This is a genomic window from Paenibacillus sp. FSL H8-0175, from assembly GCF_045040615.1.
In the GTDB taxonomy this organism is placed as follows: domain Bacteria; phylum Bacillota; class Bacilli; order Paenibacillales; family Paenibacillaceae; genus Paenibacillus_AQ; species Paenibacillus_AQ odorifer.
The window spans coordinates 2,364,358-2,422,028 of sequence record NZ_CP150299.1 but is presented as its reverse complement, the minus strand read 5'-3'; the positions used below and the strand labels follow the sequence as shown (position 1 = coordinate 2,422,028).

The 57,671-nt window shown below is 45.0% G+C and carries 62 protein-coding genes and 1 other RNA gene (2 of these 63 only partly in view); 22 read left to right on the top strand and 41 right to left on the bottom strand.

The genetic code is table 11. The annotated features are described in order from the left end of the window. A protein-coding gene (locus MHH46_RS10375) for a zinc metallopeptidase (protein ID WP_076125126.1) crosses the window boundary here: on the top strand, positions 1-374 show its 3' portion. 298 nt of this gene lie to the left of the window's left edge; only the last 374 of its 672 coding nucleotides appear in the window; its start codon lies off the left edge, out of view; the stop codon is at positions 372-374. Positions 375-410: 36 nt separating this feature from the next. Here MHH46_RS10375 and MHH46_RS10370 read toward each other — a convergent pair whose 3' ends face one another. Both MHH46_RS10370 and MHH46_RS10365 read right to left on the bottom strand, forming a co-directional pair. Then, entirely contained in the window at positions 411-1,325 is a 915-nt protein-coding gene (locus MHH46_RS10370; protein WP_076125124.1) for a LysR family transcriptional regulator, read from the bottom strand. Positions 1,326-1,329: 4 nt separating this feature from the next. Next, positions 1,330-1,965 carry a rhomboid family intramembrane serine protease gene (locus tag MHH46_RS10365; RefSeq protein WP_076191344.1) on the bottom strand — a complete coding sequence of 212 codons (636 nt, stop codon included), beginning with the start codon at positions 1,963-1,965 and terminating at the stop codon, positions 1,330-1,332. A 117-nt stretch (positions 1,966-2,082) separates the two neighbouring features. On the opposite strand from MHH46_RS10365, the gene tpx reads away from it, so the two are divergent. Further along, a complete protein-coding gene (gene tpx, locus MHH46_RS10360) occupies positions 2,083-2,601 on the top strand; it encodes a thiol peroxidase (protein WP_076191342.1) in 519 nt (172 codons plus the stop codon). 190 nt (positions 2,602-2,791) lie between these two features. Here the strand turns inward: tpx and MHH46_RS10355 are convergent, their stop codons facing one another. The 3 genes from MHH46_RS10355 to MHH46_RS10345 form a co-directional block, all read right to left on the bottom strand. Then, positions 2,792-3,181 (bottom strand): DUF1499 domain-containing protein, encoded by a 390-nt coding sequence (locus MHH46_RS10355; RefSeq protein WP_036689295.1) that lies wholly within the window; start codon positions 3,179-3,181, stop codon positions 2,792-2,794. A gap of 159 nt (positions 3,182-3,340) precedes the next feature. Then, positions 3,341-3,532, bottom strand: a non-coding RNA gene (gene ssrS / locus MHH46_RS10350) — 6S RNA. Positions 3,533-3,636: 104 nt separating this feature from the next. Next, positions 3,637-4,473 (bottom strand): YesL family protein, encoded by an 837-nt coding sequence (locus tag MHH46_RS10345; RefSeq protein ID WP_076191340.1) that lies wholly within the window; start codon positions 4,471-4,473, stop codon positions 3,637-3,639. 186 nt (positions 4,474-4,659) lie between these two features. Between MHH46_RS10345 and MHH46_RS10340 the strand changes: the two genes are divergently transcribed. Beyond that, positions 4,660-4,758 carry a hypothetical protein gene (locus MHH46_RS10340; RefSeq protein ID WP_036689290.1) on the top strand — a complete coding sequence of 33 codons (99 nt, stop codon included), beginning with the start codon at positions 4,660-4,662 and terminating at the stop codon, positions 4,756-4,758. 127 nt (positions 4,759-4,885) lie between these two features. Here MHH46_RS10340 and MHH46_RS10335 read toward each other — a convergent pair whose 3' ends face one another. Then, positions 4,886-6,538, bottom strand: coding sequence for a DEAD/DEAH box helicase (locus MHH46_RS10335; RefSeq protein WP_036689288.1), 1,653 nt, complete (start codon positions 6,536-6,538; stop codon positions 4,886-4,888). Between the two features lie 335 nt (positions 6,539-6,873). Between MHH46_RS10335 and MHH46_RS10330 the strand changes: the two genes are divergently transcribed. The 4 genes from MHH46_RS10330 to MHH46_RS10315 all read left to right on the top strand — a co-directional run bounded on the left by MHH46_RS10330 (position 6,874) and on the right by MHH46_RS10315 (position 11,028). Next, a complete protein-coding gene (locus MHH46_RS10330) occupies positions 6,874-7,707 on the top strand; it encodes a YitT family protein (RefSeq protein WP_036689285.1) in 834 nt (277 codons plus the stop codon). 180 nt (positions 7,708-7,887) lie between these two features. Then, positions 7,888-8,076 (top strand): hypothetical protein, encoded by a 189-nt coding sequence (locus MHH46_RS10325; protein WP_036689649.1) that lies wholly within the window; start codon positions 7,888-7,890, stop codon positions 8,074-8,076. Positions 8,077-8,307: 231 nt separating this feature from the next. Then, a complete protein-coding gene (locus tag MHH46_RS10320) occupies positions 8,308-9,519 on the top strand; it encodes a putative glycoside hydrolase (protein ID WP_076125118.1) in 1,212 nt (403 codons plus the stop codon). A gap of 135 nt (positions 9,520-9,654) precedes the next feature. Then, positions 9,655-11,028 (top strand): MATE family efflux transporter, encoded by a 1,374-nt coding sequence (locus tag MHH46_RS10315; protein WP_076184354.1) that lies wholly within the window; start codon positions 9,655-9,657, stop codon positions 11,026-11,028. A gap of 71 nt (positions 11,029-11,099) precedes the next feature. Here the strand turns inward: MHH46_RS10315 and pfkA are convergent, their stop codons facing one another. Continuing rightward, complete coding sequence (pfkA, locus tag MHH46_RS10310) at positions 11,100-12,071, bottom strand: 6-phosphofructokinase (RefSeq protein WP_036689277.1); 972 nt, start codon at positions 12,069-12,071, stop codon at positions 11,100-11,102. A 66-nt stretch (positions 12,072-12,137) separates the two neighbouring features. Further along, the gene (locus MHH46_RS10305; protein WP_036689648.1) at positions 12,138-13,220 is read right to left on the bottom strand and encodes a tetraprenyl-beta-curcumene synthase family protein; all 1,083 of its coding nucleotides are present in this window, start codon (positions 13,218-13,220) and stop codon (positions 12,138-12,140) included. A 193-nt stretch (positions 13,221-13,413) separates the two neighbouring features. Between MHH46_RS10305 and MHH46_RS10300 the strand changes: the two genes are divergently transcribed. Next, on the top strand, positions 13,414-14,664 hold the full coding sequence (locus MHH46_RS10300) for an MFS transporter (protein ID WP_076125115.1): 1,251 nt from the start codon (positions 13,414-13,416) through the stop codon (positions 14,662-14,664). A gap of 213 nt (positions 14,665-14,877) precedes the next feature. Here MHH46_RS10300 and MHH46_RS10295 read toward each other — a convergent pair whose 3' ends face one another. Beyond that, positions 14,878-15,075: a cold shock domain-containing protein gene (locus tag MHH46_RS10295; protein ID WP_036689272.1), complete on the bottom strand. Its 198-nt coding sequence runs from the start codon at positions 15,073-15,075 to the stop codon at positions 14,878-14,880. A gap of 173 nt (positions 15,076-15,248) precedes the next feature. Between MHH46_RS10295 and MHH46_RS10290 the strand changes: the two genes are divergently transcribed. From MHH46_RS10290 to MHH46_RS10265, 6 genes are all read left to right on the top strand, one after another. Further along, the gene (locus MHH46_RS10290) at positions 15,249-15,482 is read left to right on the top strand and encodes a hypothetical protein (RefSeq protein WP_036689271.1); all 234 of its coding nucleotides are present in this window, start codon (positions 15,249-15,251) and stop codon (positions 15,480-15,482) included. Positions 15,483-15,488: 6 nt separating this feature from the next. Further along, positions 15,489-15,659 (top strand): hypothetical protein, encoded by a 171-nt coding sequence (locus tag MHH46_RS10285; protein WP_036689267.1) that lies wholly within the window; start codon positions 15,489-15,491, stop codon positions 15,657-15,659. Positions 15,660-15,871: 212 nt separating this feature from the next. Beyond that, positions 15,872-17,662: an oligoendopeptidase F gene (pepF, locus tag MHH46_RS10280; RefSeq protein WP_076191338.1), complete on the top strand. Its 1,791-nt coding sequence runs from the start codon at positions 15,872-15,874 to the stop codon at positions 17,660-17,662. 87 nt (positions 17,663-17,749) lie between these two features. Then, positions 17,750-18,061, top strand: a complete 312-nt coding sequence (locus MHH46_RS10275; protein ID WP_042126298.1) for a lipopolysaccharide assembly LapA domain-containing protein — start codon at positions 17,750-17,752, stop codon at positions 18,059-18,061. A 2-nt stretch (positions 18,062-18,063) separates the two neighbouring features. Further along, complete coding sequence (locus MHH46_RS10270) at positions 18,064-19,104, top strand: M42 family metallopeptidase (protein WP_076184364.1); 1,041 nt, start codon at positions 18,064-18,066, stop codon at positions 19,102-19,104. Positions 19,105-19,254: 150 nt separating this feature from the next. Next, positions 19,255-19,899, top strand: a complete 645-nt coding sequence (locus tag MHH46_RS10265) for a hypothetical protein (RefSeq protein WP_405132596.1) — start codon at positions 19,255-19,257, stop codon at positions 19,897-19,899. Between the two features lie 354 nt (positions 19,900-20,253). On the opposite strand, the gene MHH46_RS10260 is transcribed toward MHH46_RS10265, so the two are convergent. The 10 genes from MHH46_RS10260 to hemE form a co-directional block, all read right to left on the bottom strand. Further along, a complete protein-coding gene (locus MHH46_RS10260; RefSeq protein WP_249267663.1) occupies positions 20,254-20,739 on the bottom strand; it encodes a tetratricopeptide repeat protein in 486 nt (161 codons plus the stop codon). Positions 20,740-20,781: 42 nt separating this feature from the next. Continuing rightward, positions 20,782-22,716: an ABC-F family ATP-binding cassette domain-containing protein gene (locus MHH46_RS10255; RefSeq protein WP_036689259.1), complete on the bottom strand. Its 1,935-nt coding sequence runs from the start codon at positions 22,714-22,716 to the stop codon at positions 20,782-20,784. 87 nt (positions 22,717-22,803) lie between these two features. Further along, positions 22,804-23,373: a TetR/AcrR family transcriptional regulator gene (locus tag MHH46_RS10250; RefSeq protein WP_076191334.1), complete on the bottom strand. Its 570-nt coding sequence runs from the start codon at positions 23,371-23,373 to the stop codon at positions 22,804-22,806. Positions 23,374-23,417: 44 nt separating this feature from the next. After that, positions 23,418-24,221: a DUF92 domain-containing protein gene (locus tag MHH46_RS10245; protein ID WP_036689254.1), complete on the bottom strand. Its 804-nt coding sequence runs from the start codon at positions 24,219-24,221 to the stop codon at positions 23,418-23,420. Positions 24,222-24,243: 22 nt separating this feature from the next. Continuing rightward, a complete protein-coding gene (locus tag MHH46_RS10240) occupies positions 24,244-24,867 on the bottom strand; it encodes a fumarylacetoacetate hydrolase family protein (protein ID WP_036689251.1) in 624 nt (207 codons plus the stop codon). A gap of 36 nt (positions 24,868-24,903) precedes the next feature. Further along, the gene (locus tag MHH46_RS10235) at positions 24,904-25,635 is read right to left on the bottom strand and encodes a glycerophosphodiester phosphodiesterase family protein (RefSeq protein WP_076125104.1); all 732 of its coding nucleotides are present in this window, start codon (positions 25,633-25,635) and stop codon (positions 24,904-24,906) included. 21 nt (positions 25,636-25,656) lie between these two features. Then, positions 25,657-27,054, bottom strand: a complete 1,398-nt coding sequence (locus tag MHH46_RS10230; RefSeq protein WP_076125103.1) for a CapA family protein — start codon at positions 27,052-27,054, stop codon at positions 25,657-25,659. A 162-nt stretch (positions 27,055-27,216) separates the two neighbouring features. Further along, positions 27,217-28,641, bottom strand: coding sequence for a protoporphyrinogen oxidase (gene hemG / locus MHH46_RS10225; protein WP_076191332.1), 1,425 nt, complete (start codon positions 28,639-28,641; stop codon positions 27,217-27,219). Next, positions 28,638-29,594: a ferrochelatase gene (hemH, locus tag MHH46_RS10220; protein ID WP_076191329.1), complete on the bottom strand. Its 957-nt coding sequence runs from the start codon at positions 29,592-29,594 to the stop codon at positions 28,638-28,640. The genes hemG and hemH overlap by 4 nt, the downstream gene beginning before the upstream one ends. A 54-nt stretch (positions 29,595-29,648) precedes the next feature. Further along, positions 29,649-30,710: a uroporphyrinogen decarboxylase gene (hemE, locus tag MHH46_RS10215; RefSeq protein WP_076191327.1), complete on the bottom strand. Its 1,062-nt coding sequence runs from the start codon at positions 30,708-30,710 to the stop codon at positions 29,649-29,651. A gap of 231 nt (positions 30,711-30,941) precedes the next feature. Between hemE and MHH46_RS10210 the strand changes: the two genes are divergently transcribed. After that, the gene (locus tag MHH46_RS10210) at positions 30,942-32,162 is read left to right on the top strand and encodes an MFS transporter (RefSeq protein WP_038569803.1); all 1,221 of its coding nucleotides are present in this window, start codon (positions 30,942-30,944) and stop codon (positions 32,160-32,162) included. A gap of 4 nt (positions 32,163-32,166) precedes the next feature. Here the strand turns inward: MHH46_RS10210 and MHH46_RS10205 are convergent, their stop codons facing one another. After that, the gene (locus MHH46_RS10205; RefSeq protein WP_076191324.1) at positions 32,167-32,796 is read right to left on the bottom strand and encodes an O-methyltransferase; all 630 of its coding nucleotides are present in this window, start codon (positions 32,794-32,796) and stop codon (positions 32,167-32,169) included. A gap of 202 nt (positions 32,797-32,998) precedes the next feature. Here MHH46_RS10205 and MHH46_RS10200 point away from each other — a divergent pair, with 202 nt between their 5' ends. Beyond that, positions 32,999-34,138, top strand: coding sequence for a class I SAM-dependent RNA methyltransferase (locus tag MHH46_RS10200; RefSeq protein ID WP_036689227.1), 1,140 nt, complete (start codon positions 32,999-33,001; stop codon positions 34,136-34,138). Positions 34,139-34,343: 205 nt separating this feature from the next. Then, positions 34,344-36,383, top strand: coding sequence for an LTA synthase family protein (locus MHH46_RS10195; protein WP_076191321.1), 2,040 nt, complete (start codon positions 34,344-34,346; stop codon positions 36,381-36,383). 570 nt (positions 36,384-36,953) lie between these two features. Here MHH46_RS10195 and MHH46_RS10190 read toward each other — a convergent pair. From MHH46_RS10190 to MHH46_RS10150, 9 genes are all read right to left on the bottom strand, one after another. Then, positions 36,954-37,193, bottom strand: a complete 240-nt coding sequence (locus MHH46_RS10190) for a DUF1450 domain-containing protein (RefSeq protein ID WP_036689224.1) — start codon at positions 37,191-37,193, stop codon at positions 36,954-36,956. Between the two features lie 41 nt (positions 37,194-37,234). After that, positions 37,235-37,537 (bottom strand): iron-sulfur cluster assembly accessory protein, encoded by a 303-nt coding sequence (locus MHH46_RS10185; protein WP_036689223.1) that lies wholly within the window; start codon positions 37,535-37,537, stop codon positions 37,235-37,237. A gap of 121 nt (positions 37,538-37,658) precedes the next feature. Then, the gene (locus MHH46_RS10180) at positions 37,659-37,913 is read right to left on the bottom strand and encodes a hypothetical protein (RefSeq protein WP_076125091.1); all 255 of its coding nucleotides are present in this window, start codon (positions 37,911-37,913) and stop codon (positions 37,659-37,661) included. Positions 37,914-38,023: 110 nt separating this feature from the next. Then, complete coding sequence (locus MHH46_RS10175; protein WP_076125089.1) at positions 38,024-39,232, bottom strand: M14 family metallopeptidase; 1,209 nt, start codon at positions 39,230-39,232, stop codon at positions 38,024-38,026. Between the two features lie 306 nt (positions 39,233-39,538). Continuing rightward, positions 39,539-40,345 carry a glutamate racemase gene (gene racE, locus MHH46_RS10170; protein WP_036689641.1) on the bottom strand — a complete coding sequence of 269 codons (807 nt, stop codon included), beginning with the start codon at positions 40,343-40,345 and terminating at the stop codon, positions 39,539-39,541. A gap of 255 nt (positions 40,346-40,600) precedes the next feature. After that, positions 40,601-41,080: a YtxH domain-containing protein gene (locus MHH46_RS10165; RefSeq protein WP_076125087.1), complete on the bottom strand. Its 480-nt coding sequence runs from the start codon at positions 41,078-41,080 to the stop codon at positions 40,601-40,603. Positions 41,081-41,180: 100 nt separating this feature from the next. Continuing rightward, on the bottom strand, positions 41,181-41,846 hold the full coding sequence (locus tag MHH46_RS10160; RefSeq protein ID WP_076184345.1) for a metalloregulator ArsR/SmtB family transcription factor: 666 nt from the start codon (positions 41,844-41,846) through the stop codon (positions 41,181-41,183). Between the two features lie 58 nt (positions 41,847-41,904). Beyond that, entirely contained in the window at positions 41,905-42,345 is a 441-nt protein-coding gene (locus MHH46_RS10155; RefSeq protein ID WP_076191319.1) for a DUF86 domain-containing protein, read from the bottom strand. A gap of 207 nt (positions 42,346-42,552) precedes the next feature. Continuing rightward, on the bottom strand, positions 42,553-42,840 hold the full coding sequence (locus tag MHH46_RS10150; RefSeq protein WP_036689213.1) for a Dabb family protein: 288 nt from the start codon (positions 42,838-42,840) through the stop codon (positions 42,553-42,555). A gap of 164 nt (positions 42,841-43,004) precedes the next feature. On the opposite strand from MHH46_RS10150, the gene MHH46_RS10145 reads away from it, so the two are divergent. Further along, positions 43,005-43,589: a helix-turn-helix transcriptional regulator gene (locus tag MHH46_RS10145; RefSeq protein WP_036679391.1), complete on the top strand. Its 585-nt coding sequence runs from the start codon at positions 43,005-43,007 to the stop codon at positions 43,587-43,589. Positions 43,590-43,740: 151 nt separating this feature from the next. Next, positions 43,741-44,544, top strand: coding sequence for an MBL fold metallo-hydrolase (locus MHH46_RS10140; RefSeq protein ID WP_076125083.1), 804 nt, complete (start codon positions 43,741-43,743; stop codon positions 44,542-44,544). Positions 44,545-44,656: 112 nt separating this feature from the next. Here the strand turns inward: MHH46_RS10140 and MHH46_RS10135 are convergent, their stop codons facing one another. The 10 genes from MHH46_RS10135 to rpmG form a co-directional block, all read right to left on the bottom strand. Next, on the bottom strand, positions 44,657-45,292 hold the full coding sequence (locus MHH46_RS10135; RefSeq protein ID WP_076191316.1) for a bifunctional 2-polyprenyl-6-hydroxyphenol methylase/3-demethylubiquinol 3-O-methyltransferase UbiG: 636 nt from the start codon (positions 45,290-45,292) through the stop codon (positions 44,657-44,659). Positions 45,293-45,295: 3 nt separating this feature from the next. Next, positions 45,296-45,661, bottom strand: coding sequence for a hypothetical protein (locus tag MHH46_RS10130; RefSeq protein ID WP_076125079.1), 366 nt, complete (start codon positions 45,659-45,661; stop codon positions 45,296-45,298). 16 nt (positions 45,662-45,677) lie between these two features. Beyond that, positions 45,678-46,448, bottom strand: a complete 771-nt coding sequence (locus MHH46_RS10125) for a GNAT family N-acetyltransferase (protein ID WP_081387804.1) — start codon at positions 46,446-46,448, stop codon at positions 45,678-45,680. Beyond that, a complete protein-coding gene (locus MHH46_RS10120) occupies positions 46,426-46,860 on the bottom strand; it encodes a DUF6157 family protein (RefSeq protein WP_081383129.1) in 435 nt (144 codons plus the stop codon). Before MHH46_RS10120 ends, MHH46_RS10125 begins: the two co-directional genes overlap by 23 nt. A 149-nt stretch (positions 46,861-47,009) precedes the next feature. After that, a complete protein-coding gene (gene rpsN / locus MHH46_RS10115) occupies positions 47,010-47,279 on the bottom strand; it encodes a 30S ribosomal protein S14 (protein WP_038569786.1) in 270 nt (89 codons plus the stop codon). 26 nt (positions 47,280-47,305) lie between these two features. Further along, on the bottom strand, positions 47,306-48,364 hold the full coding sequence (locus MHH46_RS10110) for a metal ABC transporter substrate-binding protein (protein ID WP_076191314.1): 1,059 nt from the start codon (positions 48,362-48,364) through the stop codon (positions 47,306-47,308). After that, a complete protein-coding gene (locus MHH46_RS10105; RefSeq protein ID WP_076184340.1) occupies positions 48,354-49,220 on the bottom strand; it encodes a metal ABC transporter permease in 867 nt (288 codons plus the stop codon). Before MHH46_RS10105 ends, MHH46_RS10110 begins: the two co-directional genes overlap by 11 nt. Next, positions 49,166-49,873, bottom strand: a complete 708-nt coding sequence (locus tag MHH46_RS10100) for a metal ABC transporter ATP-binding protein (RefSeq protein ID WP_076184339.1) — start codon at positions 49,871-49,873, stop codon at positions 49,166-49,168. The genes MHH46_RS10105 and MHH46_RS10100 overlap by 55 nt, the downstream gene beginning before the upstream one ends. A 218-nt stretch (positions 49,874-50,091) precedes the next feature. Beyond that, positions 50,092-51,300 carry a GTP-binding protein gene (locus MHH46_RS10095; RefSeq protein ID WP_076125069.1) on the bottom strand — a complete coding sequence of 403 codons (1,209 nt, stop codon included), beginning with the start codon at positions 51,298-51,300 and terminating at the stop codon, positions 50,092-50,094. 48 nt (positions 51,301-51,348) lie between these two features. Beyond that, a complete protein-coding gene (gene rpmG, locus MHH46_RS10090; RefSeq protein WP_076098468.1) occupies positions 51,349-51,498 on the bottom strand; it encodes a 50S ribosomal protein L33 in 150 nt (49 codons plus the stop codon). 203 nt (positions 51,499-51,701) lie between these two features. Here rpmG and MHH46_RS10085 point away from each other — a divergent pair, with 203 nt between their 5' ends. Genes MHH46_RS10085 through MHH46_RS10075 form a run of 3 tightly spaced genes read left to right on the top strand, consistent with a single transcriptional unit; the run spans position 51,702 to position 54,642 of the window. Then, entirely contained in the window at positions 51,702-52,730 is a 1,029-nt protein-coding gene (locus MHH46_RS10085; protein WP_036679372.1) for a GTP-binding protein, read from the top strand. Further along, positions 52,727-53,716, top strand: coding sequence for a permease (locus MHH46_RS10080; protein WP_076191311.1), 990 nt, complete (start codon positions 52,727-52,729; stop codon positions 53,714-53,716). The genes MHH46_RS10085 and MHH46_RS10080 overlap by 4 nt, the downstream gene beginning before the upstream one ends. 50 nt (positions 53,717-53,766) lie before the next feature. Further along, positions 53,767-54,642 (top strand): TIGR03943 family putative permease subunit, encoded by an 876-nt coding sequence (locus MHH46_RS10075; protein ID WP_076191309.1) that lies wholly within the window; start codon positions 53,767-53,769, stop codon positions 54,640-54,642. Here the strand turns inward: MHH46_RS10075 and MHH46_RS10070 are convergent. Together MHH46_RS10070 and MHH46_RS10065 are read right to left on the bottom strand one after the other, a co-directional pair. Beyond that, positions 54,635-55,030: a NusG domain II-containing protein gene (locus tag MHH46_RS10070; RefSeq protein WP_036679457.1), complete on the bottom strand. Its 396-nt coding sequence runs from the start codon at positions 55,028-55,030 to the stop codon at positions 54,635-54,637. The two genes, MHH46_RS10075 and MHH46_RS10070, sit on opposite strands and share 8 nt — an antisense overlap. 86 nt (positions 55,031-55,116) lie before the next feature. Then, positions 55,117-57,671: the 3' portion of a PAS domain-containing hybrid sensor histidine kinase/response regulator gene (locus MHH46_RS10065; protein WP_076191307.1), read on the bottom strand. The gene runs 550 nt beyond the window's last position; 2,555 of the gene's 3,105 nt are visible here — the last part of the coding sequence; the start codon falls outside the window, past its right edge; the stop codon is at positions 55,117-55,119.

Genomic DNA, 57,671 nt, shown 5'->3' with positions numbered 1-57,671 from the left:
CGATTCAGCATAAAGTAAGTTATCCTATGTTGACACTTCGTCACCGGATGTTCCCGGTAGTTAATTTCGCATCAGGCATCGCGCCTTTCATGCTGATGGCAGGTTTCATCTTCGGTTACTTTAATCTTATAGGCTTGGGTATCATTTTCTTCTCAGCAGCTGTTGCATTCCAGCTCGTAACGCTGCCTGTAGAATTCAACGCCAGTAACCGGGCTCGTCAGGTCATGGTAGAACAAGGTTTCATCCGCAACGAAGAAGAACGCGGAGTAGCAAAGGTTCTCAACGCCGCTGCATTAACTTATGTTGCTGCCGCTCTAGTATCCTTGCTTGAATTGCTTCGCTTGATCACAGTCTTTTTAGGCAACCGCGACTAATATCGCATACCTCTAAACAACAAAAACCCCGGAAGGCTAAGAGCCGACCGGGGTATTATTTTGCCTAGCTTTAAAGTAGGAGATTAAAAAAGTCCGAAAGGAACGTGCCACCAGCGGTAATTTACTATCTGTACGGTAGATCAAGCCAACCGTTCTCGTCACCGCAGGCTCCACAACCTTCACCTGGGCTGGTTGGAGAGGATTCGTCTGATAGAACGCCATCTCCGGAAGCAGGCTTACACCCATCCCTGCGGCCACCAAACCACGAATGGTATCGGTCTCTCCGCCTTCAAAAGCAATCTGCGGTTGGAATCCCGCCTGCAAGCAAGCTTGCCAAACGATAGGTCTCAACGAATAGCCTTGGCTGAATAGAACAAACTTCTCTTTTTGCAGCTGTTCCAACCGGATTTCAGATTCTCCTGCCAGCCGGTGATTCTGAGGAAGAATCGCAAACAACTCTTCAGTCATTACAATATCCCCCGAAACATGCTCATCATTCTCCGGAAAAGGTGAAATGAAAGTTAAATCCACTTCGCCAGACAATACGTCTTTTATCAAAGAAGGGTAAGATCCTTGTTTAAAACGAAATTTGACATGAGGATAATACTTACGAAAATCTGCAACGATAGTCGGGATTAGATGTGTGCCAAGGCTATGCGGGAATCCAATCCGAATCTCACCACGCTCGGGATCCAGAAATTCATGCACCTCATTTACTGAATGCTCCAACTCCTTAAGGATACTCTCAACCTTCTTGCAAAAGAGCTGCCCAACAGGGGTAAGCTGCAGATTGCGCCCTTTTTGCATGAATAGATCAACCCCAAGCTCTTGCTCCAGCTGATGAATCTGACGACTTACCGCAGACTGCGCTACATGAAGCTCTTCTGCCGCTCTTGTTACGTGTTCTTTTTGAGCTACCTTTAAAAAATATTGCAGCTGTCTTAGCTCCACTCCATCATCGCCCCTGTCTTAGGCTTTTTTTGAATATACGAATAATTAGCCCATATACGAAAAAGCCAGAAACCAAACCTCCGAGATGTGCAACCCAATTCACATTCGGTGTAGCAAACGACATAATGATCCCGATCATTAGCAATCCGTATAAAGTCTTACGCGAGCCCTCATCCATCATCGCCCGTTGAATAACGGCAATGTATAAAAATGCACCATAAATGGCGTAGATTGCTCCAGAAGCGCCAACCGAAACCGTACCAACCTCTACAACTGAGCGGGCACTAATCGCAATTGTAAGCAGATTTGCCAGAAAACCACCCGCCACATAGAGCAGCGCATAACGCCACCAGCCCAGCAATCGCTCCAGAGGCGGTGCAAACACCAGGAGAGCGAAGCAATTAAAGAACAGATGGGAAAACCCATTATGTAAAAAAATAGCGGCCAGATAGCGCCACAGTTCCTCTTTGTACGGACTCACATCAACTATAGCACCAAAATCAATAAGCGTTTGAATATTAGTTGATCCTCCCTTAATTACCGTCAGGATAAACATGATCACATTGGCCAATATGAGCAGACAGGTTACCGGATAATACCGGACATAACTTTTCCAATTTTCGTACCGAATAAATATCATAACACCCATCCCTTTACATATATATCTTGTCCGGTTGGACATCTTCCTGCTATTAAGATTATAATTTATTGTGGCAGTAAGAATCCAATATTATAATTCGAGGAGGAAAACAAGGATATGACGCAAGAAAAAACAGGCGTAGCTACTTTTAAAGGCAACCCCATCACTCTCGTAGGACATAAGCTAACAGCTGGTGATCCTGCACCCGATTTTGTTCTGAGCAAGAATCTTCTAGAAGACGTGTCTCTAAGTGATTATGCCGGTAAAATCAAGCTAATCAGTGTTGTCCCTTCTCTTGATACCGGGGTATGTGACGCACAGACCCGCCGGTTCAACAGTGAAGCCGCAGAGCTTGGTGACGATGTGGTAATTCTCACGGTAAGCACGGACCTGCCGTTTGCCCAAGCTCGCTGGTGCGGTGCTGCCGGTATCGATCGAGTAATTACTCTATCCGACCACAAAGCAACCTCATTTGGACAAGCCTATGGTGTGCTGATTAAAGAATTCCGCTTAGATATGCGCTCCATCTTTGTTCTGGATAAGAACGACAAGATCGTATATGTTGAATATTTGAGTGAAATGACCGAGCACCCTAACTATGAAGATGCTATTGCTGCTGTGAAGAAGCTGCTCTAATTCTTTAATCAGTAGCGGTTATTCCAACAATACTTAATTATCTCTGTTAAAAAAGCGGCAGAAGGTCCATCCTTCTCCCGCTTTTTTTTGTAATAGAAAGATTTATCGATAACACACTGAGCAGCTCACCGTTTACGTAAACGCATTCATACTATCCCTAAGCAAGAAGGGTTTGACGGGCCTCTAAAAATCAGTCTGCTTTGTATTTTCCTAATTTTTTGTCCAAAGATGCATACAAGCGTTGAATCACACGGTAATTCGCCCCGAGATCACCAAGTGAACCTCTAGATGCAGAATACATGTCTACACCACAACGAACAGGCGTCGTATTTAGCACCGATACCGTAATGTCCAGCGTACGGCCAAATGCCGTTCTTTTCTCAAGAGTAATCTCACCTACAGACTCCACTTCGTGAAGCACCTTAAATCCAGGAACTTTCTTTAAAGTTGATGAAACTTCTTCCCATGCTTTGTCTTTAGTTAGATTGTAATAACGCGTTTTTAATGTCGGATCTTTGGCGCGGTCGCTTGTTCCATCATGACTGCGGAATAAGCCAACCAAGGTTCTTTTTAACGACAAAATTCTTCCCCCTCTACAAATCCCAAGTTCATTATTATAAGTGTAACACTCTTGTCTCAGGAACAAAAGGGTATAACTCACTTTCCCTTTATTCCAGACATACAAAAAAGCGCCCGCTCCCATTATTCACGGGAAACAGGGCGCCTTGGCTTAAACAAGAGAAAACCCGCTTATGCCGTCCGGCTACAGTGTCTTCTGAACCTGCTAGAGCAGGTGGGTGATCGCAGAAAACGTTTTTGAATTCCCCAAGTCATATAGACAGGGCGGTTCAGCTGCGCTTCGTGTAGATCTCCCAAGACATTATCATTGGTTCAAAACAACGAGTAACCGTAACGTACATCGCAGGATTTGTTATTATTATATTGCGTTTTAACGAAAAAGTAAACCTGTATGCGCTTTATTTTTACACAGGAATTAATTACCTGGAAATATCCAACGCTTAATCCAGCATTTTGTTAAATGCGTTTGGTGTCCTTTTCATCAATTTCATCCTCGTAGTCATCATCATCGTCATCGTCGTCATATTCATCCTCCCGATTGTTCAATGCTGCTGCTTCTGCTTCTTCCTGCTCTTTTAGTTTCTTCTTTTCTACTTGCAGCTGTAGCTTATTATAAGTAGCGTAGAAGTTAAAGAAGGCCGCCATTGCAATCAAAGTTGGAATACAAATGAAATACAGAGCCGGATATCTAAGACCGATATAAACAAGAACCGCGGCTGCAATCAATGTAGAGAACACACGAATTGGGCGTGCTATAGTCAGCAATATAGAATTGGTCATCACTTGCTTGAAGCCCATTTGGTAATGAACCACAATGGAAAAGAAGTTAAACATGGATACCGACAAAAGTATCATCAGCACCAACATCAAAATACCAACAATTCTGAAGTTAGGCATTTGTGTCATGTAAACTGTTACATCAACGTACATAACAACGAACATCAATGTATAGATAACTCCTCCGAGCATACTTTTTACATAGTTCTCTTTATACCCCTGAAAAAATGTACGAAAAGTTCCTACATCCGTATTCCCCATTACCCACTTACGTACTACAGTAAATAAAGCGGCTGAAGCTGGAAACACCGTAAAGGGCGCTAGAATCCCCATTGCCCAGTTCAATGTAATTTGCTCGTTCGCTCCACCTGCGCCTGTCCCTAACATAATCATCTTTAAAACACCAAAAAACAAAAACGGGGCGGAACATAGTGCCCATAAGATATTACTTCCTGCGATACGTGAAATCCATTCTGTGACGCGGTATAAGCCGCCCATTGCTCCTTTAAACTCCAATTCCCTTCCTCCTCTGTCTCTTACATACTACATATCTTAACTATACCTCATTTGACCTCCTCATTTCCATAGCCCAACTTTCTGAATTATAGACTATCGTCTATACGTAAAGCCTTTATAGTCCATATATTAGGATTGTAACCATAAGAAATACCAAAATCCCCACATTCTAAAGGAGGTTATCTCATGTCTACACCTGTTGGCTTCGGCGGTTGGACTTCTACAGGCACGATCCTCGTATTGTTTATCTTGCTCGTTATCATCACTCGTACATTCGGATACTAATATCTCACAAAACAAATTCGCGCCCTACTAAGGACACAACAATTCACCAAACATCCTTATATTTCAGCAAAAAGAAGACGAGAACCGCAATGCGGCATCTCGTCTTCTTTGGTATCTTGACGAAGTATTAATTATCGAAATCTTCACGTTTTGCAGGACGAGTGCTCGTGCTGCTTGGACGAGTGTATGGTTTACGCTCTGCGCTGCGGTTTGCACCACCGTCACGAGCTGGTGCGCCATCACGGTTGCCTTTATAGCCACCGCCATAGCCGCCACTGCCGCTACCGTAGTTGCTGCCACCGCTGCTATAGCCACCACGACTACCGCCACCGTTATTATCACGGTTACCACGGTATCCGCCACCGCTACCGCTGCCACCGGAAGTACCACGGTTTCCGCCATAACCACCATTAGGTTTACGGCCACTGCGGATATCGTTTTTGCCACCACGACGTTTAGCACGAATTGGATCTTCAGGAGTCAATTCAATTGCGGAATCCTTCTTGTCGCCAGTGAGAAGCTTCATAGCTGCGGACAACAATTGTACGGAATCATATTGCTCAAGCAATTGAATAGAAATTCCTTTGTACTCGTTCAATTCTCCGCTTTCTACCACTTCAAGCAAACGCTCAGCAGTAACGCGTTGTTTACCTTCAATAGCTTCAGCCATTGTTGGCAAAGGTTTACGAGTAATCCGGTGACGAGTAACACGTTCGATCAAATGCAGGTGATCGATTTCGCGTGGAGTAACGAATGACCAAGCCGTACCTTCTTTACCTGCGCGTCCTGTACGACCAATACGGTGTACATAGCTTTCAGGATCTTGTGGCAAGTCAAAGTTAATTACGTGAGTTACGCCGGATACGTCCAGACCACGTGCCGCTACGTCAGTAGCTACCAGCACGTCAATGCTGCCATCACGGAATTTACGCATTACAGCATCACGTTGGTTCTGTGACAAGTCACCATGCAATCCATCAGCAGAATATCCGCGTTTTTGCAAAGCTTCAGCAAGCTCATCAACCCGGCGCTTAGTACGTCCGAATACGATAGCTAATTCAGGTGATTCCATATCAATCAAACGACTAAGAGCTTCAAACTTTTGACGCTCAGGCACTTCCACATAAGCTTGATCAATCAGTGGGGCACTGATTTGTTTCGGAATAACGGAGACATGTTGCGGGTTGTTAAGAAATTGTTGAGCTAGGCGTTGAATGTTTGGTGGCATTGTAGCAGAGAACAACATGGTTTGACGTTCTACAGGAACGAGCTTCAAGATAGTCTGAATATCTTCCATAAAGCCCATATCCAGCATTTCATCTGCTTCATCCAATACAACGGTTTGAACATCATCCAAACGGATCGTTTTACGGTTGATGTGATCGAGCAAACGACCAGGTGTACCAATAATGATTTGTGGTTTCTTTTTCAATCCACGGATTTGACGTCCAATATCCTGTCCGCCATAAATCGCCAACGAGCGAAGACCTTTGAAACGGCTTAGTTTGCCAATTTCTTCTGACACTTGGATGGCCAACTCACGAGTTGGTGCCATAATAAGGGCCAAGATTTTTTCGTCTTCACGGTTAATCTTCGAAATGAGGGGGATACCAAAAGCAGCAGTCTTACCTGTACCAGTCTGAGCTTGACCGATCAGATCCGACCCAGTCAATGCTAATGGGATCGACTGTTCCTGTATCGGTGTTGCCTCCTCAAATCCTAACTCTGTGATTGCTTGTAGCACTTTTGGCTCCAAGCCAAATTCTGCGAATGTTTTCAAATTATTCATGCTCCTTCTATACAGTGGACATTCCACATGCTTGTCTGTATTCTTAAGTAGCGGTAAACACATTTATAGGCTGTCCAATCATGCTCTATTTTCTGCATGATATAGCGCTTTTGGGACGAAAAGCCTCCCTAATCATCAGGTACCTTGTTGTACCTGAGCAACTGTAGCTTTACATCCGATGCAATGCAAAAATACCATTGTAACGTTCTACTCAAGAATATCCTATACATTATATCACAAACACATGTGAGAATACCAGTGGGTTCCTTTCTTTTCATTGCTTTCATGTTTTATTTTTTTAAATATATATATAAGGGTGGATTTACTTGTTAAGACAGATTTTGAATTGTTTGGTTGTTTTTTTAGGGGCAGCACTGATCGCCAGTGGATTTAATCTATTTTTAATTCCACACCGTTTACTAAGTGGTGGCGTATCTGGGCTTTCCATGTTAGTGGGTTATTTCACTCCATTAAACATAAGCCTCCTATACTTGCTCTTTAATATTCCTCTGCTGGCTGCAGGCTGGTTCCAGTTAGGCCGGAGATTTATTATTATGAGCATGTTATCCGTTGTGTTTACAACCTGGTTCTTAACGGTGATTCCTGAGCATCTGGTGGCTACAGATATGCTGCTGTCCTCTGTATTTGGCGGAGTTCTCGTTGGGATTGGCTGCGGTATCTCCTTCCGTGCAGGAGGTTCTTCCGGAGGTTTTGACATCTTGGGTTCAATTATCACTAAATACCGTGATTTCCCGGTCGGCAATGTAGTGGTAAGTTTAAATGGACTAGTTATCCTGGCGGCCGCTTATCTTGACCAGAACTGGAATTTAGCACTTTCATCAATGGTATCTATATATGTAACAGGTAAAGTGTTGGATATGATTCATATCAGCCACTTAAAGGTAACCGTATATATTGTAACAAACCGTACAGATGAATTACTGCAACATCTAATAGGCCTTCAACGAGGTGTCACAAAGATTAAAACAGAAGGCGCTTATTCTCACGTTGAAAAGGACATGCTAATGACGGTAACAACCCGCTACGAACTTGCAGAGCTGCAACGTATCATCCGCACGACAGATCCGCAAGCTTTTGTAAATATTGTTGAAACAGTGGGTGTTATGGGTTCCTTTCGGAAAGACAAAATGAGGAAATAAAAATTCCTAGTATTGGAAAATGCACCAAACTCAGAATTATGATATATTATACACACGCAGAACCCTAACAATTTCATAAAGATTGAGATTTACCCCTCTTTTTTCCAAAGCACTTCGTTTTCCGATGAACACTGAATCTATTCAGAACTATCGAAAAAGGAAAGGGTGATTTTTGTGGAAATGGAAACGGTAAAACTGTCAGCAATCGTCATGAGGTGGTATCCTGATATGATGCCGTTTCTCAAACAGGACGAATTAAATTCAGTAATCGTTCTGCGAGACGGGCTAAGTATTCTGGAACCTGCAGATGCCATGGATATTATCCATTACAGCATCTGTGAACATCAGAATTCTGCGTATCTTCAATGAGCAAGCCGCAAGAGAAGTCTTGATAGTTGCCGCCTTGGGTTCGGCCCTGTTGCCGATTTAAGGCGGCATTTACTTTTTTCATACCGTTTCGAATCCATACATCTCGTTTATAAACAACAAAGGCGGTTTTTTATTCCCAATCTGAGCTAATATTGTTACAACACTGTTCTTTTTGGGAGCAACCGTTCCTATATAATTTAGGGGAAAGTACATAAAGGGAGAGAAAAACGAATGAACATCACCTGGGCTCTACTGATGATGGCCTTGGGAAGCGTAGGCGTACAACAGAACCAACATGACGCTGAAGTGGCGATCGCTTTGAAGTCCGCCATGAATCCCCCCATCATTGCACAACAAAACAACAATTCGAATGTAGCAACTCCAGCTCCAAGCGCTTCACCTGAAGCAACAAACTCAGAAAGTATGTTACACACCGATCCACAGCCAGACGCACCCAAAGTAAAAGGCATTTATGTTACCGCCTACAGTGCTGGTGGGGAACGAATGGAAAAGCTGCTTACATTGCTTGACCAAACCGAACTTAACTCAATGGTTATAGACATTAAGGACGATGCGGGTTATATCACATATAAGACCGATAATGCCGACCTTCAGAAGCTCGGTAACCCTCAGCCTTTTATTGGAGATATCAGCAAGTTAATGGAACGTTTGAAGAAACATGATGTTTATCCTATCGCCCGGATTGTTGTTTTTAAAGATTCCATTCTTGCCAAGAAGAACCCGCAGATGTCTTTTGTTAATTCTGATGGCACTGTATGGAAGAATAAAGGCGGCGACAGCTTTGTTAATCCTTATAATGAAGATGTTTGGAAATACAATGTGGATATCGCCAAGGAGGCTGTCAAGCTCGGCTTCAAAGAAATTCAGTTCGACTATGTTCGTTTTCCGGAAGGATTCGAAAAACGCGCTGAAACCCTTAAATACACTAAAACCAGTGATTCACGCGTAGAAATTGTATCTAATTTTGTTAAATATGCCAAAGCAGAGCTAGCTCCACTTGGTGTCCGTGTGTCCGTAGATATTTTTGGATATGCCGCATCTGCCCCTGCTGAGGGTATCGGCCAAGACTTTGTTAAAATATCCAAGAATGTGGATGTTATTAGTCCAATGGTTTATCCAAGTCACTATTCAACGGGATGGTTTGGCGTGAAAGAGCCCGACTTAGATCCTTACGCTACAATCAAAGGCTCCATGGTTGATACACATAAGAAGCTTGATCCACTGGGCAGCTACAAACCCGTTATTCGGCCTTGGATTCAAGACTTTACAGCAAGCTGGCTCGGAAGTGGTCATTATGTGAAATATGGTAAAAAACAGGTGGAAGATCAAATCCGCGCTTTGAAAGATGAGAATGTGGATGAGTTCCTTCTCTGGAACGCCAACAATCGCTATACAGCCGATGTTGATTACGAAAAACAATGAATACAGCCCTTATTATTTATAGCTGATCTGATATACGTATGCTAAAGACCCGGCGTTTGCCGGGTCTTTTAACGGAAACTTATTGAACTATTTAACCTATTCCATGAAAAATCATAAAGAATGAGGCACAGAATTATGATACAGACCACCTCTTTAAAACAAAAGGCAGGACAATTTTTTCATATTTTATTCCCAATCCTTGTTACACAAATTGCTTTATCCGCGATCACCTTCTTTGATACTAATATGTCCGGTAAATTCGGGACCGTCGATCTGGCAGGAGTTGCGATAGGAACTAGTCTTTGGATTCCAATCCAAACCGGTCTCAGCGGTATTCTTATGGGGATCACACCTATTGTTTCACAGCTCATCGGGAGCAAAAAAGATAAGGATGTCGCCTTTCAAGTCACACAAGGTATTTGGCTGTCACTAATTGTTTCGATCATCGTCTTGCTGATTGGCAGCTTTGCCTTGTCACCTATTCTTAATTTTATGAACTTGGAGCCTGGTGTAAGAGATGTTGCTTTCCGCTTCCTCAGTGCTATTTCGTTCGGAATTATCCCCCTGTTTGGATATACGGTACTTCGTAGCTGTATAGACGCTTTAGGGCAAACACGCGTATCCATGTGTATTACACTAATAGCTTTGCCTGTAAATGTAGGTTTGAACTATTTGCTCATCTTCGGGAACTTCGGATTCCCTCGTCTCGGGGGTGTTGGTGCAGGGGTAGCTTCAGCCATTACCTATTGGGTTATATTTGCCGTTGCTCTACTGTTCATATATCGTTCTCAGGCCTTTGTAAATCTCAGATTATTCCGTAATTTCTACTTCATATCGTTAAACAGCATTAAAGATTTGCTTAAAATCGGAGTACCCATCGGTTTCTCGATTTTTTTCGAAACGGCTGTCTTTTCCGCTGTAACCTTGTTAATGAGCCGATTTGATACCGTAACAATTGCCGCGCATCAGGCAGCAATCAATTTTGCAACAACACTCTATATGATTCCGCTCAGTATTTGCATCAGCCTTACCATCCTCGTCGGCTTCGAGACCGGGTCTGGCAGACAAAAGGATGCACGCCAATATGCCATAATGGGTATCGGGCTGGCGGCAATCCTTTCGCTGGCCACAGCTTTATTGCTCTTGTTTGCCGGAAATCATGTAGCTGGTCTATATTCAGATGAACCCGATGTCATCTCGTTGATTCAGCATTTCCTGATCTATGCAATCTTTTTTCAAATCTCAGATGCAATTGCTACACCTACTCAAGGGGCGCTTCGCGGATATAAGGATGTTAACCCAGCCTTTATCATTTGTTTTATTGCCTATTGGGTAATTGGCTTACCTACAGGTTATATACTTGCAACTTATACAGATCTAGGAGCATTCGGCTACTGGATTGGTCTTATCACCGGTCTTGCCATCGGTGCGACCCTGCTATTGTCTCGGCTTATCAAAGTTCAACGGCGTTATGCCGCACAATACACACAGGAACAACCACAGAGTTAACGATCCATATTACACAAAAAAGGAACAGTGCGAATTTCGCAGCTGTTCCTTTTTATATATAGGGTCGCTAATTATTGGGAAAGACGGGAAGCCAGCTCGTACAGCTCCAGGTCAAAGCCTTTTTTCGTATTCACAACGAGATCAATATCCGTAAGGGTTAATTCACCTTTGATGATACCACAAGCCTTGTCGGATTCACCTTCGATTAGCTTACGTACGGCAAAATCGCCAAGACGGCTAGCCAGATTCCGGTCTCCAGGAGTTGGTGTTCCACCACGTTGGATATGTCCGAGTACAGTAACACGTGCGTCCAGAGAAGCATGACGGTCTTTCAGAGCTTGAGCCACATCTTCACCTTTGCCAACGCCTTCGGCAACAATTACGATACTGTGACGTTTACCTCTGATAAAGTTATCGCGCATCCGGTCAGCAACTTCATTCAAATCATACGGCATTTCCGGCACAAGAATTGTTTCTGCTCCGGAAGCCAGTCCAGCATGCAGCGCGATATCGCCACAGTGGCGTCCCATAACCTCTACAATGGAAGAACGTTCATGGGAGGACATAGTGTCACGCAACTTGTTAATAGCGTCTACAACAACGCCAACCGCTGTATCAAAACCGATAGTGTAGTCTGTGAAGGAGATATCGTTATCAATCGTACCTGGCAAAGCCATAGTCTTGATACCGAGTTTACTTAATTTGTTAGCTCCTTTATAAGAACCATCTCCACCGATAACTACTAGACCATCGATACCCAGTTCATTAAGGATATCCGCGCCTTTTTGTTGTCCTTCCGGTTTCGTGAACTCCAGACATCTTGCAGACTGCAGAACAGTACCGCCACGTTGAATAATATCCCCTACACTGCGAAGATCCATTGGGAAAATATCGCGATTCAGCAGACCTTGATAACCACGTTGCACCCCAAATACCTCAATACCGAAATAAAGTGCGCTTCTTACAACCGCACGAACAGCGGCGTTCATTCCCTGTGAATCTCCACCACTAGTCAATACTGCGATTTTTTGAATTTTAGACATTCTGTTGTTCCTCCTTAAAATTGTGCGAAGTCTGATACTTCTTATAAAAATAACTTCGCGACATGGTTACAAAAAGCGTTTGCGTATCCAACGGCTGTTAGCGAAGAAGAACAGTCTTGTAAGCGGACTGCCTTTCATCAGGCTTTTAGATACAGAGCGAACTTCCCGCTGTTCGCTAACTTTCGGATCAGATAAATAAAGTGCCAGCAATCCCTCAATCACCATACGATGCATCGAAGACTCTGGAAGATTACGAACATCCTTACGGGCCCACTCAACCATTGCAGCGATCCGACTCAGCATGGTATCCGTGTCATCATAATAATTGCAGAAATTAAGATCACCGCCTGCTCGGTCCTCTTCCTGATCAATCAGATAATCCAGCATAATGTGCAGACCACATACATGCGGAAAATACGCGGCTCGAATCGAAGCCGCAGAAGCTTGGTTCAGCTTCGGATCACATGCGGATAGAAATAACATAAATACACCTAGCGTTGATCCCGTTGCAGCCGAAAACTCATTCCATTGCAGATGCGGCGCTCGACTGCCCTGTTCCTCCCACCACTCCTTCAGGGCTGTTTCCCTGAGTTCCGGGCGGATGTGCTTATACACTTGTAAATCTGTATAGAGCACAGCCAGTTCTCGAATCTCCGCTGCAGCAGCGGAATAACCTGGCAACAAAGAAATCATTTCTTGGCATTTACGAACCAGCCTGTACAAATATCCGCCGTCATTCTGTTCGCTTCGAAGCGCATAATAATTACCTGGCTCAGCATTTGGATCAATAGCATCCAGCATAGATTGATGCAGCAGCCTGAAATCTGCAGGATCAAGCGAAGTACTGCGATCACATAAGTTGTCCAGATAATCACTGATAGTTTGATAAGCAACAATTAGCGGAATCAGTATATGTTTCATCGATAAATTGCCGGCGGCATAAATACCACCGCCTATGCAATGAAACTCTTTAGTTTCAATGCTGGCAAGTGCTTGCTTCCGGAGCTCGGGATCGGGAATCCCGTTCGCATCTTGGCGCCAGAAATGGAGACATTCTCTCACTTCCGGCAGCACGTACTTATAGACCCTGTTCATAAGTCCCAGTGGACCACGCGGGCTAAGGTAACGGCCTTGCTCTAATTCACTCAATGACAGTGCCTCCACATTGTTGTCTCCTTATCCAAATCACCACTTATTATAATATGATCAGGCGTATTTGTACAAACAACAAAATCACTTTCGTAAAATCATGAAAGATTCAGAAATACAGCAGTTTTTAAAAACATCTCCCCATTGCTTTATGCTATACTAGGCATATTTCAATTTCGGAGGAGTGCAATCCATGTTTTCAAAACGGACCGGCAGCCTTTACAGTGATCAAAACTGGCTGCGTTCCTTTCTCTTTACCATATATGGTACCAGCGTCCTTGTAGTATCCTACTTTCCTTTATTCTACACACATTTAGGGTTTAGCAGTTCTCAGATAGGCTACTTGTATTCCCTCGGCCCCCTTATCTCCATCCTATCCAATCTATTCTGGAGTATGATAAGCGATAAGTTAGGCACCGTTCGAAAGATCATGTTCATACTACTTGCGGGTCAATTAGTAACTGGTCTTCTATTAGCCAGAGCGGCCGAATTTTCATCTGTCATGCTTATTTTGTCCTTCTTCTACTTCTTCTATTACCCAGTTTTTCCGCTTGCCGATACAATGGCTATCAAAGTTGCCGAAAGGCACGGACGGAACTTCATTACCATTCGCGTTTTTGGCTCCTTAGGCTACTCTTTCTTTGCTCTAACCGTTGGCTATGCATTAAGAGCATTGGGCTCTACTTGGAGCTTGACCCTATGTATCATCATCATTATTGCTGCACTTTTAATTACCCTAGGTCTTAAGGATGTTAAGAGACCTGCTGTTATAGAAACAACGAATCAAGATAAGGACACAGCTGAAGCTGATAATAGCAAAAATGGACTTAAAGATATATTGTTGCAAAAAGAGGTGCTGTGGTTCTTCGGCTGTGTGTTTGTACTCGCGTTAGGCCATAGAATGAACGAAGCCTTTCTGACGATCAGTCTAAAACAACTAGGCGCAGGTGAGGAAATCATTGGCTGGGCATTGCTCGCGTCAGCTCTTAGTGAGATCCCTGTATTATTTATCCTCAGCAGATACGGCGACAAATTCAAAGAATTGCCCTTGCTGGCCTTGGGGAGTCTGATGTATGCTCTGCGTTTTCTTTTGATGTCCCTGGCGGATCATCCAGGCTCAATGATTGCCATTCAAGCCATGCACAGTATATCATTTGGTGTTTTTTATGTAACATCTGTCCGTTATATCACCCGGATTATCCCGGATCGCCTTCGGGCAACAGGTCTTGCCATTTTCACCGTCGTTTGGTCAAGTGCCTCTGGGCTGCTTAGCGGTACCTTTGGCGGCATTATTTATCAAGAGGCGGGGCGTTATATTTTTTATATAGTGGCTACGGGTTTCAGCTTGCTTGCTTTTGCAGGGTTTCTGGGACAGCATTTATTGAAATCCAACCTGGAGCCGATCAATTATTTCAGAAAAAAGAACAAAAAAGCCTCCCTATAATTAGGTTGGTATTATTCCATAATACAAAAAGGTCGTTGTACTCCCCTTCACGGGAGTGCAACGACCTTTTTCATTTAGGAGAACATCTATAGTGGGCGTAAAAAAACACAGTTCCCGAAAGAACTGTGTTCTGTAAGTTGGTAACCACTCTTGCAAGGGCTTGCCAAGTAAATTATATATTTGTAGCAGACAGCTTAACTGTCCTGCTGTTTCTTATAATTTTACTACGTTTTCAGCTTGCGGTCCGCGACTACCATCAGTGATGTCGAATTCTACTTCTTGACCTTCGTCCAAAGTCTTGAATCCTTCACCTTGAATTGCTGAGAAGTGTACGAATACATCTTCGCCGCCTTCTACTTGAAGAAAACCATAACCTTTTTCTGCGTTAAACCATTTTACTGTACCTTTCAATTGAACAACCTCCTAAAAATAACCGCCATATATGGCGTATAACTATAGTATACTGCAATCTTCTGTTCAAATCAATCAAACCCAACCCTTAATATATGATTTAATTTGCTTTTCCCTTCTCCAGTGCGTTATCATTGAGCCAAAAGCCAAAAATCGCCAGGGTGGTAATGATAATGATCAAAAAACATGAAATATACAAAACAGACAAATGGAATATGATGACGGTAGAAGTTCAGGGCCGCTACATTGTACTCCGCGAAATTTCCGATCAATGGGGAGAAGAAACACATACCTTCCTGAGTCGTCCAGCGATGATGCAATGGGTGAATAACCGCTTCAACAAAGAATCTTATAAAGACAATGAAGAAGAGTACAAAAACATCATTGCAGCTTTCAAACAGGTATAACAGGAAATGAATAACGAAAATCTCACGATTTATGTTGTCCTAGTCCTCTGTCTAGGCGCAGTATTAATTATGACCAAGGATCGTGTCCCGCCGAAACTAAAGCGGGGCATGGCCATGGCTGCGGTCGTAATGATTCTGTTTGCTTTCATCTTTGTTATTTATAGCTTGTTGGCATAACTACCATATAAAGAAGACTAAATATTAATAATCAGGACTTAGCAGGACATAATAAGCTGACTCTACTTTTCAAAGAGGAGGACGTCATGCCTATTACACTCAAGTCCATCCCTCTTCTACTTGTGCTCAGCTTGCTACCGGGTGAAATATCATCCACAGTATTGCCGAGGGAGATTATGCCTACTACATCTCATCATTCTAGGAGGGTTTCTATGGAACAATTATTGAAGAGAAGTGAAGTACCTGCTGAGAATCGTTGGAAGCTTGAAGATATATTTGCCTCTCAGAAGGATTGGGATGCAGAATATGCTGAAGCTAAATCACTGATCAAAAAAGCTGCTGATTTCCAAGGTAAACTTGATTCCGCAGAAGCTGTGAAACAATGTTTTGAGCTGGATGACAAGCTGTCCGTCTCCACTGAGCGACTCTTTGTCTATGCTCATATGCGTCAGGATGAAGACACTGCTAATCCTGAATATCAAGCTTTGTCCTCCAAAGCGAAGAAGCTTGGGATCGAAGCAGGCGAAGCCTTTTCTTTTGTAACCCCAGAAATCTTGGCACTGCCTATTGAGAAGCTGGATCAATTTATTGCTGATCCTGAACTGTCCGCTTACACCTTCACTTTAAAAGAGATGAAACGTGAGAAAGCGCATGTATTGTCCAAGGCTGAGGAAGCTCTGCTTGCCCAAGTTGGAAACCTAGCACAAGCGCCTCAGAATATTTTTAGTATGCTGAACAACGCAGATCTGAAATTCCCTAAGATTAAAGATGAAGATGGCAAAGAGGTCGAGCTGACTCACGGCAACTATATCAAGTTCTTGGAAAGCTCCGATCGCGAGGTTCGCCGAAATGCTTTTAAAGCAGTCTATGACACCTATCGTAAGCAAAAAAACACCATCGCAGCAACGCTTAGCGCCAATGTGAACAAAAACGTCTTTTTCTCACACGTCCGCAAGTATCCATCTGTAATGGAAATGTCTCTTTACGGTGATAACATTCCAAAAGAGGTATACACCAACCTGATCGATACGATTCATGAGAGTCTTCCTTTAATGCACCGTTACATGAAGTTGCGTCAAAAGCTGCTTGGTGTGGATGAGTTACATATGTATGACCTATTTGCACCACTAGTAGATGAATATAAGCTGGATATCACGTACGAAGAAGCGAAGAAAATTACCAAAGAAGGCCTCAAACCGCTGGGTGAAGATTATCTGAATGTGCTGCAAAAAGGCTACGACAATGGCTGGATTGATGTCTATGAGAACGAGAATAAACGCTCTGGAGCTTACAGCTGGGGCCCTTATGGCACACACCCATACGTCCTGCTGAACCATAACGATAATCTGAACAGTATGTTTACTCTGGCACATGAGATGGGTCATGCTCTACACTCTTATTTTTCAGACAACGCTCTGAACTATCGGGATGCACAGTATACCATTTTCCTTGCAGAGGTTGCTTCAACTACCAATGAAGCTTTGCTTATGGATTATCTACTCAAAAAGTCTACAGATCCTAAGGAAAAAATGTATCTGCTCACTTACTATGCCGATCAGTTCCGGACAACGATTTTCCGGCAAACAATGTTCGCAGAATTCGAAAAGATCATTCATCAGCGTGTTGAAGAGGGCGATTCGCTTACCCCACAAGATCTTTCGAGTATCTACTACGACCTGAATGTCAAATACTACGGCAAAGAAATGGTTGTAGATCAGAATATCGAGATGGAATGGGCACGAATTCCGCATTTCTATAACAGCTTCTATGTTTACAAATATGCAACAGGCTTCTCGGCAGCGACTAGCTTTGCCAAACAAATCCTTGAAGAAGGTAAACCGGCGGTAGATCGTTACCTCGGCTTCCTGAAGAGCGGTGGCAGTGATTACTCCATCAATATTTTGTCAAAAGCAGGCGTTGACATGTCGTCTCCTGAGCCGATTCGCGAAGCGATGAGTGTGTTCGAAAGTGTTATCGAGCAAATGGAACAGTTGACCAAATAAGGCAGAGAGCTTAGTATTACATTAATCCCTTGCCCTATCTGGGCAGGGGATTTTATATTGTTATATCCCCCTGAGGAGGAAGATTCAATGAGAATTCAATGGTCACTAATTGCGGGTCTAATCTTCGCGCTGCTAACCGCCATATTCGCAGTCATCAACGTTGATCCCGTTCAAGTCAATTTCGGTTTTGATGTGGTTAATATACCACTTATACTTGTTATTCTTGGCTGCGCGTTAATTGGCGGAATCATCGTGGGCTCTTACGGCATTTTTCGTCAATACAAACTACAAAAGCAAATTAAAAGCTTAACTGCTGAGCTTACCAAGCTTCGTGATGCCGACACTTCACTGGATTCTTTTAACACAGACAATGATGGCTTAACAGGAGGGCTTAACTAATGATTACCATTCAACCTAATGAAGACTACATACTTTCCATCCTAAAAAAATTACTCGACACCCCCAGCCCAAGCGGTTTCACCGCACAGGTAATGACACTAGTTGCTGAAGAAGCAGCTGCGCTGAACGTACCTTTAAGCTGGAATGAAAAAGGCGGCGTAATTCTTAACGTCCCTGGCTTAGATCCCTCTCGTACTATTGGCATCAGCGCTCACGTGGATACACTTGGTGCCATGGTCCGCTCGATTAAAGCTAATGGTACACTGCGTCTGACCTCTGTGGGTGGCTTCGCCATGCACAGCATTGAGAATGAATACTGCACGATCCATACCCGTAGCGGCAAAACTTATACAGGAACCATCTTAACCAGCCATCCATCTGTTCACGTATATCCAGACGCTCGTGACTTCAAACGATCAGAGGAGAACATGGAAGTACGAATTGATGAGCTGGTATCTTCTAAAGAAGACGTACTCAAGCTTGGCATTTCCGTCGGAGATTTCATTTCTTTCGATGCACGTGCAGTGATTACGCCTAGCGGTTACATTAAATCCCGTCATTTAGATGACAAAGCAAGCGTGGCTGCCCTTCTCGGATTGCTGGAAAGTATTAAACGTGAAGGCTGGAAACCTCTCCACAACCTTTCTTTCCTCATCTCTAACTACGAGGAAGTGGGACATGGTACAGCTTGGATTCCTGGTGAAATCAATGAAATGATTGCCGTCGATATGGGCGCCATGGGTGATGATCTCAGCTGTAAAGAAACCGATGTATCCATCTGTGCTAAAGACTCTTCCGGCCCTTACGATTATGTTATGACAGGTCGTTTGATTGAACTGGCAGAAGCACTCGCAATTCCTTATGCCGTTGATATTTATCCTATGTACGGCTCCGATGCTTCCGCAGCGCTCAGAGGCGGAAACAATATCCGTGCAGCATTGATTGGCCCAGGTGTACATGCCTCCCACTCCATGGAACGTACGCATAAGCAAGCTGTAGTGAACACTGCTAAGCTTCTCGCTGCTTATGTGGGGACAAACTGAGGGTAGCTCTGGAGGCGCAGACAGGGACTTATCGTCTCACTTCTGGTGTTATTGATAGTGGGGTTAGCGCTATCGTTGTTTCTGGTATTTAGAAATCACAAGGAAGATCCCTTTAAAGGTCTTCCTCACGCCTATAGCTTTTTGGAAACAGTGAGTACAGATAACGTGCAGCTCTATATGATGTCACTTTCACCTGAAGATATTAAGCTCAAGGCCGCGGGTGTCCCTTTACGGCAAGTTAATGCATATGGGATTAACGGTGGTTTTTTCTATCAAGATGCGCTTTTATCCATGGCTATCATGAATGATACTCCAGTCAACGGAGCCCAGAAGGGTTATGGGTCTGGCTGGTTCAATGCTAAATACGCACGTGGAACCCTTGTCTGGGATGGTGCCAGCCGTAGCTTCTCCGTACAGGTTATCTCTTCTGGAGAAGAATTGAAGATTACTGATCGCCAGCATTATTTTGCGCAAGGTGGCATTAGTATGAATCTGGGACACGAAGACTTATGGGAAGCGGCAGTAGCTGAAGAGCATCTTCCTTACGCTGATGAGAAACGCCTGCGCTCAGGCATGGTGTATGACAACACAGGAAAGCTCTGGCTGATTGTTACCCCAACGCTCTCAACAGCGGCAGAGTTCCGCTCAGCGATCCTCCAGACAGTTCCTGCTAAGGGTCTGGAGGGCATCTTCTTGGACGGAGATGGCTCTTCCCAGATGAATGCGAAGGAAATCATTGTACCCGGCGATTCTCGGTCTGTAGTGCAAATGATTGCTGTGGACGGAACGAAATAAAAGAGTAGAAAAATAAAAGAGTAGAATTCTCCAATTAGTGGAGGATCCTACTCTTTTTTTGTTTATTGGTGGTTCACTTGTTCTTCAACAGACACTGCCGGAATTTCCGGTGGTCATCACTTTCGGCTGGTGCTAACGGACCCAGATGGCGTTATTCGCAAATTATTAGCCTCTGGAGCATTGTTTCGGACCCAAGCGACGTTATTCACGCAAAAAAGGAACGTATCGGGTGCTTTTAGTGTCAATAGCGACTGTGGTGTCCGTTAACATTCCAAATGGGTTATAATGCTGCGTTTAAGGTCAGCTGTGTCCGGGTAGTGATTTGTAAGAATCACTGTGATTTAAAAGCCAGCCTCAATCCCAGACTTGCTCCAGTTTATCTGAATAATAAGAAATGGCCTTACTGTAACTTCTTATCCCTTCATCCGCAGAGGTTTCTGCCAACAGCTTAAGCAGCAGCTCCATCGCTTGACTATGCTCTCCAAGATTGTGCAAGGTCATGGCTAGGAACGCCGGAAATTCCTTATTCTCCGGGTACTCCTGAACAGCCTGCATCAGAAGACCTTTTGACTTCTCGTATTCTCCGAGTGTCCGGTAGGTGCTGCCCAGTCCCAATAGAGCGCCAACTCTCTGCTCAGAAGGTAATCCTAACGCCAAGCTTTTCTCATAAAAGGGTACTGCCGCCCGCTCCAAACCCAGCACATCATGCGTCCAGGCCAATTGATATAGAAGTTCAGCGTCCCCAGCATTCTGCTCATATAGCTCAAACAGCATCATTTTGGCTTCTTCCGCTTTACCAGCGTTGCGTAGGGCTACGGCAGCTTTAAGTTTATCTTCCACACAGAGCCCTCCCCTATTTTCATTCAAAGCCATCCAACGGGTTTAAGCCTTACCAGCGATTTTCTCCGCAAGCTCGTTCAGATAGGTCCAGCGTTCCATAAGACGCTCCAGCTCTGCTTCGGCTAGGCGTTGCTCCTCTACTAGCTCCTGCAGCCTTCCAGAGTCAGCAAAAGCCGCCTCCATCTGTACACTAATATCCGTCAAACGTTGCTCTGCAAGCTCAATTTGCTCATCAATGCCCTCATATTCACGCTGTTCCTTGAAGCTGAATTTGAGTTTTGTTTTGGGAGCCGTTGAAGCTGCAGGGTTGCTGGCAGTGTCCGCGGCCTCTTTTTGCTTTGAGCTTCCTTCTTTGTTCGGTTCTCCAATGCGTGACGGTACATTTTTGGCCAGCCATTCTTCATATTCCGTATAATCGCCAACGTGAATCCGGATATCGCCATTTTCAAAAGCAATCAGCTTATCTATCGTACGGTCCAAGAAATAACGGTCATGGGATACGGTAAAGACGACACCCGGAAATTCATCCAGATAATCTTCCAAAACAGCCAATGTGCCGATATCCAAATCGTTCGTAGGTTCATCCAAAAGCAATACGTTAGGAGCTCCCATCAATACACGAAGCAGATACAAGCGTCTTTTTTCGCCACCAGACAGCTTGGAGATCGGTGTCCACTGCATCGCAGGAGGGAACAAGAAGCGTTCCAGCATTTGACCAGCCGTAATCACACTGCCGTCTGCTGTCCGTATCACTTCTGCTTCTTCCTTCACGTATTCAATGGCACGCATACTGTCATCCATATCCTGATGCTCTTGTGTAAAGTAACCAAGCTTAACCGTAGCGCCAAGCTGAACTTCACCTTTATCGGGTTGCAGCTGACCTGCAATCATATTTAAGAGTGTGGATTTGCCGCTGCCGTTCGGGCCGACGATGCCCACTCTATCCTGGGGTACAGCGATATAGCTGAGATCTTTGATTAGCTGACGACCATCCAACGCTTTCGACAGGTCATTAATTTCAATGATCTTGCGACCTAAACGTGTAGAAGCCACAGAGATATCCAATGAACCGTTCGAGCTGCTTCCCGTACTCTCTTTCAGCTTCTCGAAGCGGTCGATTCTTGCCTTCTGTTTTGTTGAACGGGCTTTGGCACCGCGACGAATCCAAGCCAGCTCTGTACGCAACAGATTCTTACGCTTCTGTTCGGCAGAGGCTTCTCGTTCTTCTCGATCGGCTTTAAGCTCTAGAAACCGTGAATAGTTAGCTTCATAACGATAAAGCTGGCCACCATCTAGCTCTAGCATGACACTAGCCACACGCTCCAGGAAGTAACGATCATGCGTCACCATCAAAAGAGCGCCGCGCCGTTTCTGCAAATATTGCTCCAACCAAGCCACGGAATCCGTATCAATATGGTTCGTAGGCTCATCAAGAATCAGCAGTTCAGAGGGGGTAATCAGTGCAGCTGCCAGAGCCACACGTTTACGTTGTCCACCAGAAAGTGTGTCCATTAACGCATCAAACTTTAAGATGCCTAGCTTGGTAAGCACGCTTTTGGCTTCACTCTCCAAATGCCATGTTCCCGCAGCGTCGATCGCCTGCCCAATCTTTACTAGTTTTCCTTCCAGTTCAGCATTACCAGGCTGCTGTTCAAGCTGGGACATAGTCTCCATATACTCACGCATGGTAGCAAGGTCTGGATCATCCCCGGCGAACACTTGCTGCAAAACTGTATTCATAGGATCATAAGGAGGATTCTGCGCCAAATATTGTACTCTTACATTATTCCCGATGGCAATTTGTCCACCATCCGGAGTATCCAGACCGGCAATAATCCGTAAAAAGGTTGATTTACCCGTTCCATTCACACCGATCAAGCCAATTTTATCCCGATCGTCCATACCAAATGAAGCGTCGCTAAAGAGTACTTTCTCGCCATAACTCTTGGAAAGATGTTCCACGGTCATAATATTCATGCTATTTCCTCGCTTGCCTTATATTTTCATAAAACCGGCCCGCATCTAACCAATGCTATTTATCCGGTCTATCATCCTATCCAAAATTCAGGTGATCATGGCCCCTCTAATAAAAAGACCAGCAGCGAAATCAGCGCGTTTATACGCGTCCTCCTCCGTAAAAGACGGATCAAATAAAATATCCATCTTCAAACGATCCAGCATCCCTATGTAGGACTGTGCCATAAGCTCAGGCTCGGATGCTCCACCTTCTAATAATACCTTGACCACATCTTGCATGTATTGCTCCATAAATTGAGTCATATACGCCACTAATTCAGGATTATTGTTAGGGGCACGGAAAAAGAGCTTCGTATGCCGCTTGCGTTCATAATAATAATTCAAGTGATGTTTAGCAATGATCGAAAGTTTACCGGCCAAAGTATCACTAGCCTTCAGCCTTTCCTGTAATTGCAGGAGAAACCCCTCACAATCGCGGCGCGTCACTGCCATGAATAAATCTTCCTTGCTCTTGAAGTATAAATAAACGGTGCCCTTTGCTATCCCGGCTTGCTCCGCCACTTCCGACATCTTCGTTTCGTAAAATCCACCTGAACCGAAGAGCTCGTATGCGGCATCCAGAATAGCAGTATGTTTTTGATTGGATGCGCTACTCATCGGTCCCTCCCTAAACTGTGCCATTCAAAGCTTAAATTCAAATGCTAAATGATCATGCTCAGCAGTAAGGCTGCCGCACCTCCTAGGATAGAGCTGATGGCATTGACTGCGTCATTGCTCATCCACTTCCAGCCTCTTGCGTGTACAGCTGGAGCCCCACAATGCTGTGAGCCTTCCACTTCGCGGCCGCATACGGTACAGCGGTTCATCTGCTGCACGGTTGCACCAAGGATAGAGTCGGCAAAGGCGCCGACTAATCCTCCGGCAAGTCCTGCTAGGGTAAGCAGCACGAAAGAGTGATCCGGCATGCCGGATATCATACGCAGCAGCCAAGCTGACGCACCGATGAGTGCGCCTCCTGCTGCCGCCGCCAGCGTACCCAAGCTGGATACACCACCCGAAGCTCCGGCAGGAAGAACTTTACCCGTAAGGACAGAACGAGGCGGTTTCTTGCTCAGTGTTCCGATCTCCGTAGCCCATGTATCCGAGGTTACTGTAGCCATTACACCAATAAATAGGAACCCCCACAGCTCATGCGGGAAGATCGCATTCAGAAGAACCAGAACCATGCCAAGTCCACCGTTAGCAAAGACCTGCCCGGCATCGCGGCGGCCCGTCTTAGCATACGTCAGCTCTAATTCTGCTTTATTATCATGATGAAGTTTGGACAGCAGGCTTGAAGTGATGAAGAAGATCAGCAATATCCCAAACCAAAAAGCATTTCCGGCACCAAAATAAATAGTGCCCATCACTACCGCGGCAATCATGCCAGAGAGACTTAAAGACTGCTTCCAATATGCCGCTCCCGCAACAATCAAAGCGCCTAAAGCGCCAATAACCCACTGCATAGATTCATCTCCAACAGATCTATTAACCGATCAGGCAAGTCCCCATCAGCTTGTCGCCCCAGTACAGCTCGAAAGCGTCGCCAGCTACAGTAGGACCCACGCCTGCCGGAGTACCTGTAAATATCACATCGTCTTTCCCTAACCCGTAGCGCTCCGCGATAAAATCAACAATTTTTTGAAGTGAAAAAATCATGTTTTTAACATTGCCGCGTTGTACTTCCACCCCATTTTTCACCACTGTAAAATCAGTTCCCTCCAGCTCTTCCTTATCTGGAAACGCTATGTAAGGGGTGAGTGGTGCGGCATTTTTAAAGCCTTTAGCTGGCGTCCACGGCAAACCTTTCTTCTGCAGATCATTATGCACATCACGCAGCGTGAAATCCAGTCCCAGTGCCATAACATCTACCAGATCCTCCACGCTCATGCCTGGTGTATAATCACGTGCAATACGCAGTACAAGTTCACCTTCATAATGAATCTGACCCGCATCCTTTGGCAGCTTAATTACTGCTTTATCGAGGGAAACAGCCGCATGTGAGGGCTTCATGAAGATGAGCGGCTCCACGGGCACATTGTTACCCAATTCCTCCGCGTGTAGCTTGTAGTTGCGTCCAACACAATATAGATTATTAACAGCAGCGCACATAAACAGTCAGCTCTCTTTCCCATCGATTTGGATTATTTATACCTTCAGAAAGGTGTCGCCCCATATATCCGGGCGGTTTGTACAGATCATTATATCAGAATGCATGTCGGCTAAGCGACGCATCTCTTTCGCTTTGTTCACAGTCCAAGCCATAATTTCCACCCCACGCTCGGACAAAAGCTTAGCCAGTCTAGGATTCAGACGCGAGAAGCTAATCGAAAGTAAAGAGCAATCCAGTTCATGCAGCCTGCGTGCAGGATTGCCAAATCTGGAATCAAAGATCAATCCGGTACGAAAACGGGGATCAATTTCCTTGACTTTTTTTAATGCTCCAGTATCAAAAGAGGTCAAGATCACGTCGTCCCGCATACCTTTTGCAGAAATAAGATCCGTCACCGTCTTCTCAATGCCAGGATACATATCTCCCACTGTTTTCAGTTCAATATTCAGACGCAATCTTCCAGAGGCTAGTGACAGCACCTCTTCCAAAGAAGGCACCCGCTCGCCCTGAAAAACACGCCCTTTCCAGCTCCCCGCATCCAGACGCCGGATATATTCCCAGTCCATGTTCTTCACCTTGCCATGACCATTGGTCGTCCGGTCCAACGTATAATCATGAATGACAACAGGAACGCCGTCTTTGGAGAGCTGGACATCAATTTCCATCCAGTGCACAAAGGGCATGGCAATCGCCATCCGAATGGCTGCCAATGTATTCTCTGGAGCTTTACCGGAAAACCCTCGATGGGCTACACACAAATTGTTCATCATAAGGACCTCCCAGGAACCCTATTTGGTAACTTGAGTGACTTTACCGTCGCTGCCGATCTTTACCCGTCCTGCGGATAGAGCTTCTACTCTTTTTAACAAAAGCTTTCCATCCACTTCGTTCATTGGCACAGGCTGTGCTAGCTCGGCTTTCATAGGCTTCAGCTTTAAGGAGCATTGACCTTTTACACTACATTCCGCCTGAAAAACCGCAGTTTCCCAAGTGGCAGGCACTGTAGATCTCGTAAAAATAAAATTCCCGGTGCTGTAGGCAATCCATTTGCCCTTGTATGGCTCCACGCCTTGCAACACATGTGGATGGCCGCCAATGACAAGATCGGCTCCTGCATCGATAAAGCTATGGCCCAGCGACTGTTGCGTTTTATCATATTGTTCTACCCGTTCTTTACCCCAATGGACCACTACGACCACCAAATCGGCTTTCTTTTTGGCTGCAGCAATAGCCTTCAGTCCTTCTGCACTATCGTATACGGAGGCAAGTCCCGGCTTATTTTTCCCTGCCATCCAATCCGACGCAGGAATCACCCGGGTGAATCCCAGCAAAGCGATCTTAATGCCCTTACGTTCAAAATATTGCGCCGAATATGCTTCTTTACTGTTAAGCCCCGCACCCACATAAGGAATTCCTCTTTCAGCAAGGTGGTTAAGGGTATCCCGCAAGCCTTGCTCTCCTTGATCAAGCGTGTGATTATTCGCCATATTTACTGCGTCCACACCCGCTGACTTAAGCGCATCCAGAGCGAGTGGTGATCCTTTGAATACAAATTGCTTATTAGTGGCACTTACGCCACCTGTAGTCACTGGAGTTTCCAGATTCAAGATCGTAAGATCATCTTTCTTGAACAGACCCTCCAATGCGGCATACGAATAATCATAACCTTTCTTCTCCAGCAGTTCTCCAGCTTTCCCGGAAAATATAACATCTCCACCAAAATTCAAAGTTACCGTCTTACCAGACGCGTTATCATCTGACGGCAGACCAGACACTGCATCATTATTTGCTGCTTCCGAGCTGTCCTCATCCTTCGCAGGGGTCGCTGTCGCTTCAGGAGCTTGTGTTTCAATAATCTCTTCGGGCTCCTCCTGCGGTGTAGGCGTTGGCTCTGGAGTTGCCGTAGGAGAAGGGCTTGGCGTCTCTGTAGCTTCAGGCGTTGCAACTGCAACCACCGGAGGTGCTGTCTGAGGCTGATCACTACTCTCTGGTATAGGCGTAGCTGTCGCTTCTGCTACCGGAGGCGGTGAGGCGCTTTTCTTGTCAGGGTCATTCGTAAAGCTATAAGTCAATAACACGGTAATCATCAAAAGAAGACCTGCATTGATCCAAGCCCAGGCCGTTCTGCGCTTGCGTTTGCTCTTATGTTTGTTCTTTTGTCTAGAACGCGATCGCGGCGGATACATGGTTTCTGTGATCTCCTCTACTCTCAAATTGTTTTTATTATAGCATATCTATCACAGCACCCTACAAATAAGAGAGTCGATAGAAATAGAAAATTTTACTAACTAAAGAAAAACAGTGAAGCGCCTCATGCTTCGCTTCACTGTTTTATTTAGTCATCGTACTCACATTTCATTCATTAGCTGTTTAGCAACGCTTTCCGCAATAAGCTTGGACTGCTTGATGCAATCCGGCATTGCTATGCCATTAAATCCGGCGCCAATGACATACACACCAGGAAGCGAAGCCGCTAATTCTTTGCGGAATTCGGTAATATTATCAAGATGTCCTATAGGATACTGAGGCATGGAATGCTCTAAGCGGGTGATTTCCGTAAATATTGGATTCGCAGTAATGCCCATGATCTCTCGCAAATCTTTAAGCACAAGCTCCGTCAAAGCCTCATCAGGCAGCTGAACATTCTGTTCATCACCAGAACGACCCACATAACAGCGCAAAAGCACCTTATCATCAGGAGCCGTATGCGGCCATTTCGTAGATGTCCATGTGCAGGCAGTAATATTCCGCCCTTCTTTACGAGGCACAAAAAAACCTGATCCATCATATTCGTTAACAATATCCTTTTTGTTAAAAGCCATGACTAGATTCGCTACTGAAACATAATCCACCGCTTCCAGCGCCGTAACCTCCATATGGGGACGAAGTAAGTCAGCAGCCGAAAAGTTAGGCGTAGTGATATATACATCATCCGCAAGCAACCGTTCGCCATTCTCCAGCTCTACCTCATAAATAGAAGGACTCCCAACAGCCTGAATAGAAACTACGTTAGATTCCGTCCGTTGTTCTACATCATGCAGCTCATAAATCAGACTATGCACGAGACTTTGCAGCCCTTTGCGGAACGTCAAGAAGGTACTCTGTGTAGTACCTTCCTGTGCCTTTTTATTCTTTCGCCCTGTGCGCATTCCACGAATAAGGCTGCCGTACTGTTGTTCTAATTGTCCAAATTGCGGAAAAGTAGCATGCAGGCTAATTTTTTGTATATCTCCGGCGTACATGCCAGAGAGGAGTGGCTCGGTTAAGTTCTCCAGCACTTCAGACCCTAGACGGCGCTCAATAAGCTCACCAAGCGATTCGTCTTCATCATTACGCCGCGGAGGAAGAATAAAATCCATCATCGCACGTATTTTGCCCCCAAACGAAACTAACCCACTTGATAAAAAAGGTTTCAGTTCGGTAGGGATACCGAGTACAAGACCGTTTGGCAAAGGATTAAGCTTGTCCCGCTGCAAGATATATCGCTTCTTAGCAAGAGGGTTAGTGGATACCAGCTCGTGATCCAATTCCAATTCCTTAGCCAGCTCGCACATCTCCGCCTTTTCCGCCAGAAATGAATCCGGTCCCTTTTCAATCACAAAACCATCGCGATGTAAGGTTTCAATCTTTCCACCGAGGTTTTTCTCTTTCTCAAGCAAGACAATATCAGGCTTAATACCCGCTTCTTTATAAAATTTACGAATATAAAAGGCGGCGCTGAGTCCGCTCAGCCCTCCGCCTATGATAACAATTTTTCTTGTGGGGCCAATCATGATTGAGCGGCCTTCATCTGCTCCAGTCGTTTACGAATTACATCGCTCAATACAGACATATATGCGGGATCACTATTCAGTGAGTCAATCCGCATAAGACGCATATCAAGCTCTGCAGCTACGGCTGTTGCCTCAATATCGAGATCGTACAGTACCTCTAAATGATCGGATACGAATCCGATAGGGGCCACCAATACGTATTCCACCTGTTCTTTACTAAGCTGTTGCAGCGTGTCCAGAATATCTGGACCAAGCCACGGTTCAGCTGTGCGGCCAGCACTTTGCCAAGTAAACTGCCAGTTGGTTATGCCTGCTTGAGCTGCAATTGCCTGCGAAGTTTCCAGCAGCTGATCCCGATATGGATCACCCATAGCCAGAATACGTTCTGGAAGACTATGAGCGCTGAATAATACGCGAATCTCATCACGGGTCGCACCTGCTTCAATATATTGATCCAGCTTCGCCGACACTCTTTGGCTTAACACATCGATCAATTCAGGATGCATATGGTAACTCTCCACAAAACCCATGTCAATCTTGCATGCATCAGCCTTTTCCTGCGCACGCTTGATGTAGCTCCCTACACTCATACTGGAATAGTGTGGCGCCAAAACAATACCCACTGCTTGAGTAATGCCATCCTTCGCCATAGCCTCCACGCCGTCCTCAATAAAGGGACTGGCATGCTTCAAGCCTTGATAGCAGACAAATTCAACATCCGCTCCCGCTTTATCCGCATTTAATGCTGCTTGTAAAGCTTCTACTTGCCGGTCTGTATTCTCCCGCAGTGGGAATACCCCCCCGACGATTGCTTCATAACGGTCGGTTAACTCTTTAAGCTGCTCCGCTGTTGGCGGATTCCCCCGTCTAATATGCGTGTAATAAGCTTTAACATCTTCTAGGCTCTTAGGAGTGCCATACGACATGACGAGAACACCTATTTTTACTGTCACGGATTCCGTCCCCTTTACAATTTAATAGCGTGGAACATATAAATTCTTATATTTTTACGAACGTTGCTTAGCCGTTTCTTGTAATACTTCCTGAGAATAAGTGTGAATATACTCCGTCAATTCTCTAAGTTTGTCTAATGAGGCCTCCGGGAATAATCCATGGCCCAGATTGAAGATATAACCTGGCTCAAGCACACCTTCATCGATCAGTGCTTTCGCGCGTTCTTTCAAGAGGTCCATCGGAGCTGTAAGCAAATATGGATCAAGATTTCCTTGAATCGCAAATTCATTGCCTATTCTGCGTCGGCCTTCAGTCAAGCTAACTCGCCAATCCAGCCCGATTACGTCTGCTTGAAGCTTCGTAAGACTTGGCAGCAATTCTCCAGAGCTTACGCCAGGAAAGTATATTTTAGGTACATCAAGATCAGATAATTCGGAAAAAATACGAGAAACCGTCGGCAGCACGTATGTTTCAAAATCGCGTGGAGCAAGCGCACCAACCCAACTGTCGAACAATTGGAAGGCTTTGCCTCCACTCCGCACATGACTTCGGAGGTAAGTGATAATCATATCGCCCAGCTTGTCCATCAGCATTTCCCAGACACGGGGTTCACTGTACATTAGCTCTTTCGTACGGATATATCCTTTGGAAGGTCTACCTTCGATCAAATAGCTGGCAATTGTAAACGGCGCGCCTGCAAAAGTGATCAAAGGAACGTCCAGTTCCTTATCCAGAATAGCAATCGTTTCCAAAATGTGGCTCAGATCACCCTCCACATCAATGGGTTTTAGTCTCTCCACATCAGCTGCACTACGGATCGGATTCTCAATCACTGGACCGATATCCTTAACGATATCGAATTTCACTCCGATTGAAGCAACTGGATTCATAATGTCGGAATACAAAATGGCCGCATCCACACCCAGCTTGCGAACGGGCATCATGGTTACTTCTGCCGCCAGCTCAGGCTGCTTGCAGATTTCAAGCAACGAATACTTTTCCTTAATTTTACGGTACTCGGGATCATAACGGCCGGCCTGCCGCATGTACCATACGGGAACGTGCTCCGTGTCCTGCTTTCTGCAGGCGCGGATAAAAGTGTCATTGTAGGTCATGATAAGATCTCCATTATATTTTATTAGATTTTTTTAATCGGCATATCTACTATTATGCCCTTTTTAAAAGCTTGTAACAACTAATACGAAGAGTTTGGAATGACAATCCTATGACATTACTATGACATGTGTTGCACACATGAAGCTGCAAAAAATGATATACTGATAAAATGGCATTTTTTCCGTGAATCATATATTCTCTGAAATTCTTTGAAAGGATGTGAAAGCACTATGAAGAAATGGGAGACCTGGAAGGTCAACCTCTTAGTGCTTTGGTTCGGGCAATTTTTGGTGAATGCTGGAATGACAATGATTACACCCTTCCTGACCTTGTACCTTGCGAAGGATCTTGGTGTCCAGGGTGAACATGAAATTGGAATCTGGGCGGGACTTATTTTTGCCGCAAACTTCTTAACCTCTTTCATATTCCAGCCATTATGGGGCAAGCTTGCAGACAAATATGGACGTAAAATCATGTTGCTGCGTTCCAGCTTTGGCATGGCTATTGTCATGGTATTAATGGGCTTCGCACAATCCCCTTTACAGCTGCTCCTGCTCCGTCTCTTAAACGGTACGATCTCTGGCTTCAATCCCGCCTCCATCGCACTGGTGTCAGGTACTACCCCCAAAGAACGTATGGGCTTCTCCATGGGATTGATGCAATCAGGATCTGTAGCAGGAACAATTCTAGGGCCACTGATTGGTGGCTTACTTGCCGATTTAATCGGATTTCGGCCGATTTTTTATGTCGTTGGAGCCTTGCTCTTTATCGCCTCTCTGCTGGCATTATTTCTTGTTAAAGAAAAATTCGACCGCGCCGAAGCCGCACAAGAGCCACAGGTTTCTGTACTCGCAGGCTTGAAGGAATTAATCAAAATCCCTCAGCTTCCAGCTCTATTCGGTGTAACCTTTCTGCTGCAATTTGCAATGATTAGTCCTATGGCCTTGTTGCCACTTTATGTAGAAAAATTAAATGGACCCGCTGAGAATATAGCCTTCTTGGCCGGGATGGTCAGTGCCGTTACAGGGATCTCCAATATGCTGGCTTCTCCCTTGCTTGGGAAGCTAAGTGACAAAGTCGGCGCACATCGTATTCTGACCTATGCGTTAATTGGCGCTTCACTCTTCCTAATTCCGCAGGCATTCGTAACTAGTGTCTGGCAGCTGATTATAGTCCGTTTCCTAATGGGAGTCTTCATGGGCGGACTGTTGCCCAGCGTTAATGCGCTTATCCGCTCCTATACCCCTGACGGAAAAGAAAGCCGCGCATTCGGCTTCAACAGCAGTACATTGGCGCTAGGCAATATGCTGGGAGCTATCTTGGGCGGCTTTCTATCAGGTTACATCGGAATTGAGGGGCTTTTCATTATATCCGGCTGCTTGCTGCTGGTTAATACGATTTGGGTTCGATTGAAGCTGTACAAAGTAACAACACCGCGGTTATTTCGCTAATCAGCTATTTGACCATCGCTAGTGCCAATCCATCATAGGCAGGCAGACATGTACTGATAAGACGTTCATCCGTAGCGATCATCTCATTGAAGTGGCGCACAGCCAGGATGGCAGGACCATTTCTATCTGTATTTAAGGTCCGTCCACGGAGAAAAATATTATCACCCGCAATGATCGCTCCTGGATTGGCCAGCTTGATGGCATATTCCAAGTAGTTAGTGTAGTTCAACTTATCTGCGTCAATGAAAAAGAAATCGAACCTAGCGCCCTCTGCTTCCAGTGCCTTCAGGCTGTCCATTGCGGGTCCTATTCTATACTCCGTAGTATCCCCGAAGCCTGCCAGCTCTAAATTACGGCGGGCAAGCTCGGCATAGTCGGCTCTCAGCTCTAGCGAAGTCAGTGTGCCACTTTCAGAGAAACCGCGGGACAAGCAAATTCCGCTGTAACCGCCAAGTGCGCCAATTTCCAAAATACGCTTAGAGCGAGACAGTCTAACTAGCATGGTGAGCAGTCTTCCGTACCCCGGCTCGACAGACACCGGCGGCATGCCTGCTTGAACGATTGCTTCTTTTACTCGAAGCAGAATTTCGTCCTCTGTATAAAGTTGTTCACTGTATTCTTCTTGCGTAAGCATAAAGATTCTCCTTTGAGGATCCCCCGTTTGCTCATAGTAAGGGATGACGGGGAACATTTTATGATTTATGGAATGCCGGGCATTGTGAAGTGTCCCACATTCCCCTATACTTGTATGGATGCTTTAAAGGACGACAATGTCGTCTCTTCTTATTGTACTGGCTTTTTGTATTTATCTACAAGTTAAACGGAGTTGAGAGTATTTGAGCAAATTACAATTAATCGCTACTGCCCCTATGGGTTTAGAAGCTGTGGTAGCGCGCGAATTAAACGAACTGGGTTATGAGACCAAGGTCGAGAACGGACGAGTATTATTCAGCGGTGATTACATCGATATCTGTCGCTGTAACTTGTGGCTGCGTACATCTGACCGCGTATTGGTTAAAATGGGCCAATTCCCTGCTAAAACCTTTGACGAGTTATTCGAAGGGGTTAAAGCCTTGCCTTGGGAAGATTGGATTCCAGAGAATGGAGAATTCCCGGTTGAAGGACGGTCCCATAAATCACAACTAACGAGTGTACCCGCTTGCCAAGGGATTGTCAAAAAAGCTATTGTTGAGAAGCTGAAGCTTTCGTATCATACAGACTGGTTCCCGGAGAACGGTCCTCGATATGTGATCGAAGTGATTTTATTAAATGACATCGCTTTGATCACATTAGATACCACAGGACCCGCGCTTCACAAACGGGGTTACCGCAGACATGCAACAGAGGCTCCACTGAAGGAAACAATGGCTGCTGCACTAATCCAGCTTAGCCGCTGGAATGGCCATCGGCCCCTGTTCGATCCATGTTGTGGTTCGGGAACACTGTTAATTGAAGCTGCCATGATCGCTTGGAATATTGCTCCAGGACTACGCCGCTCATTTCCATCTGAACATTGGCCAGTCATCCCCAAACATCTTTGGGAAGAGGCGCGCGAAGAAGCTTTCGATGCGGTGCGCGATGATTATCCTTTGCAATTAACAGGTACGGACATTGATCCAGAAGCGATTGAAATTGCTGAAGCTGCCGCCAAGAGTGCTGGACTGTCCGGAGAAATTACCTTCAAAGTGATGGCTGCCGCCAAAGCAAGACCTGAAGGAGAATATGGTTGTATCATTACTAACCCTCCATATGGGGAACGGATCAGTAATGACAAAGAAGTGGAAAAGCTGACCCGCCAGTTTGGTGAAATGATGATATATCTGCCAACATGGTCATTTTTTGCGATCAGCCCTTACAAGGAATTCGAACAATTTTACGGTCGTAAGGCAGACAAACGCCGCAAACTGTATAACGGACGTATCGAGTGTCAATATTATCAATACTTGGGTCCACTTCCACCTAGAAATCCGAAATAATTAGGATCACCATTGTTTTGAATGCAGAACGGACATCTACCTCGTATGAGGAGGATGTCCGTTTTTCTCCGAGTATAAGACTGTTTTAGTTTAGCGCCTATAACTTTACGCTCATATATTTCTTCGAGAAACGTTTATCATCTAAAAAAGACAACAACATTGTTTATTCTGGTTTTATTTATTTTCTGTGTTAGGAGGTTTTATAATGTCTGACTTTCCATCAATTCGGAGCAACAGAACCGTAACAAGTACAATAGCTGCTGTGATTCGCTCCCGATATATCGGTTATCTCCTTTTTCTTGGCATCATGCTGGCCAAGTTATTATTTCTGCATAGTGGGCTGCATGCTCCCAATATAGATATGAACCGGCAGGACAAATGGATTGCTGTAGGTTCAGTCATGTTATTGTCTTTTTGGACCCTGTGGCTTCCCCGCCGGGGACAGACGATAGCGTTGTTAAGTATAAACTTGCTTCTGACACTGCTTATTTATTCGGATATCGTCTACTATCGTTATTTTCAGGATTTTATCACGGTACCCGTATTGTTTCAGGCTGGACAGATGGATGCGCTTGGTGGAAGTATCTTCGCCCTACTGCGTCCTTCCGATCTTTATTTGTTCGCTGACTGGCTTCTGCTTATTGCCTATGGAATCGGAATAGGGTTCTACCACCGGAAAACCCATACATACTTGTCTAATGCCGCCCCTCGCCGTTATGGGCAATCTCACTCTTATTCTCAAACCGGTTATTCCCGCCGCTCTTCACGCCTGAGCAGGATGCTAAAAAGAAGCGTGAATGGCATCGTTGCTCTGGCGCTAGGTTGCGTGCTAACCTTTGGACCTATACACACCTACGCTACTACCTGGGCTAAAGATCTATTCACTGGCAACTGGTGGAGTCTGGCGATGTATAACGTAACCGGACTAATCGGTTTTCACGGTTATGATATTTACTTATATGCTAAAGATCATCTAGGTCCGCAGCCCGAGCTTTCGCAAGAAGAAGCCACCTCAATGCAGCTCTGGTTCAATAAACAAAACACTGAGCAAAATGCCAATAATGACAGCTTTGGAAAATACAGCGGAAGCAACATCGTTGTTATTCAAGCTGAAGCTTTTATGAACTTTGTAGTTGGACGCTCAATATCCGGCCAGGAGATCACGCCTAATCTGAACGCTCTAATCAAAGAAAACACCTATTTCAGCAATTACTACCATCAGACCTCACAAGGACGAACTTCCGATGCGGATTTCACGTCCAACGCTTCCCTGTACCCGCTGGTCTCCGGCTCGGTATTTGTCCGTTACCCGGATCATCAGTTTGACACGCTGCCTGCTATTTTGAAATCAAAGGGCTACAGTACCAATGCTTTTCATGCGTACGAAGGCAGCTTCTGGAATCGGCAGATTATGTATAACGCGATGGGTTATGACCATTTTTATAACAAAAAAGACTATACAATAGACGAACCTCTAGGCTGGTCTCTGGGTGACAAATCCTTTTTGCGGCAATCCCTCGATATTATGGACACTTCAGAAACGATAAAGCAGCCTTTTTATTCATTTTTGACTACACTATCCAGCCATCATCCTTATTCTCTCCCTGCAGATAAACAAGGGCTTGATACTGGAGAGTTCAAGGGCACGATCTTCGGAGATTATTTGCAGGCTGTTCACTATACGGATGAAGCTTTAGGGGAAATGGTCAAAGAGATGAAGCAGCGTGGGCTGTGGGATAATACCATTGTTGCATTCTATGGAGATCATGATAATTCGATTCAGGAGACCTCTTATTACGAACAATTTCTCGGCAAAAGCCTTAGCGCACTCGATATGCAGCAAATAATGCATCAGGTTCCCTTGCTCATTCATCTGCCAGGCTCTAACGCCTCTGTCCTTGATTCAGCTCCAGCTGGTCAGTTGGATCTTACACCTTCCTTGCTCCATTTGCTGGGGATCTCACGTGATCCTTATTATCTCATGGGCAATAATCTGTTTAGCGGGCATGAGCGTCTTGTAACGCTGCGATCCGGTGCCTATGCCGATGCAAAGCTTTCTTATCTCCCCAGCGAAAATGGGCAATTTGCCAGCGGAACCTGTTATAGTCTCGAAAGCCGGGAAGCCGTTGACGTAGGGGAGTGCAGCATCGGGTATGAGACCAGCAAGCTCCGCCTACAGATCTCCGACGATATCATGAAATATGATGGAATCAAGAAGCTCAAGAACACACAATCTGCACCTTAAGCTTACATCCGGGTAAACGAAGACACTGTCCAAAAAACTATCGAAAAGGGCTGCTGCGATATCCTCTATATGTTGGACATTTACCACTTGATCGTTGTTGGAAGCACGTTTGGTTTTCCGACTTAGATACGTAAAGTATCTCACTAACGGACACAGCTGACCCTAAACGCAGCATTATCCGAGATTTGGAATGCTAACGGACTCCAGAGCAGCTATTAGCCTAGAAAACGCCGATATGAGCCTCTTTTTAGGGAATAGCGTCACTGGGGTCCGAAATCTTGCTTTAAAGGCTAAAAACAGGCAAATAACGTCATCTGAGTCCGTAACCCCTGTGAGATGGTGGAATGATAGGATGGTGGGCTCGATGAGACGGTGAGATGGTGGGACGATGAGATGATGAGACGGAGAAATGATGGGATGATGGACACGATTGAAGTAAGCCGTCAATGGCCAGAAAACACAGAGCAGCGATCCTCCAAATAACAGGAGAATCGCTGCTCTGTTTACTTTTACTTATTCTGAGAATAAAGAGGGATCGACCCTATTATCTTAGTTGATAAGAACTCAGTATTATTTCTGAACGGAGGGCTGTTTGATAAAAGCTTCCGCTTTCTTCAACACTTCATCCTCCGTTGGAGCACTCACATAACGACCATTCACATAAACAAAAGCCCGTTTGCCACATGGACCGCAGTACGACTTGCAGCCGACCTTGATCTCGGCATCAGGTGCCATTTTTTGCAGCTTAGGGATAATACTTTTCAACTTCATGAAATTACATTCATCGCACACTTGTATTTCGTTAGCCATGGAGCAACCCTTCTTTGTGTTCGAAATTTACAGGCGAATGTTTAGTGATCGCCGTGATTACCTTTAGAGGGATTCGTAATGACAAAACCTTCTTGTGGAAGATACAAATAATCAACGACCACGCCATCAAGGAGTGGTTGGCTCGGATCAAGAATAACATCGATTTCCTTATCTGTCGATACTACAACATCGTTCTCTTTAGGCGTGTCCAAGTCCAGTCCGTAGTGAGCATGATCACCGTGTGCATGTGTAATTGCTACGCGCAGCTTCAACTCACTGTTTCCTTCCAGCTCCATTTGTTTCTTTATCACTTTAGCCGCATTACGGGTAATTTTGACCTTCATCTATATTCCATCTCCTAGTCCGAAAATTAAATACTCAATTACTTATTTTAAAGGTAAATGACATCTAAAAGCAACTATATTGGCTAATTAGCTCTGAAGTTCTTGTCGAAAATGTGCGGTGCTATCCTTCACCCTGCTGAAGGGTAGGATATTTCCGGCCCATTCGTGACACGAACCAGCCCATTAGCAGCATGGTCACTCCAATATCATCGATCGGAATAAATGGCATGAAGTCCGGCAAGACCCAATAGAGCAGTACTGGAATTGTAAATAACAGCTTGTCCCCCATTGCTACTTTAGGGGAGCGGATGTATTGCCAGGAGCTACTGAAGATATGGGACCATTGTTTTAGTGACAGTATTTTTTTCAGTTTCATGGTGACCCTCCTCCCAAGTAAAAAGGATACAGCCGCGGATAACGTGTAGTGACGACAGCGGCCATACCCTATGGTTTATTTTACGCAAGTTTACTGCAAATGTTTCATAATTATTTCACATTGGAAAGGAGCGTTGCTAATATAAGTCCTGTTTCCAGGGTCATATCTTCAAAATCTGCTAGTGGCAGCGGATTTTTGCCAATCCCAAGCTCCACAGTAAATCCAGGTTTGCGGAAGGTCTGAATAAACCAATCCTTATATCCGGCATCACTTCCCGTCAGCTCCACTGCCCGGTAACTGCTCGCAACTGCCAGCTGCGCGGCTAATTCACGGCTCTCGGGAGGCTCATACCCCCGGTAGTTCCAATAAATCTCTCCTCCTTGGCTATGCAGAGACACTGCAGCTTCGCCAGGCGCTTCCTCAGCCAGGGCTGCCAGAGCAGCTGCTTCAGGCTCACTCAGCGGTTCAGGGCCGCTGTAATCCCGCGGTGAGGGCTGCCTTACTCCCCGACGTTCCCGCTCCTCTTCCCAATGAGCGGGAAATTGATCCCCAAGATCCACACCGCGGATGTTAGCTTTCCAATGCCGGAAGCTGCTTCGTCCACCATTCCATCTCATGAGGTCATCATAAAACGGATGGTCAGGCAAAACCCCTTCCTGAACCAGCTCCACACCATCTGGATTAGCCATAGGCACGACCCATAATGTCCAGTTTTGGAACCAAACCTCAGGGTTATGTCCATTCCATTCCAAGCCTTCAGCATAAGCTGCTGCATACTCCTCTATGAAGGACATCAAGCATGGCGAAGTCAGCCATTCATTGGCATGCAAAGCGGCGTTAACATGCAGATGACGAGTGCCGTTCCCGATCTTGAGTACATGGAGTGGCTTGCCGAGTACGCTCGTGCCTATTGTGGCTGCTTGTATAAACGGGTATTGGACAAGCAAGCTGTCAATGTCACTCTCAACATCAGCCGGACCGTACTCCCCGCGCAGAAACACCACGCGGTCTGGAATCGGGGGTGGAATGACAAGTATTTTTCCAGGTGTACAGCAGCGCCCTGAGGTCACACCAGGATTAAGCTTCTCCAAATCCTCTAAATTCACATTAAATAATGAGGTTATCCGTTCTGGAGTGTCCCCTTCCTGCACAGCATACCTTTTACGCGGCGAAGATGGCAGAAATAAAACCTGGCCTGGGTATAAATAAGACTGCCTCCCAACCCATGGATTACCTTGAATAACATGCTCAGGAGTTAATCCATGTAGAGCGGCAATTCGGCTTACGGTATCTCCCCTGTTTGCAATATATTGTCGCATTAGGTCTCATCCTCTCGGCCTTAAATTGCTGATACAGCAATACAAAAACAGCGGCATACAGCACTTAACTCTATTGTATGCAAGCGCCACTACCCGGCATGAAGGAGAAATGAATCACAAGAAAAAACAACGTCATCGCCCTTTATAGATGGCAACCATTTCTCATGAAAATAAGGATATTACAGATCCGCAGCGTATAAATGCTTATATTTCAAAAAAACAGACTGGGAAATGTGCTTTCCCAGTCTGTTTTTCTTTTTACACTCCCATGGAGTTTGTCCCTATTCAATTCAACATTGCTCCTGCTTATAACGTGGATACTTGCCACACTACTGGAGTACGTCTAATTTGTTCTCCAAGCCAGTCTCGCGCGATGCTTTGAAACATCTCAGCATCACCGCTGCAGAAGAACTGATGAATTGGACTTTCATCGCCGATGGACAGCTTGCCTTTGTCATATAAAATTGTGCTGATCTCACGAGCGGTCTCATCTGCAGAACTGATCAGCTTGACTCCTGATCCCATAGTCTCACCAATGGGTTCTACAAGAAATGGATAATGAGTGCATCCTAAAATTAAAGTATCGATGTTAGTGTCTTTAATGCCTTCGAGTGCCTCTTCTACGATATCGTAACTTTTCTCTGAGCGGAACTTGCCTTGCTCGACAAGTGGGACAAGCGCTGGACAGGCTTGACTTACAACCTCAACAAAAGGGGACAACTGCTTTAATGCGTTAGTATAAGCTCCGCTGTTGATGGTTCCTACCGTACCGATCACGCCGACATGTCCGCTTTTGGTTGCGCTAATTGCTGCGCGGGCTCCGGGATGAATCACCCCAATTACAGGGATGGAGACCTTGGCTGAGATATAATCGAGTGCCGCAGCTGTTGCGGTATTACAAGCGATAACGATCATTTTAGGATTAAACTGGATCAAATAATCTACAATTTGTTCAGTAAACAGTTGTACTTCCTCGGTCGAACGGGGTCCGTACGGAGCTCGGGCAGTATCTCCGAAATAAATGATCTTCTCCCGCGGGAGTTGCCTCATCACTTCTTTGACAACTGTTAACCCTCCCACACCTGAGTCTAATATTGCTATAGCTTGCTGCACGAACACACCGCTTCCTTCTACTTGTTTTGTGTAGCTTATGTAAGGTGAAAACAAAATGTACCTGGCTTTCAGCCCCAATTGCAGATATTACTCCTTTTGCCCTCTTAGTTCAAGACTAGTCTTCTTCCATCATTTAACAAGCGGGTGCAAACTAATTAAAAAAGCCACCCTCCGCCCAATGCGAAAAAGCGGCTCTATTATAAGAGAATGAGTACTCTTTTACCACTGAAACAGAGGATTTAAACCACGGTCCCATTATAGAATTTCTTTATCAACCTTGTCATCTTGAACGACTTCTTCCAGGCTAACTTCTTCGCTTACATCTTCACTTATAGTGGCCTCAACCCACTCAGTTTCCATTTCCAAAGTGGCAGCAGCCTCTTCAACAGCTTCTACAGCGTCAACTGCTTCTACAGCATCTTCTGTAGCAATACCGCTTACAGTTACTGTGATTTTTTCTTCTTCATCAACAGCATTCGCACATGATTTGCTCCATTCCCGAACTTCATGCACTACATGCCCAATCGAATCTTTTGCTTTGTCATAAATTTCAATGCTCTTGTCTCCGGCTTGAACAGCAATTTCTTGAACCTTCTCAATACCAGCGGCAGTTCCTTCCGCAATATCCTTGCGCAGCTCTTTACCTGGTTTAGGTGCGAACAGCAATGCTGTCACCGATCCAACCACACTGCCGACTAAAGCGCCCCATAATAAGCCTTTGGTGTCCTTTTTCATCGTTTCATCTCTCCTTTAAATTCATTGCTCCCCGCTCTACCGGGCTAATGCCTATATCTGCTATATCATAAGCAGCAGGGGATTGTCTTGTGACTAATTATTATAACTTTTCAGAAGTTTTGTCTGTAACATTTTTGGGTACGATAGCGTAGCGGCAGCAATGGCCGCCCTCTGCCATACATTCATTACGTGTTACCTTAGCATCCAGCAGTTCTTCGAAAAGACTATGCTCACATTGGCAAGCCTTACGATACTGGGTAGCCACTTGGCGAATCGGGCAATTGTACTCCTTTATGACATATGAGCCATCCTCTTCGCGGTTCCATTCTGCCATATATCCACCGGCATTTTGGATGGAAGATAATTCGGCGACGCGTTCTTCCAAATTCCGCCGTTCCATCATCGGAGCATACTGAGCGAGCATTCGGCGGCGGCGTCCTTCAAATAATGTATTAACAGCATCCAGTCCACTGCCGTAATCCAATTCACGCAGAAGCTCCAAAGCCAAGTTGTGATAACTTTTTGGGAAATATTCTTCGGCTCTCTCCGTTAATGAGTACATATGTAAAGGCCGCCCCATCGCTTGCCGGACCACTTTTGTCTTTGCAAGCCCTTCTTGCTCCAGCTGAAGCACATGACGACGGACACCCATCTCTGTAATTCCCAATTCTTCTGCCAGCGCGCCGATGGTCAGTGTTCCTTTCGTCTTCAGGAGCGTCATAATCATTTGTCTTGTCGATCCGTTTTCCTGCCCCATCTTCATCATAAAGGAACCCCTCTCTTTCACGGCTATCGCCTATTCTATGTGATTCTATCCTATGCTATTATAGCGGTACGCTGGCTCCAAGCTCCTGGTCCAAATATTTCCGTACCTCAACGGCAAACTGCTCAAGTAATTCCGAAAGAATGGGGGTAAGTGGATGCAGATCACCTCTCTCCCAGGCATAATAATCCTGAACGAGTGGCTTACGCAGAGCAACTAATTCTATCAATCTCTCATAAATTTCACTTTGACCTAGCACTTTCTCTTCATGAATAATAGAAATTATATCCTCATAACTTCCAGCATCACGCATAATAAACCCGTCAATGAGACAGCTACCAACGTCTGTTACAACCTCTATTGCCAGATGGAGGCAGCGTTCCTGTATTAGTCCAGTTAATGTTGTACCATCCCAGGAAGCTGCTACAGTCCGAAGACCAGCGGTAATATCAGGGATTTGAGCAAGAATGGTTTCGATTTGATTGCGGTTGACATAATACACAGCAATACCCCCATGTCGATAATTGTTAGAGAATCGTCCTAATCTCTACTTACCGCGTTTGCCACGGCGTTTCAGCCAGAAGAACATTACGAAACATGCTCCGAGAAAAACGACTAAATAAGTTAACGCTTCCATTGGATACTCAAGCTCACGCATTCCTGTCACCGCTTCCGGTATAAAATGATGATACTATATTCAAGCAGCTGCTTAAATTTCGTAATCTACAGCAATCGAGAGCTCTTTGACTTCATTAATGTGAGCAATAACTTCTTTATGCGCCGGATGAACCTGATACGCCTGTAAATCCTCTAGAGAAGCCACTTCTGTGACTAGAGCAATATCAAAGGAACGATCGGAATGAATGATGTCAGCACCCACCTCGATGGAGAGAAGCTGCGGGATCTTACCTTCCATATTACGCAGTACCGCTACCGTTGCCGCTACGCTTTCTTCGGACCGATCTTTTAATTTGAAAAACACAATATGTTTGATCATTCTATATCGCTCCCTAATGTAATATTGTAATTAGATATTAAAAATATATCATAAGCGTAGCTGTTCTGAAAGAAACTTAAACGGTGTTGTCAGAAATAGCAGCATTAACCATTGCCGATATACCAGAAAGTGTTGTAGTATATTTTTAAAAAATCGGAGGAATTATGCCTAATAACCAACAAGAAACTCATAATATCCAGGCGTGGTCTCTGATCAATCGCAAATACCTTGGACAAGGCGTTCGAGTCAAAAGATTTCGCCGTCCAAAGCGCAGCCAGATTAGAAACCGTGTGCTGCTTGCTGTATTGATGGCTAAGGATATCAAGCTGTCACGACTCGCAGAAGAGCTTGGTATATCCTCACGCAGTGTAAGCGCTTGGGTATACGAAGGTCGTATCCCTTCCAACAATAACATTGACAAGACCTGCCGCCTATTGGGGTACCCACCCCACATTCTGTTCAATGAAGCATTGATTCGTCAAAGCCCCATTGTATGTCAGCCTACACCCTCACGTTTTATGAAAAGAAGTATTACCAGTTCACCGCGCAGCAATGTTATCCTGACCGGACTTTGTATGGTTTACGATTTCTCAGTAACGGATGTAAGTATCTGGATAGGCGTCCATCCTGGAACATTTCGAAAATGGCTCCACAACAGCCATCTGCCGACCCCTGCTCTGCAGGAAAAAGCCGAAGCTTTCTTTCGGATTCCACGCCATATTCTATTTGCAGACTGCGGAACGCTCTAATACAATCCTCTCACAAAACACGTCTAACACAGCCCTTCTTCAAGAAATCATGAGAAGGGTTATTTGCCATACCTTTTTTTCTTAAAAAGAGGTCATACTACTGTGTGTAAATATATTGTGTAGTACTAAAGAACGGGTCAGGAGGCGCAAGATGAAACTTAACGGAATTCTGTCAAAGGGCTATACCGATACTTGGAAAGTGGCCCCTGGTGTCATTGGACTTCGCACTATGTTTGTAAATGTCGCATTAATTGGCCAGCCCTCTTCGGATTGGGTTCTTGTAGATACTGGTCTTAGCTCATATACAGGCAATATTATTGATTTTGCTACGGAGCATTATGATAAACCTCCGGTGGCAATTATCCTGACGCATGGGCATTTTGACCATATTGGGGGTGTAAAAAGGCTTGTTGAGGAATGGAATGTGCCTGTATATGCTCATCCGCTAGAACTACCTTTTCTGACAGGTAAAGAAGACTACCCTCCAGCCGATCCGGCCGTAGGCGGCGGGCTTATGAGCATGATTTCCCCTTTATTTTCACATCATGGCATTGACCTTGGTTCAGCCGTTCATCCCTTGCCGGAAGACAGGACTGTTCCTGGTGCGAAGGGCTGGGAATGGATCCATACCCCTGGACATAGTCCCGGACATATCTCCCTGTTCAGGCCTGAGGATAGAGTTCTGATCGCTGGTGATACGTTCCTTACGGTCAAACAGGAATCCGTATTTGCAGTGGCTACGCAGCATCAGGTGGTGCATGGCCCACCCTCTTATTTCACGACAGACTGGGAAGCTGCTGAGAAATCGGTCCGTACCCTTGCCTTGCTGAATCCACATCTTGTTCTTTCGGGACATGGAGTACCCATGGAAGGTGAGGAGCTGTCTACTCAGCTTGCTCATTTGTGCAAAAATTTCAAAGAAATGGCGCTACCGGGTCAAGGTAAATTTGTGTAAAAAAGGTACTCCTGATCAGCCCACAGAGGTCTAGGGAAAAAGTCCCTATAATTCATTTGATATAGCCGATTCTACGGATATTCAACGAAATTATAGGGAGTTCCTCCCTAAATTACTTGCTTAGTGCAGATTTACGTGCGACGATATATCTCAGTATGTATTGATGTTTTTTTCCAAGCGGCCCACATAAAGTCTCCACACATGAGCCGGTCGTAATTATTTTCGTACCTGCAAAATGTTGTCTTAAATCTTCTTCACTAAAAAAATGGGCGTATTTTCCCTCTTTGTATTCGTAGGTTCCCGGTTCCAAAAGTGTTCCACAGCCGTTGTTCGCATCCTCATCGGAAAAACTGGTAAAATAGAGCAAGCCATCCGGCCGCAGCTGTTCCAGACAATTAGCTACGAGCCTGCGGCGATCCTCTTCGAGAAATAAATGCAATACGTCATAGCAGTAGACAGCATCAACCTGTACTTCAGAAATAGGATCTAATACGGAACCTGAGATAAAATGGCTCTTGGGATCCCATTCTGCCGCCATCTTTAACGCGTCCTCGCTCAACTCAATGCCTAAGGTCTTAAACTCATCTGAGAACACCTTCGTATTTCTTCCGTATCCCGCACCCAGGACTAAAACTGATTTCACGTTATGTTGCCGGAATATATCCCTTGCTGCCTGAGCTGTAGGACTAGGTTCACTCCCCCAGATCATTCCTTCCTGAGCAAATCTTCGACTCCAGTATTCGGACATAGATTAGACCTTCTTTTTAAATTTATTCGCTAATTTCATCGCAAGGAACTGAGGGATCAGGTTTAGCATACTAAAAAATATAAACGATCCTGTAGGTCCAAGTGGTTTGAAAAACGTCCCGTCCCAACCGCCTTCCCCTGACAAGTTGCTAATAAAATAATAAGAGACAAATGCAGAAGCGATATTCCCAATGACTATAGCAATTATATTATTAGACCATTTTCCCAAAAAAGCTATTAGTGATGTTATGACGATCATCATTAAATAACCAACCATTGAACCATTATTGAAATCTTTATCCATCGCGAAATAGACAAATGGAAAACAGTACACAATAATGATCAGGAGATTCAATCCTAATTTTCTCACCGCATCCCCTCCTCAGCTAGTTTTTCACTCTATACCAATACTGATAGATCTCCTTAAAACCCAGCTTGTCATACAAGGCTGAAGCCCCCGTATTCGCTTGCACAACTTGCAGAAAGGAAGTCGTTGCTCCCTTTGCTCTACCCCAATTAAGCAACGCTAGCAGCAGCTGTTCCGCCATTCCCTTTCTACGATGAGCAGGGGAAGTGACAATATCATACAGACCCAAGTACCCGTTCTGAATCACACCAAGACCGCAGGCGACAGGAACACCATGATTAAACAACAGGACATAACCCTGCTGCAAATGTGATGCAGACAACATTCTAGTTAAGGTTTCCCGGTTCTTATCAGACAAGCCGGTAAGCTCACTGAAGGTGTGCAGCCACTCTTCAGTCAAGCTCTCCTGTATCTGAACCGTATAACGCAGATCGGGGCTCGCTAAGTCCCCCAGATCAAGAAGCCTTACAGATGAAGGCTCGGCAATTGTATAGCCACGCTCTGCAAGAATCTCATCAAGCTTTGGCGGCAGGATGTAGGGGGTTATTTTGAACACGGACTGTAGTCCAGCATGCTCATAATACCGCTCCGCAAGCTTGATTTGTTCTGTGAGTTCAACCTGAGAGCTGTCAGCCCCGTATAATGGATTGACCGAATTGGCCCTTTTTGTATAACCAGCTGCCGAACGTAGAATCCAGCCCTGCAGGAGAACGCTTTGCTCCGCCGGCCAAGTATTAAGTGTGATTTCTTCTATGAATTTATACAGCTTAATCCGCTCCTTTTGAAGCACGTTTGTTACGCATCGCAGGCAGTAATTTCACAGCTCCCTCCCCTTGGGAGGTGAAATAGTCATATTCGGGAGACTCTTTGCCATAGAGAGCTATTTTCCCCTCACCGTTATAATGAACACCCCAACCAAAACGCTTCGGCAACAGTGAAGCCCTTAGACAAGGATGATTTTTGGAAAATAGTTCGTTCCATATTTCTTCCTTACGGGCCAAACGTTCTTCCTGTGGAATTTGTTTATGGCGCACATGAACCTCGTACAGAAGTTCTTCATGATTGTATTTGTAGGGCTCATTGATTAACAGCTCATATTGAATCACATGTGCAGGCGGGAGCGTTCGGCAAGACATCGGAGGAACTCCTATTTCCTCAGGACAGTCCTCTGCTACACGAATAAAAGTATCGGTATAGCTCATTTGCATCACCTCCATCTTAAATAGAAATATATTCCTTCTATGATAAATCATTTTCCTATTCTAAGCATAGCCGAATTTTCTAAAGCCCATGATGGATGAACAGCAAAAACGGCCAATCCTCTAAACTACGGAGGATTAGCCGTTCTCATTTACCAACTCGACTTGGTAATGCCCGGAATCTGACCTTTATGCGCCAATTCGCGGAATACAATTCGGGAAACATTAAATTTCCGCAAATAGCCTCGAGGTCTGCCAGACACTTGGCATCTATTTTTTTGACGAGTTGCGGAGGAATCACGTGGCAGCTTTTGCAAAGCCATATAGTCCCCCTGTTCCTTTAGTTCTTTTCTTTTAACAGCGTATTTGGCGACTAGTGCTTGTCTCTTCAATTCTTTCACAACTTTAGATTTCTTGGCCATGTTCGTTCTCCTTCCATCCTTTAAATCTACTCGTTCAATGCACTCTTCAAGGCTTCCAGGTTCTGACGCATGATTCCTAAATAATCCAGGTTTTTACTGCGATCTTCCTCTGTTAATCCTTCAATTGGGTTTAGAACGGCTGCTTTGGCACCAATCTCTTTTGCTATTGTGTCTGCCACACTGGAGGATACAAGTGTCTCGAAGAAAATCGTCTTCACTTTATGCTCTTTCGCAAACTCCACAATCTTACTCATATTTGCGGCAGAAGGCTCCTGCTCCGGAGATAGTCCGGCAATCGGGACCTGAGTTAATCCATACTGCTTGGCAAGGTATCCAAAAGCCGCATGCTGAGTAATAAAATCCTTGCGTTTAGTATCCTTAAGACCGTCCTTAAATTCTTGATCCAGTTGCTCCAGCTTAGCTACATAAGCATCTGCATTTGTCTTAAAATCCTCGGCATGTTCAGGTGCGGCAGCAGCTAAAGCTGCTTCAATGTTACGCACTTCTTGAATGGCTAATGTAGGATTGAGCCACACATGCGGATCTAATCCACCGTGATCATGCGAATGCTCTTCATGAGCATTCTCTCCTTCTTCATGAACATGTTCCCCTTCTTCATGAACATGCTCTCCTTCTTCATGGTGGTGGTCAGCCTCTTCCTCTTCCGTGCCTTCCATGATGTCCAGACCTTTGCTCGCTTCTACAGTAATTAACGGAGTGCCAGATACACTTTCCAGCACCTGATCTACCCAACCTTCCATTCCTGCGCCATTATAGATCAGCATATCCGCATCTGAGATTTCTGCCATATCTTTTGCTGTCGGTTCCCAATCATGGGGTTCGATTCCTGCTGGTATGAGTGCTTCCACGTCCGCCAGATCTCCTGCCACATTTTTGGTAAACTCGTAAATAGGATAGAAACTGACTTTAATATTTAATTTAGATGACTCCGGAAGGGCTGTAGCTTCTGCGGCTCCAGAAGCATTCGTAGTAGTAGAAGAATTAACAGCATTATTACCGCAACCGGCGGCAATAAGTAACGCGGACAGGGACAAAATGGCTAAATGATGGATTCTAAATTTCATGGAGAGGTGTAACTCCTTTACTGGAAATAGTTTTATGAATTCGCCGACGATTTCTTAGTCGGATCAGCTTCTGTACCAAAATTGCGATTAATAAGAACGATAGCAGTATAAGAGCAATCGTCCCACCAGGCGGTGTATTGATGTAATACGAGGCACTTAGGCCACTAAAAACGCCGAGTAATCCTACGCCGATTGAGATCAATATAGCTGTCGTAAAACCAGACGCTATACGCAAAGCAATCGAAGCTGGCAAAACAATAAGCGCTGAGACTAACAGCACTCCAACAACTGGCATCGCAGCAGCGACTGTCATTCCAGTTAGTACAGCAAACGAAAATGATAACCAGCCCACATGAACTCCACTGATACTAGCGGTCTCTTCATCAAAGGTCAGATTATATAAGGATCTGCGTAACACAATAAAATAGATCAGACCGATTACAGCAACCACAGCGATAATCTTTAGTTGAGTGTCGCTGACCGCAACGATGGAACCAAACAGATAGGAACTGAAGCTTTTACTTAAATTCTGCTTTAAGCTCATAAGTACAACTGCCAATGCTAATCCAGAGGTCATAATAATCGCTACCGGAAGCTCGCTATATGTACGATAAGAACGTCGAAGCTGTTCGATGACAATACCACCGAGAATCGCTACCATGAAGCCACTTAGTGCCGGATTAAGCTGTAGTATTGAGCCTAGTGCTACTCCTGCAAGCGAAACATGAGAGAGGGTATCCGCCATTAGGACCTGACGGCGAAGCATGAGATATACCCCGAGTAGCGGACCGATAATGCCAATTAATCCACCGGCCCAAAATGCACGTTGCATGAATTCGTAACTAAACATTGCCAACCCTCATTCTCCTTTCGTTCCAGGCTGATCAACGTATCCAGATAGGAGCTGGTCTCTTCCAGGCCATGCGTCACCATGATTACGGTCCGGCCGTGTTCACTGACATCATGGCGCATCAGCTTATAGAACCCAATACGACTGTCCAGATCCATCCCCGTAGTAGGTTCATCGAGAACCAATATCTGCGGCTGTTGTGCCAATGCTCGAGCGATGCAAATCCGCTGCTTCTGGCCGCCTGACAGTTCTCCTATCTTCCGGTCTCGCAAATGCCACATCTCCACCTGCTTTAAACTTCGCTCAACGATCTCGTCCTGCTCAGGTGTAAAGCGTCTAAATAATCCAAGCCTTGGATAACAACCCGAGCGAACCAGTTCGATCACCTTACTTGGGAACCCTGCGTTAAAAGAAGCTACCTGCTGTGGAACGTAGCCGATAACCATCTTTCCGTTATCTGATAACTCTTTATTCAACTGAACCGTTCCACTCCATGGACGAAGCAGGCCGAGCATTAGCTTCAGCAGGGTGGTTTTAGCAGCACCATTGGGTCCCGTTATACCAATAAACTGTCCGATATGAATATCTAATGAGATATCATCAAGAACAGGTTCATCCCCATACCCGAACACTACATTCCGCATGGATGATAGGATCATCATGCCTCGCCTCCCTTCTGACTGATATTATGTCCAACCCAGATTAAATCGTAAGTTTTACGATTTAACAAATTTGATAATATCGTAATCATTACGATTTGTAAACCCAAAACTGAAAATTAATCGTAATAATAACTATTAGTCCTTTTTCGAATACAACAAAAATCCGGAATCCCACCTTCTGGATTCCGGATTTCCACCGTTAATTTACTAAGTATCTATTCCTCAGCAGCCGCAAGGAGTTCTTCAACAGGCCACGGAAGTGGATTGTTGAACTTTGTCCAATCCTGCTTCAGCTCCTCCGCTGTCAGCAGACATCTGTCCAATCTGGCTTCGAGTTGTGCCTGATCTATATTTACACCGATAAATACGATTTCATTTATTCTATCGCCCCACTGCTCGTCCCATTTTGCCCGCAGCTCAGGTTCGCTTTCCAGCACCTCCAGCTGCTGATCCTTAGGCATTGTAGCCAACCAGTAACCAGCAGGTCCGAACTGAATGGAAGGTCCTGCCTGACTTACAGTAGCTGCAAGATCACCTTTTGCCGCTACCCATGCCACCCCTTTTGCCCGAACGACCTCTTCCGGCCAGTTGCTAAAGAAAAAACTTAATCTTTGCGGGTGGAACGGTGTTCTCCGGCGATAGACGAAAGAAGAAATCCCGTATTCCTCCGTCTCAGGGGTATGGGTCTCTTTATTCAGCTCGGCGATCCAACCAGAGGATAAGCTTGTTTTCTCAAAATCAAACAATCCGGTATTTAGAATTTCCTTTGGATCTACTACGCCGTTAATTGTACGGATCAGCTTAGCAGACGGCTGAAGCTTACGCAGCACAGCTTCAAGCTTATTGAGTTCATCTTCTTTCAACAGATCGCACTTATTAAGCAGCAAGACATCACAAGTTTCGATCTGATCAATAAGCAGATCCACAATATCGCGGAAATCCCCTTCTCCAGCCGTTTGGTTGCGGTCCATCAGACTATCACCTGAGGAGAAGTCATGCCAGAAACGCCCAGCATCCACAACAGTCACCATCGTGTCTAATTGAGCAAGCGAAGTCAGATCAATATCCAACTCGGGATTGGCATAGGTAAAGGTCTGTGCTACTGGTACAGGTTCGCTAATGCCTGAGGATTCAATCAGGATGTAATCAAATCGCCCTTCCGCAGCCAGTTTTTGTACTTCGACAATCAAATCATCACGAAGTGTACAACAGATGCAACCATTGGACATCTCAACCAATTTCTCTTCAGTCCTGGAAAGCGTATTTCCGGACTTCACCAGATTCGCATCCACATTCACTTCACTCATGTCATTTACAATAACAGCTACTTTAAGACCGTCACGGTTGTGCAGAATATGATTCAACAATGTTGTTTTCCCAGAGCCCAAATATCCACTGAGCACGGTAACAGGGAGCTTTTTCAACTATACCACTCCTATCGTTTATAAAATCAAGATTAAAAACATCCGCCCTTAACGGGTTTCGCGATGTAAGGTTACTCTCTTTAGGCGTGGACAATATTTTTTCATTTCCATACGCCCTGGATGATTTCGTTTATTCTTGGTAGTGGTATAGTTGCGATCTCCTGTCTCCGTACATGCCAGAGTAATGATTACTCTCATCATTTCCATCTCCTTTTGATTAAATCGTAATAATTACGATTAACACATCGTACACGGTTTATTCACAATCTGTCAACTATGATCTTGTAAAAATTTCAACTCTCTTAATTTTGTGGTCTTTCTGGTGGACAAATTACGTATAGATGGAATTATAAAAAATATGATTCTTGTAATTCCTAGAGAATCAGGCAGGAGTGGAGATCATGAAGATACCAGTAATTATTTTGAGCGGGTTTCTGGGGAGCGGGAAGACAACTCTGCTGTTGTCCCTGCTGAAAGAGAGCAAGGTAAGAGGGCTGAATCCAGGAGTAGTAATGAATGAACTGGGCAAACGAGATGTGGACGGGTATATTTTGCAGGAGCATACCGGTACAGCTGTAACTAAACTGCTGGACGGATGCGTATGTTGTAGCCGTAAAGAGGATTTGGCAGATAGCCTGATGGTGCTGCTGAGAGGACGTCCAGATGCCATTTATATGGAGTTGACCGGCGTCGCCGATCCTGAAGAAATCGCCAAAACGTTGCAGGAAACTCCTCTACAGGATCTGGTGGAGCTGCACTATACCATCACTCTGTTAGATGCGGAAAATGCTCTGGAATATAACAGCAGACTCTCCTCTGACAAACAGCTCGTTCGGACCCTGCGTAAGCAGCTTTCCACAGCTGATCTTATTGTCGTTAATAAAAGTGATCTCGTAGAACCGGAAACCTTATGGCGAATTGAAAAGGGAGTTCGTAAACAAAATACGGAGGCTGAAATTGTATACACCCATTACAGCGAAATCAACCTCTCTCCGATATTGTCAGGAATTATCCCACGTAAAATCATAGCTCCGGCTCCACAGCGAGCGCCTCAAACCTTCAAAGGAGCATCATTGAAACAAATGCATTCAGAGCATGGGGGAACCGCTGTAAAAGAGCTGCATGAGGAGCAGCATGCTTCTTTCTCGCAGGTAACAGCCATCACGTTAACCATTCCGCAGGTAAGGACAACTATGCCTTCTAAAGAACGCCTAGAGGCCTTCTTCCAAGAATGGGGTGACAACCTATTACGTGCCAAGGGGCATATTCTTTTGTCCGAACAGGAGCCGGTTCAGCTTGTTCAATATGCGGGGATGCGTACTACCTGGGAAGCCTCTCGTTATCCTGGTATGCCTTATGTAGTGTTCATCGGGATGAATATAGATGAAGAACAGCTGGCAGATCGGTGGTCCGCCTTATTCGAGTTTTGACTACCTTTTCACCATTAAAAATACTGCCGTTGCTCCTCCCGATCTCGTTCCTGATTATCATTGGTTTTGTATGGCTGCCGAATCATCTGGAACTGCTGGATAATGCGTACATCGACACCTTCAAAACCGCTTTTATCGGCATATTGCTGGAAGCCTTGCCGTTTGTATTAGCAGGAGCATTGTTATCTTCACTGCTTCGCGTCTTTATCCCGGATGAAATGATTTCCCGGTGGATTCCGCGGCGACCTCTTCCGGCCATTCTGTTCGCATGTCTGCTCGGAATTATTTTCCCGGTCTGCGAATGTGGAATGATCCCACTCGTCCGCCGGCTTATCCATAAAGGTATGCCTGTTTACGTGGCTATCGTCTTTATTTTGTCCGGACCGATCCTAAATCCTGTCGTCTATGGGGCAACCATGACAGCATTTCGCAGCCACTCGGAGCTGGCCTATGCCCGTATGGGTCTGGCGTTTGTTGTAGCCTGTCTCATAGGCTTGATAATCTACGCAACGGTCAAAAAATCTCCCATCCGCCTAAATGTTCAGCGTGAAACGGGGGAAGCTCATCAGAATAATTCTCGCGGGGGAAAAATAGCCGCTGTCTTCGTCCATACCTCAGATGAGTTTTTTGAGATGGGGAAATATTTAATGATCGGCTGCTTGTTAACCGCTGGTATTCAGACATTTATGGTTCAAGACAGTCTGGCCGCGATCGGAGCTAAGCCGCTGGGGTCATATTTCTTCATGATGGGACTGGCATTTGTGCTCTCGCTCTGCTCCACCTCAGATGCCTTTGTAGCTTCCACCTTCGTACATTCTTTTCCATCTGGGGCTCTGCTCGCTTTTATGGTATTCGGACCCATGCTGGATTTCAAAAATTCATTGATGTTGCTCTCACTGTTTAAGACCAAATTCGCTCTTTATTTGTTCTTTCTGATCTTCGCAAGCGTGTTTGTTGGGGCGGTATTCATGTCCTTGTGGCTGTAATTCATAGAGGTGGTAAGCTGTTGCTTACAACATGGGTAGGAGGATAGAGCATGAATGACTCTCGTAGCATCCGGTTTCACTATTTGTTAAGGGCGGTCATTCTGCTCGCTTTCGCCCTCTATATCGGGCATCTGGTACAGCAGGACGCTTTGCATTATTATGTAGCTCCTAAACTGGCACGCTGGGTTCAATTATGCCCAATCCCGCTGACACTTATGGCGCTCAGTCTGACCATACAGGCTTTATTTGGCAAAGGTAGTGTTCTCTGTGACTGTGAGCATCGGCTCCCACATTCTTTTTTCAAAAGTACAGCGCTATATGGATTATTCCTTTTTCCACTGCTGCTCGGATTTCTTCTTCCTGATCGCGCATTGGGAAGTATGGCTGCTGCTAAAAAAGGAATCTCCCTATCCTCCTTGCCCACTGAAGCTAAAAATTCCGCGAGATTCGAGTCCATTGATCCTTACCATGAAGAGCTTACTGAGCTGGCCAAGATCCTTTATGCACAACCTGTGGTCCCAGTTTATTCGGCGATTTTCTCCGAAACTTTAGGTGCGCTTGAGCTGTACAAACAACAATTTGCAGGCAAAGAAATTACTATTTCCGGCTTTTTATATCGTGATCAAGGTGAACATTCAGAGAATTCTTTTGCCATAGGTAGATTTCTGGTCCAATGCTGTACTGCCGATGCTACACCTTTTGGGATATTAGTGGATTCCGGCAAGCTAAAAAGCCTGCCTACCGATACCTGGATAGAGGTCCGGGGCAAGCTTCAAGTTGTTCCCTATAAAGGTCAAGAAATTATGCAAATTAGTGCAGAGTCTATTACACCTATCAAACAACCCGTAACACCTTACATCTACACCAGTCCTGACTCTATCACCGCATGGAAGGAGCTAGAAGGCTCAACTAAGATTACTAAATAATCGCATCTAGCTCATCCTCATCATTCTCAGACTTATTAGGATTAAATACTTCTACCATAATACGAGCTGGAATACAGATAATTTGCTGTTTGGGTCTTGAGATGAACCCCATTTCCAAAGCAATTCTTAAGGGAGCATCAGAATAGGTCATTTGGATTCCATAATCAAACACCTTTAGTGTATTGTGGCCGAATTTCGTTTGAATATCTATAATTTGTTCTTCTTTAGTCAAAGAAACGGTTTTGTACTCTTTACCGTCCACCGTAATTATAGCTTTCAAATCCCCTTGCTGATACTGCTCATTGCTGCTGTCCCACCACTTCATGCCATAAATCAAGCCCGCAGCTAACAAGGCTATCACAATAATTAAAATATCCCCGCGCTTCATTGTTAGCAAGATAAGAATCCTTTCATGACAAATAATATACGTAATGATTACGATTAATATCAATATATTAATCATAACCTTATTTGTCAATGATGCTCACCTAAACGAATTTGGGCAGACCACTCTCTTAACACCCGGTCGAGCTCTTTTATCGAGATGGGTTTAGAAATGAAATCCTGCATTCCAGCACTAAGACACATCATCTTATCTTCATCTCTGGCAAAAGCTGTAGCCGCAATGATGATTGGATTCAGCCCAAGCTTCTCACGTATGATTCCTGTTGCTTCTATTCCATCCATAATAGGCATCTGAATATCCATAAATACCAGATCATAATGATTGGAAAGCACAGCCCGAACTGCTTCCTCACCATTTAAGGCGATGTCAGGAACATATCCCCTCTTTTTCAGATACGCCTGCATAAGCTGCTGATTCACAGGATGATCTTCAGCAATAAGAATGGACATCGGTCCATATTCACCGGTAGTTAACTCTTTAACAGTGGATTTATCATTTCTGACCAAATCCGTTGAGGCGTTGACGGTCAATTTCTGATCCCATTCCTCTTTGGGTAGAGAAACCTCCACTGTAAAATAAAACTCCGAGCCTTCATTCTCACAGCTATTTACACCGATAGATCCGCCAAGAAGCTCGGCCAGCTTTTTACTAATGGCAAGGCCAAGTCCTGTTCCGCCATATTTACGATTGATCGACGGATGCAATTGCGAGAAGGATTGAAATAATAGACCTTGGCTGGAAACTGGAATCCCCAACCCAGTATCTTTTACGACAAATTTCACGATAAGATTTCCGGATGCCTCTGAGGCTTCTAGCATAACAGAGATACTGATTTCACCTGTCTCCGTAAATTTCACTGCGTTCCCAACCAGATTTACGAGAATTTGACGCAATCTCGCCCCATCAGTCATGATGACGGCTGGAAGCTCAGGAGATAACTCGCTAGTAAGTAAAAGCCCTTTTTCCTTAACCTTCGGATAAAACAGTTCACAAACGTTCTGTATCACTTCATGCAAATCCACCATTTGCAGTTCAAGCGTCATCATGCCTGCTTCAATTTTGCTGAAATCCAGCACTTCATTCAGAATATGAAGCAATGCCTCTCCGCTTTTGTTAATGATCTGTGTGTAGTAGCTTTGCTCTTCATCCAGCTCCGTCCCAGATAAAAGATCAGCCATCCCAATAATACCGTTCATAGGCGTACGCAGCTCATGGCTCATGATCGCTAGGAACTCCGATTTTGCCCGGTCGGCTTCCTCGGCAGACTCCTTCGCCCGCACAATCTCCTTCTCCTCCGTGATATCACGAAAGACGACAACCGCCCCAATCCGTTCATCACCATCAAACAGTGGGGTCATTCGATATCTGACTAAAAAGCTTGAACCATCCTGCCTCCAAAACACACCCTCCCTATCTTCAATAGTGAGATTATTGGAGCGCGAAGGAAGCAGCGTCTTCTGAATTCCTGTAAAAGACTCGTTATCCAGCCAGGTTTGGTGAATCGCATGAAATTTGCTGTTTCCCCACTCAGTAGGATCGAAACCCAACATAGTAATGGCTGCTGGATTAATGAACATCGTGTTGCCTTCAAGGTTCATCCCAAATATGCCCTCAGAGACCGAATTCAAGATCAGCGCATACTCGTTACTTAATTTCTGTATTTCTTCAAAATGACGCGTACGTTCCCCAATGTCGCGGGTTACACAGACAAGCTCTTGATTCCCGCAGGTCTCAGAGTAAATATACCGCAGTGTCGTTTCTGTCCAAATACAGGTTCCGTCTTTGCAAATAAACCGGAGAATAACAGGCTCAAGCTTCTTCCCCTCCATACAATTGCTGAGATATGAAGTTAATTTGATTCTGTCCTCCGGATGTATGTAATCAATCCCTCTAGTTCCGCACATTTCTTCTGGTGCATAGCCAAACATAGTCTGGCAGATGGGTGAGGCATACAGATAGGTAAAGCTCCCGTCCGCTGCATTACGTGAAATGAAGTCCATAGAATTTTCTGAGATCAGACGATAGTTCTGCTCACTTTCCCGCAGTTGTTCTTCCATTCGTTGACGTTCGGTGACATCCTGGGCTATCCCGCTGATCTGCAGCAGTCTTCCTTCTTCATCCGTAATCACTTCCCAGTGCGCATCCAGAAATTTCAGTTCTCCATCCGCACTATGAATACGGACCGTTACTTCGCCATTAGTCCCATTCTCCATGGATTGATGTACTAACCGTTCAAGTCTGATGAAATCGTCAGGATCAATGCAAGCAAAAACACGTCTGTAATCAAAATAAGAATGATTGCTCTCATCTTCCAAAAAGCCAAAAATATTACGCATCTCTCTGGAAACCGTCAGCCGTGATTTTGTCATGTCCCATTCCCAGGATCCCATCTTCGCAAGGTGTTGCGCTTTAGCCAGCATATCCTCGTATTTCTTGCGCTGAGTAATATCGCGACCAATGGTTAATATCTGTTTAACGTTCCCCTGCTCATCACGTACCACTTGGGAAGAACTCTCTATCCACAAATAATGTCCATCTTTATGACGGGCTCTACGAGTAAATACGTCCGTATCGGAATATATCTTACCTTGTTCAATCATCTCTAGAGCATCATCTACGTGAT

What these genes read in the sequence shown, in the direction of transcription:
- MHH46_RS10365 (WP_076191344.1), bottom strand. Translation starts at nt 1,965, where the DNA reads ATGATATTTATTCGGTACGAAAATTGGAAAAGTTATGTCCGGTATTAT.
- tpx (WP_076191342.1), top strand. Translation starts at nt 2,083, where the DNA reads ATGACGCAAGAAAAAACAGGCGTAGCTACTTTTAAAGGCAACCCCATC.
- MHH46_RS10340 (WP_036689290.1), top strand. Translation starts at nt 4,660, where the DNA reads ATGTCTACACCTGTTGGCTTCGGCGGTTGGACTTCTACAGGCACGATC.
- MHH46_RS10325 (WP_036689649.1), top strand. Translation starts at nt 7,888, where the DNA reads ATGGAAACGGTAAAACTGTCAGCAATCGTCATGAGGTGGTATCCTGAT.
- MHH46_RS10320 (WP_076125118.1), top strand. Translation starts at nt 8,308, where the DNA reads ATGAACATCACCTGGGCTCTACTGATGATGGCCTTGGGAAGCGTAGGC.
- MHH46_RS10315 (WP_076184354.1), top strand. Translation starts at nt 9,655, where the DNA reads ATGATACAGACCACCTCTTTAAAACAAAAGGCAGGACAATTTTTTCAT.
- pfkA (WP_036689277.1), bottom strand. Translation starts at nt 12,071, where the DNA reads ATGTCTAAAATTCAAAAAATCGCAGTATTGACTAGTGGTGGAGATTCA.
- MHH46_RS10300 (WP_076125115.1), top strand. Translation starts at nt 13,414, where the DNA reads ATGTTTTCAAAACGGACCGGCAGCCTTTACAGTGATCAAAACTGGCTG.
- MHH46_RS10290 (WP_036689271.1), top strand. Translation starts at nt 15,249, where the DNA reads ATGATCAAAAAACATGAAATATACAAAACAGACAAATGGAATATGATG.
- MHH46_RS10285 (WP_036689267.1), top strand. Translation starts at nt 15,489, where the DNA reads ATGAATAACGAAAATCTCACGATTTATGTTGTCCTAGTCCTCTGTCTA.
- pepF (WP_076191338.1), top strand. Translation starts at nt 15,872, where the DNA reads ATGGAACAATTATTGAAGAGAAGTGAAGTACCTGCTGAGAATCGTTGG.
- MHH46_RS10275 (WP_042126298.1), top strand. Translation starts at nt 17,750, where the DNA reads ATGAGAATTCAATGGTCACTAATTGCGGGTCTAATCTTCGCGCTGCTA.
- MHH46_RS10255 (WP_036689259.1), bottom strand. Translation starts at nt 22,716, where the DNA reads ATGAATATTATGACCGTGGAACATCTTTCCAAGAGTTATGGCGAGAAA.
- MHH46_RS10250 (WP_076191334.1), bottom strand. Translation starts at nt 23,373, where the DNA reads ATGAGTAGCGCATCCAATCAAAAACATACTGCTATTCTGGATGCCGCA.
- MHH46_RS10245 (WP_036689254.1), bottom strand. Translation starts at nt 24,221, where the DNA reads ATGCAGTGGGTTATTGGCGCTTTAGGCGCTTTGATTGTTGCGGGAGCG.
- MHH46_RS10240 (WP_036689251.1), bottom strand. Translation starts at nt 24,867, where the DNA reads ATGTGCGCTGCTGTTAATAATCTATATTGTGTTGGACGCAACTACAAG.
- MHH46_RS10235 (WP_076125104.1), bottom strand. Translation starts at nt 25,635, where the DNA reads ATGAACAATTTGTGTGTAGCCCATCGAGGGTTTTCCGGTAAAGCTCCA.
- MHH46_RS10230 (WP_076125103.1), bottom strand. Translation starts at nt 27,054, where the DNA reads ATGTATCCGCCGCGATCGCGTTCTAGACAAAAGAACAAACATAAGAGC.
- hemG (WP_076191332.1), bottom strand. Translation starts at nt 28,641, where the DNA reads ATGATTGGCCCCACAAGAAAAATTGTTATCATAGGCGGAGGGCTGAGC.
- hemE (WP_076191327.1), bottom strand. Translation starts at nt 30,710, where the DNA reads ATGACCTACAATGACACTTTTATCCGCGCCTGCAGAAAGCAGGACACG.
- MHH46_RS10210 (WP_038569803.1), top strand. Translation starts at nt 30,942, where the DNA reads ATGAAGAAATGGGAGACCTGGAAGGTCAACCTCTTAGTGCTTTGGTTC.
- MHH46_RS10205 (WP_076191324.1), bottom strand. Translation starts at nt 32,796, where the DNA reads ATGCTTACGCAAGAAGAATACAGTGAACAACTTTATACAGAGGACGAA.
- MHH46_RS10195 (WP_076191321.1), top strand. Translation starts at nt 34,344, where the DNA reads ATGTCTGACTTTCCATCAATTCGGAGCAACAGAACCGTAACAAGTACA.
- MHH46_RS10190 (WP_036689224.1), bottom strand. Translation starts at nt 37,193, where the DNA reads ATGGCTAACGAAATACAAGTGTGCGATGAATGTAATTTCATGAAGTTG.
- MHH46_RS10185 (WP_036689223.1), bottom strand. Translation starts at nt 37,537, where the DNA reads ATGAAGGTCAAAATTACCCGTAATGCGGCTAAAGTGATAAAGAAACAA.
- MHH46_RS10180 (WP_076125091.1), bottom strand. Translation starts at nt 37,913, where the DNA reads ATGAAACTGAAAAAAATACTGTCACTAAAACAATGGTCCCATATCTTC.
- MHH46_RS10175 (WP_076125089.1), bottom strand. Translation starts at nt 39,232, where the DNA reads ATGCGACAATATATTGCAAACAGGGGAGATACCGTAAGCCGAATTGCC.
- MHH46_RS10165 (WP_076125087.1), bottom strand. Translation starts at nt 41,080, where the DNA reads ATGAAAAAGGACACCAAAGGCTTATTATGGGGCGCTTTAGTCGGCAGT.
- MHH46_RS10160 (WP_076184345.1), bottom strand. Translation starts at nt 41,846, where the DNA reads ATGATGAAGATGGGGCAGGAAAACGGATCGACAAGACAAATGATTATG.
- MHH46_RS10150 (WP_036689213.1), bottom strand. Translation starts at nt 42,840, where the DNA reads ATGATCAAACATATTGTGTTTTTCAAATTAAAAGATCGGTCCGAAGAA.
- MHH46_RS10145 (WP_036679391.1), top strand. Translation starts at nt 43,005, where the DNA reads ATGCCTAATAACCAACAAGAAACTCATAATATCCAGGCGTGGTCTCTG.
- MHH46_RS10140 (WP_076125083.1), top strand. Translation starts at nt 43,741, where the DNA reads ATGAAACTTAACGGAATTCTGTCAAAGGGCTATACCGATACTTGGAAA.
- MHH46_RS10135 (WP_076191316.1), bottom strand. Translation starts at nt 45,292, where the DNA reads ATGTCCGAATACTGGAGTCGAAGATTTGCTCAGGAAGGAATGATCTGG.
- MHH46_RS10120 (WP_081383129.1), bottom strand. Translation starts at nt 46,860, where the DNA reads ATGAGCTATACCGATACTTTTATTCGTGTAGCAGAGGACTGTCCTGAG.
- rpsN (WP_038569786.1), bottom strand. Translation starts at nt 47,279, where the DNA reads ATGGCCAAGAAATCTAAAGTTGTGAAAGAATTGAAGAGACAAGCACTA.
- MHH46_RS10110 (WP_076191314.1), bottom strand. Translation starts at nt 48,364, where the DNA reads ATGAAATTTAGAATCCATCATTTAGCCATTTTGTCCCTGTCCGCGTTA.
- MHH46_RS10100 (WP_076184339.1), bottom strand. Translation starts at nt 49,873, where the DNA reads ATGATCCTATCATCCATGCGGAATGTAGTGTTCGGGTATGGGGATGAA.
- rpmG (WP_076098468.1), bottom strand. Translation starts at nt 51,498, where the DNA reads ATGAGAGTAATCATTACTCTGGCATGTACGGAGACAGGAGATCGCAAC.
- MHH46_RS10085 (WP_036679372.1), top strand. Translation starts at nt 51,702, where the DNA reads ATGAAGATACCAGTAATTATTTTGAGCGGGTTTCTGGGGAGCGGGAAG.
- MHH46_RS10075 (WP_076191309.1), top strand. Translation starts at nt 53,767, where the DNA reads ATGAATGACTCTCGTAGCATCCGGTTTCACTATTTGTTAAGGGCGGTC.
- MHH46_RS10070 (WP_036679457.1), bottom strand. Translation starts at nt 55,030, where the DNA reads ATGAAGCGCGGGGATATTTTAATTATTGTGATAGCCTTGTTAGCTGCG.